Raw genomic sequence first — 57,671 nt, forward strand, 5'->3', positions numbered from 1 at the left:
ACGAGATGAGCGCTAGTCTCGTGGGCTCGGAGATGTGTATAAGAGACAGATGCTTCCCCAAGCCTTGCGTCGCACACAGCTTCCCGCGACGCACCGAGCCCCATTCGCCCAACGCTCCACCCAGAGTTATCCACAATTTCTGTGGAAAACCTTGTGGAAAGTCGGCCGGATGGCCCGGCCGGGCGGCTCGCGGGCTGGCCTGCCTATAAACAGACCTTTGCCGCCTGCCCGGAATCAATCGATTCGATTCCTCACTCACCGGAAGGAGAACACCATGGCCTATCGTGTTGCAGTCGTCGTCGGCAGCCTGCGTCGCGGTTCGTGGAACCGCGCGCTCGCGCATGCCGTGATCTCGCTCGCTCCGTCGGACCTGTCGTTCGAATTCGTCGAGATCGGCGAACTGCCGCTGTACAGCCAGGATTACGACGCGGATTTTCCGGAGGTCGCCAAACGGTTCAAGCAGTCGATCGAAGCCGCCGATGCGCTGCTGTTCGTCACGCCCGAATACAACCGCTCGATTCCGGGCGTGCTGAAAAATGCGCTCGACTGGGGCTCGCGCCCGTGGGGTTCGAATTCGTGGGCCGGCAAGCCGGGCGCCGTGCTCGGCACGTCGCCGGGCGCGACCGGCACCGCCCTCGCGCAGCAGCATCTGCGCAACGTGCTCTCGTATCTCGACGTGAAGCTGCTCGGGCAGCCCGAGATGTTCATCAAGCACGATCCGACGCGCATCGACGACGAAGGCAAGATCGTCAACGAGGACACGCGCAAGTTCCTGCAGGGCTTCGTCGACCGCTACGCGGACTGGGTCCGCCTGCTGAAGAAGTGAAGTTCGCCTGATCGCCGCGCTGCCCGCCCGGCCGGCGCCGCCTGGTACCGGCTGGCGCCGGCCGTCGTCACGAGCCCGGGTGCCGCTCGTCGCGCCCGTCACGGATCTCGAGCAGGATCGCGTCGAGCAGCGCGATGTCGAACGGCTTCGACAGCACGCGGACGTTGACGCTGCGCGTGCGGTCGAGCTCCTCCGCATAGCCGGTGACGAGGATCACCGGCAGTTTCTCCGGCCGCTTGTCGATTGCTTCGGCGAGATCGATGCCGTTGAGGCGGCCCGGCATGTGAATGTCCGAGATCACGAGGTCGAACGCGTTGTCGTCGGTGGCGCTTTCGATCAGGCGCAGCGCGTCGTCGCCGGTCGCCGCATAGGTGACGCGGTGGCCGAGCAGCGACAGCAGCGCTTCCGTGCCGGCCGCGACTTCGCTGTTGTCCTCGACGAGCAGCACGTGCAGCCCGGTGTGCGGCGCGACGTGCGCGGCGGCCGGCGGCCGCGTCGTGATGTCTTCGGCACGCGCGCGCGGCAAATAGAGCCGCACCGACGTGCCGGCACCGACCGCGCTGTCGATCGTCGCGAGGCCGCCCGAGCGCTCGCAGAACGCGAATACCTGCGGCAGCCCGAGTCCCGTGCCCATCCCGTGCGCCTTCGTCGTAAACAGCGGCTCGAACGCGCGCGACAGCACGTCGGGCGCCATGCCCGAGCCCGTATCGTCGAACGACAGCTGCGCGAAATCGCCCGTCAGCGGAAAACCGTCCTCGCGGCGCAGCGTCACGTTGCGCGCGCCGACCGTGAAGCGGCCGCCGGTCGGCATGGCGTCGCGTGCGTTCACGGCGAGATTGATGACCGCAAGCTCGAGCTCCGCGACGTCGACGCGGATCGGCCACACGCCCGGGTCGATCGCGACGACGAGCGACGATTTCGAGCCGAGCGACGTCTTCAGCAGTTCGCGGCACGAGCCGAGCCATTGCCCGACGTCGATCGTCTCGCTATGCAACGGCTGCTTGCGCGCGACGCCGAGCAACTGGCGCGTCAGTGACTGGCCGTTCTTCAACGCGCGTTCGATCGCGCCGAGCTCCTTGTCGAGATGCTCGGCGTTGCGCCGCCGCATGATCTGCACGTTGCTCGAGATGATCATCAGCAGGTTGTTGAAGTCGTGCGCGACGCTGCCGACGAGGTTGCCGAGCGCCTGCATCTTGCGCGACTGCCGGTACGCCGATTCGATCGAGCGCCGCATCGACGCTTCGGCCTGCCAGCGCTCCCACGCGCGCTCCTCGGCCTTGAGCCGCTTCAGCGACAGCCAGATCACGCACCACAGCGCGACCGACGGCGCGAACATCGACAGGAACAGCACGCTCAGGTGTTCATACCATTCGCGCCAGATCGCGGACGCCCGATACGTGCAGACCACGTAGACGGGATAGCTGCCGACCTGCCGGTAGGCGACGATCTCGCTGTCGCTGCCGCCGTGATGCACGCGCACGACGCCCGCGCGCGGATTGTTGTGCGCGTTGCCGAAGGTCGCCTCGCGATCGGTGTGCACCGCCGAAGGCAGCTGCGGATACGACGCAAGCACCGCGCCGTCGGAGCGTGCGAGCGCCATCGTCATCGGCGTTTTTGCGCCGCCGAGCAAGTCGCGGTAGAACGCGTTGAAATAGGACGACTTCAGCGCGATCGACACCATTCCCGCGAACGACCCGTCGCTGTTGCGCCGCGCGATGCCGGTGTTGAACACCGGGATGTTCTCGAGCTTCAGCGGCCCCATCATCAGCTTCGAGATGTGCTCGATCACGCGGCCGTCGCGGATGCCGATGAAGTCCTCGCGGTTCTCGATCGACGCGTACGGCGCCGGATAGTAAAGCGAGTTCGCGAGCAGCATCCCGCTCGCGCCGAAGATCGAGACGGCCGCGACCTGCGGATAGCCGCCGCCGATCGTATTGAGCGCGTCGTGGATGTCGGCTTCCTGATTGCGCACGGTCGCGTCCTTCATGTCCTGCACGAGATCGACGATCCGCGCGTCGAGCGTCTCGGTCAGGTCGAACACCTTCAGCGCATGCTCTTCGGCCACGCGCACGGTGCGCATCGTCACGTCGCTGGCGGCCGCCTCGCGCGCTTTCAGGTCGTTGTAAGCCATCACGACCACGTAGATGCACGGCAGCACGATCGCCGCGACGAGCAGCACGATCAGCGTGATCCGGCGGACCGCGAAGTCGTGTTCGGGCGCACCGGATGCGTAGTTGCCGTCGTCCTGCCAGTCGTCGGCGGGAGCGGTGACGGGAGTACGGGATTCGGCGGGCCGGTCAGACGTCATTCGGTAGGAAGGTGTTGCAGAGGTGCCTGCCATCATAAACGAGTTGTCTTCGCGATCCGTGCGCAAGACGACAGCCGTCGCGGCCAGGAGATCGCGCAAAGGAAATCGTCAGATTGAAAACGCGACGAATCCGGAAGCGCAAACGTACACAAAGAAAAATTTTGCGTCTTCGTCTCAAAAATGGTCGCGAGTGTTTTCGGAATAGGCGACGGCTGAATCGATTCTGTTCGAAGCGGTAAAAATGGCGAGTTGCGGTGCTTTCGGTTTACTCCGAGAATCGCGCGTTGCTTTCCCTATGACAGATAGATATGCGCCCGCCGGTATCCGCCGCGCGGCGCGTCGCGCGCATGCGCGACGCTGCTGCGTGCCGCATCGGCGGCTGCCGCGTACGCGACGTCCGGCGCTCAAGAAGCGCTCCGGAAAGTCGTTAACGCGAGAGAGACCATTCCGTATTTCGCTTCACTGCCATGTCCTTGCCGATTGTGATTGCCGACGATTCGCTGCTTGCGCGCAAACTGTTGGCGAAAGCCTTGCCGGGAGACTGGGACGTCGATGTCGCGTATGCAGCGAATGGTCGCGAGGCCTTGGCGCTCTATCGTGACGGCAAAGCTTCCGTGATGTTTCTGGACCTGACGATGCCCGACATGAACGGCTATCAGGTGCTCGAAACACTGCGCCACGAGGATATGAACACGTTCGTGATCGTGGTATCCGCTGACATCCAGCCGCAGGCGCAAGCGCGCGTCCGCGAGCTCGGCGCGATCGCGTTCGTCGCCAAACCCGTGACGTCGGAGGCATTGCTGCCCATTCTCAAGGAGTATGGGTTGTATGCCTGACTCGGTGTTCACGGCGGAGCAACGCGACGCGTTGCAGGAGATCGCCAATCTCGCGATGGGCCGCGCCGCGGCGCGGCTTGCGGTGCTGCTCGGACGCTTCATCGAACTGTCGGTGCCGCGCGTGCGCGTCGTGCACGCGGCCGAGGCGGGACGCGCGCTGCGCGAGATGACGGGGATCGACGACAACGTGACCGCCGTGCGCCAGGGGTTCCGGTCCGACATCAAGGGCGAGGCGATCGTGCTCTGTCGCAGCGCGGGCGTCGGGCGGCTGATGTCGCTCGTCGAGCGCACCTTCGGCGGCGGCGCGCACGGCGGGATGGCGACCCAGGACGAACTCGTGTTCGACGTCGCGAATGTGCTGATGGGCGCGTGCGTCGCGTCGATTCTCGACGAGCTTGGCCGCAAGCCGGTGTTCTTTCCGCCGGGCCTGCTCGGCACCAACGTGTCGTTCGAAGACGTGTTCCAGCCGACCGTGCTCGCATGGAGCGTCGCGCTGCTGCTCGAAGTGAATTTCGGTCTCGAGGATCACGCGTTTCGCGCACATTTCGTGATGCTGATGGCCGAGGATTCGATCCGGCTGATGGGCGACGCGCTCGACGCGTTGCTGTCCGCGCTATGACGGCCGAACGCGCATCGCTCAGCGATCTCGTGATCGAGCGCGTCGGCTTCGGGCTTTTCGTGCTCGATCGCCGCATGACCGTGCTGATGTGGAATCGCTTCATGCAGGACCACAGCGGCGTGCCGGCCGCCGACGTGATTGGCCGCAACCTGTTCGACTGCTTTCCCGATCTGCCGCGCGCATGGCTCACGCGCAAGCTCGAGAGCGTGTTCCAGCTCGGCAGCTTCGCGTTCAGCTCGTGGGAGCAGCGGCCCTACCTGTTTCGTTTCGAGCACGATCGGCCGATCACGGGCGGCGTCGACTACATGCAGCAGGACTGCACGTTCATGCCGCTCACACGCGGCCGCGACGTCGAAGCGGTGTGCGTCACGATCTCGGACGTCACGCACGTCAGCGTGATGCAGCGCGAGCGCGAGGAGGCGGTCGCGAAGCTGCGCGAGCATGCGAACCGCGACGGCCTCACCGGCATCGCCAACCGGCGCTACTTCGAGACGCGGCTCGGCGAAGAATTCGCGCGCTGGCAGCGCTACGGCGGCGATCTGTCGATGCTGCTGTTCGACCTCGATCACTTCAAGGCGATCAACGACCGCTTCGGCCATGCGGTCGGCGATGCGGTGCTGCGCGAGACCGCGCGCCGCGTCGCGGCGATCGTGCGCGCGCAGGATACGTTCGGCCGCTTCGGCGGCGAGGAATTCGCGCTGCTGCTGCCGTGCACGAATCTCGAGGAAGCGTTGCAGGTCGCGGACAAGGTGCGCGACGCGATCGGCCGCACGCCGGTGGACGCGGAAGGCGTCAGCGTCGCGGTGACGGCGAGTGTCGGCGCCGCATGCGCGAAGCTCGGACAGCCCGCATGCGACGCGCTCGTCAACGACGCGGACGCGGCGCTCTATCGCGCGAAACGGCTCGGCCGCGACCGCTCGGTCGGCTACGCGTAGGCGGCGCGGTCGATCAGTCGGTCACTCGGTCAGTCAGTGCTTCGCGATGTCGGCCAGCACGCCGGCGAGCACGGCCGGCTGCGACATGAACGGCGAATGGCTGCTGTCGAGCTGATGCACGTGCGTCGGATTGCCGGGCGCGAACGCATCGGCTTCGTCGATGAAGCGCTGCTGCAGCGCCGGCAGCAGTACACGATCCTGCAGGCACTTGATGTAGTGGCGATCGATCGCGCCCCATCGCGCGGCGGTCGTCGGGATCGCGGTCGCGAACGGCGCGGCCGGCACGTCGCAGCTCATCAGGTTCGCCACCGCGTCGAAGTCGGCTTGCGGAACGTCGTCGCAAAGTGCGCGGCGCGTCGCGGCGCGATAGTCGGCGTCGCCGCTGCGCGGGTCGATCCGTAACGCACCGGCAACGCGCGGGCTCGCGAGCATCAGTGGGCCGAGCAATTCCCCGCGGTTCTCCGGCGCGCGCACGTAGTCGAGGCCCGGCACGCCCGCGGCCGGCATGAAGGCGGCCAGATAGACGAGCTTCGCAATCTTGTCGGGTGCGCGTTCGGCGGCGGCGGTGATCGCGAGGCCGCCCATGCTGTGGCCGACGAGGATCACCTTGCCGCGGCCGAGCGCGTATGCGTCGTCGACCGCCTGCATCACCTGCGTCGCGTAATCGTCGAGCGTTGTGTTCGCGACCGGCGAGGGCTCGGCGCCGAACGCGTCCTTGTCGAGCGGCCGCACGTGATACGACGCGGGAAAGCGCGCGTGAAGGCCATGCGCGGGCAGATCGCGCGCGATCGACAGATAGCCGCGCGCGGCCAGCGCGGCGGCGACGTGCGCGAAGCACCACGCGCCATGCCATGCGCCGTGCACGAGCACGAAAACCGGGTGATCGGACTGCGAAGGGGCGGTCACGTTCGTCTCCATGGATCTGCGTTTTTATCAGGACAAAGCGTCATCTTAGACGAACGCGGCGTGCCGCAAGCGGGGCCCCGCACTGCGCGCGCCGACAGTCGCCTGCGCGACGACGATGCTGCCCCGAATGTCTCGCGAAGGCCACAATTCGTGCGAGTCTGATTCAAATTTGCGGAAAAGCGCGTTAGTTTGACGCTTTCCTGCCGTCTTCCGCAGCTTCACCGATGAACGTCGACTATCTCTTCTACCGGAAACCGGACAAGCCCGGCCCCTACTCGCTCGACGACCTCGGCGACGTCGCGCCGCCGATCGGCGCGAGCGACGCGGTGCGCGCCGGAATCGCGCGCGTGTTCGAGGAAATCGACTGGGCCGAATCGCCGGACGTGCCGGGCGCCTGGTTCGGCACCGGCGGCGCGGTGTTCCAGTTCACGGCCGAACCGGACGGCCGCGTGACGAGCTTCATGGGGTCGCGCCTCGAGCGCCGCGCGATGCTGCAACTGACGCGCGAAATGGGGCTGATCGCGCTCGATCTGCAGCGCGACATCGTCTACGGCTGACGCGGCGGCCGCCGCGCGATGCGCCGGCCGCGTGTCGGTGCCGCTGCGTCGCCGCCCTTGCCGGGCGCTCCCGCCGCCGCGCGGCTTTCCGGCTGGCGCGCGCGGCAGCCGCCGCCCGCCATCGATCTTCAAAGATTGCTATACTTTCGCCCAATTCCGGCAACCGGCCGGTAATTTGTGCCTGTCTGCGTCGATCGTTCGACTATCTCGCACGCATTTGCCGCCTGACCATCCCAGCCGGGCATCGCTTCTTCAATCGCCCCGCGCGGGTGTCTCCGTGGAGCTCGTCTTGGCCGTTTCCAATCTCGTCGTGGACGAACAAGAAACCGACGCCGCTGCCGTCACATCGGGCAGTTCTTTCTACCTCGCGATGCGCATCCTGCCGGCCGTGCAGCGCGACGCGATGTTCCAGGTCTACGCGTTCTGCCGCGCGGTGGACGACATCGCCGACAGCGACCTGCCGCGCGCCGAGCGCGTCGCGGGCCTCGAACGCTGGCGCGCCGACATCGACGCGTGCTTCGCCGGCCATCCGCCGCGCCATCTGGTTGCGCTCGAACGCGAAATCCGCGCATTCGATCTGCAGCGCGACGACTTCCACGCGATGATCGACGGGATGGCGATGGACGCCGCCGAGGATATCTGCGCGCCCGACGAGCCGACGCTCGACCTCTATTGCGACCGCGTGGCGAGCGCGGCCGGCCGGCTGTCGGTGAGGATTTTCGGGATGCCGGAAGCCGAAGGCATCAAGCTGTCGCACCACCTCGGCCGCGCGCTGCAATTGACGAACATCCTGCGCGACATCGACGACGACGCGGCGATCAACCGCTGCTATCTGCCGCGCGAACTGCTGCAGCGCGAAGGGATCGCGATTTCCGATCCGGCCACGATCGCGCGCGACCCGGCGTTGCCGCGCGTGTGCGCGACGCTCGTCGAACGCGCGCTCGAACATTTCAGGCAGGCCGATGCGGTGATGGACACCTGCGCACGCGCGCAGGTGAAGGCGCCGCGGATCATGTCGGGCGCGTATCGCTGCATTCTCGAGGCGGCGGTCGCCCGCGGCTTTGCGGCACCGCGTGCGCCGCTGCGCAAGCCGAAGGCGCGGATGCTGATGATCGCCGCGCGCTACGCGCTGTTCTGAGCCGATGCCCAGAACCGTCCACGTGATCGGTGCCGGTCTCGCGGGCCTGTCGGCCGCCGTCGAGCTGCAACGTCGCGGGCGGCGCATCGTGCTGCACGACGCGCATGCGCATGCGGGCGGCCGTTGCCGCTCGTGGTTCGACTCGACGCTCGGTACGACGGTCGACAGCGGCCTGCATCGCGTGTTCGCCGGGCAGGCGGCGACGCAGCGCTATCTGCGCACGATCGGCGCGGCCGATCAGCTGACGGGCCCGTCGTCGTCCGAGTTTCCGGTCGTCGATCTCGCGTCGCAGCAGCGCTGGACGCTGCGCTTCGGCAATCGGCGCTGGCCGTCGTGGCTGTTCGACGCGACCGCGCGCGCACCGGGCACGACGCCGCTCGACTATGCGTCGCTCGCCTCGCTCGCGTTCGCGCGCACCGGACGCTCGCTCGCGCAGACGATGCGCTGCGACGGTGTGCTCTGGGAGCGCTGGCTGCGACCGCATTTTCTTCGCGTGCTGAACGTCGAGCCGCGTCATGCGACCGCCGAGCTGGCGCGCGCGGCGCTGTGCGGGACGCTCGCGGCGGGCGGCCCCGGCTGCCGTCCGCTGGTCGCGCGGCACGGGCTCGGTAGCGCGTTCGTCGAACCGGCGCTGCGGATGCTGCAGCACGGCGGCGCGCAGATCCGGCTGAGCTCGCGGCTCGATGCGCTCGAGTTCGGCGCGCGCGGCAACGCGGTCGACGCGCTCGCGGCCGGCGGGCAGCGAATCGATCTCGCGCCGGGCGACGCGGTCGCGCTGGCCGTGCCGCCGGACGTCGCGCAGCCGCTCGTGCCCGATCTGGCCGCGCCCGACGCGTTCGGCGCGGTCGCGACCGCCTATTTCGCGGCCGAACCGCCGCCCGGCGCGCCGCTGGACACGACCGTCATCAACGGCGTCGCCGATGCCGTGCGCACCGGCGAGGGCCAGCTCGCGGCGACGGTTCACGACGCCGGCCGCTGGCTCGACCTGCCGCGCGAGGCGCTCGCGCGGCGGCTGTGGGAAGACGTGGCGCGCGTGACGGGCGCGAACGCGGCGGTCGTGCCGCCGTGGCAGCTCGTCGTCGAGCCGCGCGCGGGATTTGCGGCGGTGCCGTCGCAGGAAATGAAACGTCCGGCCGTGCGTACGCGCTGGACCAACCTTGTGCTGGCGGGCGACTGGATTGCCACCGGCTTGCCCGCCACGATCGAGGGCGCGATCCGTTCCGGCCAGCAGGCCGCGGACGCGCTCCAGACACAATAAGAGAGGAACCGATGAACGATCTCACCGATATGGCTACCCTGTCGGCCGGCACCGTGCCGGCCGAGCTCGATGCGGCCGTCGCACGCGCGACCGACGCGCTGCTCGCCGCGCAGAACGCGGACGGGCACTGGGTCTACGAACTCGAAGCCGATTCGACGATTCCCGCCGAATACGTGCTGCTCGTCCACTATCTCGGCGAGACGCCGAACCTCGAGCTCGAACAGAAGATCGGCCGCTATCTGCGCCGGATCCAGCAGGCCGACGGCGGCTGGCCGCTGTTTACCGACGGCGCGCCGAACATCAGCGCGAGCGTGAAGGCGTACTTCGCGCTGAAGGTGATCGGCGACGACGAAAACGCCGAGCACATGCAGCGCGCGCGTCGCGCGATCCACGCGATGGGCGGCGCCGAGATGTCGAACGTGTTCACGCGGATTCAGCTCGCGCTGTACGGCGCGATTCCGTGGCGCGCGGTGCCGATGATGCCGGTCGAGATCATGCTGCTGCCGCAGTGGTTCCCGTTCCATCTGTCGAAGGTGTCGTACTGGGCGCGCACGGTGATCGTGCCGCTGCTCGTGCTGAATGCGAAGCGTCCGCTTGCGAAGAATCCGCGCGGCGTCCGCATCGACGAGCTGTTCATCGATCCGCCCGTCAACGCGGGCCTGCTGCCGCGCCAGGGTCACCAGAGCGCCGGCTGGTTCGCGTTCTTCCGTGCGGTCGATCACGTGCTGCGCGCGGTCGACGGGCTGTTTCCGGCTTATACGCGCGAGCGCGCGATTCGTCAGGCCGTCGCGTTCGTCGACGAGCGGCTGAACGGCGAGGACGGCCTCGGCGCCATCTATCCGGCGATGGCCAACGCGGTGATGATGTACGACGTGCTCGGCTACGCGGAAGATCATCCGAATCGCGCGATCGCGCGCAAGTCGATCGAGAAGCTGCTCGTCGTGCACGAAGACGAAGCCTATTGCCAGCCGTGCCTGTCGCCCGTCTGGGATACCTCGCTCGCCGCGCACGCGCTGCTCGAGACGCGCGATCCGCGCGCCGAGCAGGCGGCCGTGCGCGGCCTCGACTGGCTGCGTCCGCTGCAGATCCTCGACGTGCGCGGCGACTGGATCTCGCGCCGTCCGCACGTGCGTCCGGGCGGCTGGGCGTTCCAGTACGCGAACCCGCACTACCCCGACGTCGACGATACGGCCGTCGTCGCGATGGCGATGGATCGCGCGCAAAAGCTGAATCAGTCCGACACGTATCGCGAGTCGATCGCGCGTGCGCGCGAGTGGGTCGTCGGCATGCAGAGCAGCGACGGCGGCTGGGGCGCGTTCGAGCCGGAAAACACGCAGTACTACCTGAACAACATCCCGTTCTCCGATCACGGCGCGCTGCTCGATCCGCCGACGGCCGACGTGTCGGGCCGCTGTCTGTCGATGCTGTCGCAGCTCGGCGAGACCGCGCTGAACAGCGACGCGGCGCGCCGCGCGCTCGACTACATGCTGAAGGAGCAGGAGCCCGACGGCAGCTGGTACGGCCGCTGGGGGATGAACTACGTGTACGGCACGTGGACGGCGCTGTGCGCGCTGAATGCGGCAGGCCTCGGGCCCGACGACGCGCGCGTGAAGCGCGCGGCGCAATGGCTGCTGTCGATCCAGAACAAGGACGGCGGCTGGGGCGAGGACGGCGACAGCTACAAGCTGAACTACCGCGGCTACGAGCCCGCACCGAGCACGGCATCGCAGACGGCCTGGGCGCTGCTTGGCCTGATGGCGGCCGGCGAGGTCAACAACCCGGCGGTCAAGCGCGGAATCGACTACCTGATCGCCGAACAGAAGGAGCACGGCCTGTGGGACGAAGCGCGCTTCACTGCGACGGGCTTCCCGCGCGTGTTCTATCTGCGCTATCACGGCTATCGCAAGTTCTTCCCGCTGTGGGCGCTGGCGCGCTACCGCAACCTGAAGCGCGACAACACGACGCGCGTCACGGTCGGGATCTGACGCGGATGGCATCGCAGCAGAGCGGCGGGCTGCCCGTCATCGCGGTGACGGGCATGGCGTTCGAGGCGCGCATCGCGCGCGGCGACGGCGTCGAGGCCGTGTTCGCCGCGCGGGCCGACCGGCTCGAGCGCGCGCTCACCGAAGCGACTGCGCGCGGCTGTGCGGGCATCGTGAGCTTCGGCACGGCCGGCGGCCTGGCCCCTGACCTGAAGCCGGGCGCGCTCGTCGTCGCCGATGCGGTCGACGGGCCGTTCGGCCGCGTGCAGACCGACGCCGACTGGAGCGCGCGGCTCGTCGTCGCCTTGCATGACACGCCGGTATGGACGCGCGTGTCGCGCGGTGCGATCGCGGCCGTCACGGCGCCCGTCGTCACCGAGCAGGAGAAGGCGTCGCTGCATCGCGCGAAGGGCGCGCTCGCCGTCGACATGGAGTCGCATATCGCCGCTGCGTTCGCGGCGGCGCGCGGCGTGCCGTTCGCGGTGTGCCGCGCGATCGTCGATCCCGCGTGGCGCACGCTGCCGCGCGCGGCGACCGCCGGGCTGCGCGACGACGGCAGCACCGCCATCCTGCCGATTCTGCGCGAGCTGCTGAAGCAGCCGTCGCAGCTCGGCCCGCTGCTGCAGGTCGCGAGCGACGCGCGTGCCGCGCGTACGACGCTGATCCAGGCGCGTCACGCATTCGGGCGCGAAGGCGCGCTGCGGATCGTCTGAGCGGCGGACGCCGCTTCTCTCCTCCCCCTCCATACAAAAGAGCGCTGCATGATGCGGCGCTTCCGACCATGCGCGACCCGTGCATCCGCACGATGGTATAAGCAGCGAACTTCGCGAAATCCCGGAACGATACGCACGGGCGCAGGACGCTATCTGCGGATCACGTTGTCAATGCAATGATCAGGACAACGTTCTATATCTCAAAAACATAATCGCAGATACCGCATGTAAATCGGGTTTCTCGGTTCCGTCAGGGATTTTTTGAGATGGTCTTTGCGGCTAGCATTCGACACATTGCCGACAGCGATGCCGTCGAACGCTTGGCGTGGAACCCGGATTGCGCGTGCCATGAATCCTCATCTGCTTGATGCCTACAATCGCGAACTGCTCTATTTCAAGGAGCTGGTGGAGGAATTCGCGCAGGCGCATCCGAAGATTGCGCGTCGGCTGGGCCTGCATGCAGGCGAGATTGCCGATCCCTTTGTCGAGCGTCTGGTGCAAGCCGCGAGTTTCACGACGGCCCGGCTGCAATTGAAACTGGATGCCGCATTCCCGTTGCTGAGCAGTCGGCTGCTGGAAACCGTCTATCCGAACTACGTCGCCCCAACGCCATCGATTGCGGTAGCGCGTCTCTATCCCGACGAACAGCAAGGCAATTTGCTCGAGGGTTTTCGAGTCCCTCGCGGCACGACGTTCACGAGCCGCGTGCCCGATGGCGAGCGCACGCCCTGCACGTTTCGCAGCGGTCTCGATGTGACGCTGTATCCGTTGGAGATTGTTTCGGCGCGCCTGACCGGCGTGCCGCCGGACATTCCATCGGTAGAGCGCTATGGCGCAGCCGACCGGCCGATTCGCGGCGCGCTGCGTCTCAGGCTCCATACCACCGGCGAAGCGCGCTTCGATGAGCTGCGCGGGCTCGATCGATTGCCCGTCTACCTGACCGGCGACGAGCGCGTCGCATCGCGGCTGTTCGAGCTGATCCACGCTGGCGCGGTGGCGTCCGTGATCGGGATGCCGAATCGTTTCGCCGATTCGAACCGATCATTCGGCGTTGTCCGCGATCGTGCCGTCGAGCATACGGGGCTGGCTGCGGACGAGGGCTTGCTGCCGCTGGTCGGGACGAAGTTTCATGGCCATAACCTGCTGCATGAACATGCGACATGTCCCGCGCGCTTCTGGTTTTTCACGCTGACCGGTCTGAATGCGGGATTGCGATATGTGACCGATCGCGAAGCCGAAATCGTCGTGTTGCTGGATCGATTCGACGGTTCGCTGGTCGAGCACGTCGATGCTTCCCGCTTCGCCCTCTTCTGTACACCGGTCATCAACCTGTTTCGCCGCACGAGCGATCCCGCCGAGATGCCGGGCACGGGCGCCGAAATTCTCGTGCAGCCCGACAGGCAGAACGGCTCGGATTACGAGGTGTTCGCGGTGGAGGCGTTGCATGGCTTCGTCAGCAAAGGAGCGGCATCGCTCGAGTTTCGGCCGCTGTACCGGCCGCTGCTGAGCAATGAAGCCGATCACGGGCGCTATTTCACGATCCGCCGCGAGCACGGAACGGCGAAGACGTCATACCGTCGCTACGGCGCTCGTACGCCATACGTGAGTACCGATGTATTCGTTTCGTTGGTCGATGAAAATGAGCAATCCTATCCACAGGCCATGAAATATCTGTCGGTCGATGCGTGGTTGACGAACGGCGATCTGCCGAGCTTGCTGGAGCCCGAGGGCGCGACCGATCTGACTGTCGAAATCAGTGCGCCCGTCAGGCGAACGGAACTCGTTCGTGCGCCGAGCCCGGCACGCGCGCCGCTTGCTCAGGGAGACGCGGCATGGCGGCTGATCGGTCAGTTGAACCTCGACTACGGCAGGCTGGAGACTCAGGACGGAAGCGCGCTACGCGACATTCTGATTTTGTTCGCCGCTGCCGACGACGTGCGTTTGCGTCGACAGATCGACAGCCTGATCCGTGTCGAGACGCGTCCCGTGACGAAGAAACTGCCCGGCCAGGGCCCGTTGCGGTTCGGTCGAGGCATCGAGTGCGTGCTGACCGTGGACGAGGCCGGCTTTGACGGCGCGAGCCCTTTTCTATTTGGCGTGATCCTCGAGCACTACGTCGCTCGTCACGTTTCGACACATTCTTTTACTCAGTCCGTACTGCGCTCGCCGCAGCGCGGCGAGCTGATGCGCTGGCCGGTTCGAATGGGGACGCGCAGCGCAGCCTGACTCGGGGAGGAAAGCGGTTCATGCAGTCGGTAACGGATAACAACGATCAAGCGTTCGAGGGCCAGCACGCATGGTGAATTTCAAGACGAACCGGACCTTCTCGGTCAGCGGCCCGGCGCTGCCGGACCTCGAAGGCATCGGCGCGATGCTGCACCTGAGCGCGATGCGGGGCACGGAACAGCTCTCCACGCCGTACGCGTACGAACTGTGGCTGATGACGCCCGCCGATCCGCGACTGCCGGCCGAGATGCTGGCCAACCTCGATCTCAAGGCGATGCTCGGCAAGGAACTGACCGTCACGATCCAGCTGGACGGGATGGGCAGCTTTGTCGCGGGGATGGCCGGCCAGGCCGGCGCGGCGAACCGGGGCGCCGGTACGCGAGAAATCAGCGGCATCGTGACGGCGGCCAGCTATGTGGATCAACTGAATCGCCAGTGCCGTTACCGCGTCGTGCTGGAGCCCTGGCTGGCACTGGCGCGCGAGCGGTCCGACTATCGCATCTTCCAAAGGAAGAGCGTGCTCGACATTCTGCGCGAGGTGTTCGGTTCGTATTGGTATTCGTTCGAGATGCGCGTCGGCCGCACCTACAGGCCGCTGCGGTATCAGGTCCAGTACGGCGAATCGGACTTCGCGTTTGCCCAGCGGTTGATGGAGGAGCACGGCATCGCGTGGTTCTTCGAACACTCGCAAGGCGTGCACCGCCTGGTGCTCGTCGACGGTCCGGGCGCCTATCGGAGCGTGGAAAGTGTCGCGTATCAGACGCTCGAGTACTACCCGCCGGGCCGGAAGATCGACCGCGAGCACGTCGATCGCTTCGAGGCGACGGAGCGCCTGCGATCGGGCGTCTGGACCACCGACGATTTCGATTTCGAGAAGCCGGGCGCGACGCTGACCGCGCAGAACAGCTTGCCGCGCGAGACAGCGCACAACCAGCTCGAACGTTACGAATGGCCCGGCGACTATACGGAAACGGAGGACGGCCAGACATTCGCACAAGTGCGCATGGAGGAGATTCACGCGCAGGGCGCACGCGCGCAAGGCGAGGGCAACCTGCGCAACGTGGTGTGCGGCACGACGTTCGTGCTGGCCGGCCATCCGATGGCGAGCGCCAACCGCGAGTATCTGGTAATCGCGTCGGAGCTGGACGTGAAGGAAACCGGCGAGACGACGGGCTTCTCCACCTACGCGATTCGCAGCAGGTTCACCGTACAGCCGTCCGACGTTGTATTTCGTCCGCCGCGCACGATCAGGAAACCGCGTACGCGCGGCCCGCAGACGGCGATCGTGACGGGCCCGGCGGGCGCGGAGATCTGGACGAACAAGAACGGCGAGGTGACGCTCAAGTTCCATTGGGACCGATCCGACGTGAAGGATCAGAACTCGTCCTGCTGGGTGCGCGTGTCCTATCCGTGGGCCGGCAGCAACTTCGGCGGCATTCATGTTCCGCGGGTCGGCACCGAAGTGATCGTCGATTTCGAAAACGGCGATCCCGATCGACCGATCGTGACGGGGCGCGTCTACAACGCGATGACGATGCCGCCGTGGACGCTGCCGGCCCATGCGACGCAAAGCGGGATCCTGACGCGCTCGACCAAGGGCGGCGGATACGGCAACGCCAATGCGATCCGCTTCGAGGACAAGAAAGGAGCGGAGCAGGTCTGGATCCAGGCCGAGCGCAATCTCGATGCGGTGATCGAGGCCGACGAAACGCACACGGTCGGGCATGACCGCACGAAGCGGATCGGCCACGATGAAACGGATCAGATCGGGCGACACTGGACGCTATCGACCGGCGGCTACAAGTTCGAGACCGTGACGCTGGCGTCGGTGAAGAGCGTGGGCATGGGCGCGATGTTTAACGTCGGGATGGCCTACAACGTCAACGTTGGCGGGCTGTACCTGCGCAACGTCGGGCTGCAGATGGCAAGCACGGTGGGCCGCAGTCGCACCGACCGCGTCGTGCAGGACTGGACGGCCGATGTCGGGCACACCTATACGCTGACCGTGCGCGGCAAGGCGGTGGGCGATGCCGTGGCCGCCGATCAGGCGAATCCGATCGAGCCGTCGCCCGACTTCGCGCCGCAGCTGCCCGCTCCGGTATCGAGCTCGAACGCCAACCAGTTGCGCATCGCGGATACGGGCGAGAGCAGCCTGTCGGGCGCGAAACAGACGCAACTGATCGGGCCGGGCGGCACGGTGACGATCGACGAGTCCGGCATTCATCTGAAAGGCACGGCGATTTACCTGCAGGCGCCGACGATCAGCATGACGAACGGCAATGCCGGTGGCCTCGCGCCGGTGACCGAAGCCGACTGCGCGGAATGCGCGAAGAAGAGCGTCAGCGCGAACCCGGTCGATCTGGCGACGGGGCAGAAGGTGCTGTCGCATACGGACTTTACGTTGCCGGGCCGCGTATCGATCGACTGGAGCCGCAGCTACCGCAGCGCGGATCAGCGCCGCGGGAGTCTGGGCGTTGCATGGAAGCTGCCGTATGCGACGGAAGTGCGCACGAGTGCGACAGGCTTGATCTACTTCGACGCCGACGGGCGGCAGTTGCAGTTTCCGGCCTTGAATGCGGGCGAAGCGCATTTCCATCCGATCGAGAAGTTCACGCTAATGCGCGGTGACGACAACGCGTCGGGCGCCACCTATGCGCTGCGTTTCGGCAATGGCGTCGAAGAGCATTACGGCCGTCACCCGGTCGACGAGACGCGCTGGCAGTTGCAACGCATCACGACGCGCGACGGCCAGTGCCTGACGCTCGGCTATACGGCACAGGGCTGGTTGGAAACAGTTCGCAACAATGTGCATACCGTGCGCTGCGCGCTCGACGATGCCGGCCGGATCACGAGCGTGTTGCTCGACCAGGGTGTCGGCAATCAGCCGCTGCACCTGACGAGCTACGTGTACGACGAGCACGGCGATCTAGTCGAGGCCACCGATCGCGAGAACCTGACGTGGCGCTACGGCTACGACAACCATCTGCTGACGACCTACCGCACGCCGGCCGGCGCGACGCACGTATCGGAGTGGAGCGACGGCACGCCGAATGCGTACTGCCTGCGGACCTACGCCTATACCGAAGGCGCCGACGGGCAGCGAGTCGTCACACGCGAGATGCGTTTCGATTACCTGCCGTCGCTGCGCGCGACGCGGGTGACGGACGGCCTGGGGCATACGACCGAATATCACTACAACGGCTTGTGGGCGGTCGAGAAGATCGTGCATCCCGACGGCAGTGTCGAGCAGACGCATTTCGACGAGACGGGGAGCGTGGCCGGCTACACGGATGCACTCGGTCGCACGACGCGGATCGTGAACGATGCGCGCGGCAATCCGACGTCGATCATCGACCCGGCCGGCAACGTCACGCGCATCAGCTACGGCGAGCACAACCTCCCGGAACAGATTACCGACCCGGCAGGGCAGATCTGGCAGCGCGGCTACGACGCGCACGGTCACCTGACGAGCGAAACCGATCCGCTCGGCAACGTGACGCGTTACGCCTACGAAAACGGCTTGCCCGTCGCGCGCACGGATGCACTGGGGAACGTGACGAAGATGCAATGGGACGACGCGGGTCAGCTCGTGGCGCGCACCGATTGCTCCGGACACACGACGACCTATGACTACGATCCGTTCGGCCAGTTGACCGAGACCACCGACGCGCTCGGTCAGGTGAGCCACCACAGCGGCAGCGTGTCTGCTCGCGTGACGGCGGCGCAGCCGGCCGGCATGGGCTGGTGGAAGGTCGAATACGACGAAGCGGGTCGCGCGATCGCGCATACGGATCCGCTCGAGCGCGTGACGCGCGTGGACTGGGACGCATACGGGCAGCGAACGCAGATCGTCGATCCGGCGGGCGGGACGCAACAGTTCCGGTACGACGCGATCGGCCGTTTGACGAAGCTGACCAATGCGAACCGGGAGACGACTACGTTCCGCTATGACAGCCGCAACCGGTTGATCGAACAGACCGGCTTCGACGGCCGTCGGCAGAGCTACCGGTACAACGCGGCGGGCGAACTGGTCGAGCGCATCGATCACGGCCAGGACGGACAGATCACGACGCACGTGACCTACGACGTGCTCGGCCGCCCGGTGGGGCGACGCTCGAGCGATGGGAGCCAAGCGAGCTATCGCTACGACGAGCGCGGGCTGCTGACGCAAGCGCAGGCGATCGTGCCCGGGCGTGCGCCGGTGCACGTCACTTACGAATACGACGCAGCCGGGCGCCGCACGGCGGAGGTGCAGGCGCATCACGGGCGGGTCTGGCGGCTCACGCACGGCGTGGACGCGATCGGGAATCGCGACTGGACGCACGTGCCGGACATCGGTTCGCTGGTCTGGCAGCGCTACGGCTCGGGGCATGTGCACGGCATCCTGCTCGACGAGCATCCGCTGGCGAGTTTCGAGCGCGACGCGCTGCATCGGGAAATCCGGCGTACGCAAGGTCCGGCGTCGCATCACTTCGGGTATGGCGCGAATGGCCTGCTGGCGGTGCATCGCTGGCAGAACCTCGATGAACGGGGGCGCTCGCTGGAGCGTCCGCGGCCGTGGCGGGCGTGGGCATACGACGACGCCGGTCAGCTGACGATGCTGGACGACGCGTGGCGCGATCAGAAGGCGTATCGGTACGACGCGCTATCGCGGCTGACGCACGTGATGGCGGCGAGCGGATCGGAAGCGTTTCACTACGATCCGGCGGGAAACCTGCTGGCTGCTGCGCCGAGCCGGGACAACATCCAGGCGTGGAAAGCGAGCGGCGATCGCTTGCTGCGGTTTGCGCCGCAGACGCGCCCGGATCGTCCGGTGGATTTTACGTACGACGGGCATGGCAATCGCATCGCGCGGACGGTGCCGTTGCCGCCGAAGCCGGCGCTGACGGAAGCGGAGAAGCGCAGCCAGCGCGGGACGGACAACCTGCTGCGCGTAATGGAAGTGCTGACGGGGACGCCGAAGTACGAGGAGCCGTCGGAAGTGCCGGAGGTGACGCGGTATCGGTACGACGGCAGCCACCAGTTGATCGCGATCGAACATGCGGACGGCGCGAGAAGCGAGTACGAATACGACGCGCTCGGTCGGCGGGTGGCGAAGCATCACACGCCGGCGGGCGGCGCGCAGCAGACGACGCTGTTCATGTGGGACGGCGACTGGATGATGCAGGAGGTGCGCACGGGGCGCACGTCGCATGAGGACAGGGCGGTGACGTATGTGCCGCATCCGGATCATGAAGGACCGTTGACGCGGCTGGCGGACGGGCAGGCGTGGCATTACGTGACGGATCATCTTGGGACGCCGCAGGAGCTGTATGACGAACAGCGCGAGGTGGTGTGGGCGGCGGATTTGAGCGCGTATGGACGTACGGCGAGGTGGTTGACGCGTGTTGTTGACAATCCGATACGTTTTCCGGGGCAGTACCGGGATCAGGAGTCAGGGCTGCATTACAACCGGTTCAGGTACTACGATCCGATGGTGGGGCGGTATATCAATCAGGATCCGATTGGACTTGACGGCGATCACAACGGTCACGCTTACGCAAAAGGAAATCCGTTGAGTCTCATTGATCCAACCGGCGAGATTGCATTCGTTCCAATCTTGGTCGGCATTGGAGCGGGGTATGTCTTTGACTATCTTCTGGAAATGTACAAGAAGGAGCATTGCACATGTCGGCATACACCGCTTACTTCAGTTGGCAATGCGGTGGCGGGGGGAGCGATCGGTGGCTCTGGTTCATTCGCGAGCAAGCCGAGGGGCGGTATCGCGGGCGGGGGGGCGGCAGGCTCGAAGACATCACCTTTCAGTCAAATGAACCACGCTGCAGCAAGGCGGGGTTGGTACTCCATCGCGACTCGAAACGGGATCACTAGTGTGCTTCGCAAGTTGCCGTATGTCGGAATGGCCGTAGCCGCCTATGAGATTCACGATGCTGTTTCTTGTGAGTGATGCGCATGGAAAACGATCTGTCACCAGAATTGCGAGAATATTTAAAGCAGTGTGGTTTTTCAAAAAGAGTGATAACGAAATGTACGCTCGATACACGTCTATATCACGATCTCGATGTCTATGGCGATGTGGCAGAGGGGTGTATTACGGTTCTTTGTGAACAATATCATGTCGACATAAGTGGGTTTGAGTTCGATAAATATTTTCCTCCCGAGTTTGTTGGTGAAAATCCATTCATTCGCACATTGCTTTGGGCGGTGCCATTTTTGGGCTGGACGGTAAGGCGACGCGGGAAATATTCTGCATTGACAATGCGTATGATCGACAACGCAATTAGAACCGGGCGCTGGCAAGAGGCGTGAACTGACTTGGTCGTGCTACGCCTCTTCCGACGCGCCGATACTTAGGTGCCGTGGTATATCAATTAGTATCCGGTTGAATTCTTGGGAGGGAAATGACGGCTATGAACGCCACGGCAATGAGGATGTTTTCTGGCCGCGCTGTTGATACCGCGATGTTTCCCGGAGCGGTGGCAGGCTTTGGGGCCGTTAGGCTCAAAATCGAGAGTGGTGATGCATCGGCATGTTCAAAGAAATGCTACTGATGGTCCTTTTCTTAAAATTGTGCCGGATAGGTCGGCATATATTTTGTTAATGATGTGGGTCGGCGGGTGCCCATTAGTAATTGCCACCTTGTGTGTCTTGTTCGTTGGTGGGTGGCAGGCATATAAATTCTTGATTCTGTCAATCTCGATCGAACTTGTTTTGTTTGCTTATATAAGGCGAAATTTTGTTGCTTTGAGAGATGACGTGATTGTGGTGAGGTCATTGTTTTTCACCAAGCGCATTCCGATCTCTGGGCTGGTGGGTGTGAGACTGGAGGGTGGGGTGAGAAAATATACTGACAGATTCGGGCCGACGCTTAGATTGGTGTTTGTTGTTGATGTCGGTGATGTGGTGTTAAATGCGAAATTATACGATTCCAAAGATCTGGATCTAATTATAAGATTTGCGAAAAGTCGGATTTCGCGCGTCGCATGAGGATAGGCGATCGTGAGTAAAGCTGCGACATCAATTATATTGATGCTTATAGGATTGTGTCTGATTCTTGCATACTTTTGGATTGATAGAAGTATATCGTTGGATTATTCGAGACAAAGTGAAGACGCAGCGAACAATGCACTGCGCGGGTTAGAGCATGTATTAGAGCAAGAGTGGCGCGGCTTGCCTGAGGCCGAGGTGCTTCGGCGATTGCAGGCCGCCTTTCCATCAAGCCCGACGGCGCGACCAATTGTCGAGAAAGAGGGGGACGTTATTTGGCTCAACGAGATTCCATTTTATATCGATAAAGGGAGCCTAAAGAGCATAGGTCGCAGATGAGTCAATTGACGGTTAGCTTGCGCAGCATCGGCGTCATACGTCGCAGACGGCTGGGATCGCCCGGGTGTTTGTGTGAAATCAACCCTTCCGGCCTACGTCTGCGTCGGGCATGCGATGGGGACTCAGAAAATTCCACGAGGGGAAATATGGACGCCTCATATTCTGAAATTATCGTTAGGGCTGAGGATGCGCTCAACTCTGGCGATACTCGCAAGACTATGGCGCTGTTGCAGCCGTTGATTGAGAAGGGCGTTCCGGCGGCGTTATTTCTGTATTCCCATTTCTGCATTTCAACTTCTGAGACCGATTTGGAGTTTGACGAGCGTCGAATCGGGATACTTCATTTGCTGAATGACCTCGGGTACGCGCCCGGTATTTATGAATTGGGCGTATGTTATGAAACAGGTGATCTGGTTGAGGTAGATAAAAATATTGCTGCTGCACTATATAAAAAGGCGGCGGAGCTAGGGTACCCGAAGGCGAAATTGAGCCACGGATTGGATTTGTACTACGGATCAGGTGATATTAAAAAGTCCCGTGCGCGCGGTTTGAAATTCATAAGGCTGGCGATGGAAGATAACGTTGAGGGAGCCGAGGTCGAGTGGCATAAGTTAAAGGGAACGTGGACGTGAAGGCCGCCAGGCGGAACAGTCAACTGCATGACGACGGATTTCAATTGACAGGGATTGGCGAGGATGAAGTTATGAGTCAGTTGGCTTTTAAGATTTTTGAAGCATTTGGGTGGAGAAAAAAGCCGGATATTCTTATTGGCTCGAGTGAGTTGACTTGCGATGAAGTGGACGGCGTGCATGCTATTGGTGCATATGAATGGGGTGAGACGACAGGGGATTTATGGGAAAAATATAACGATGCCTTAAGTTGGTTCTCTCCGGAAGCCTTTTGTTATTATATTCCCGGCGTGATGGTGAGTAGCATTAACGACAACGAGCCCAATTTAATTGTTGTAAATAATTTGGTTGGCATGTTGGATAGAACTCCAAACCCGAGCTGGTGGGATGATTTCTTCGTTGAAAGATGGCCGTTGCTGACAACTAAAGAGTGTGGTGTATTGAAGGAGTGGTTGGCTTGGCTCTCGTCATTTGAAAATTCGTCTATAGATAAAAATAGTTTTTATCGTGCGCTCGAAACTGTAGATTTGCTTATTTCGCGAAATACGGCTTCGTAGAATTGGTGGGGTGATTTTGGTTTATGAGATCGAGTATTAAACTCCAGCTTGTGGTGGTTTTTTTTATTGTTGTGGTGGTGGGGCTGCTTTCCGCATACATGCTTGCTGGAAGTCGGTCGTATCCCGAGATGCTAGATAAATGCGTTAATAGATGTAGTGAGCGTGGAATGTTCGGGAGGTTGGTGCGACCTGATAAGCCATATTCTCCGAGGCAGACAATTGATGATTACGAATGCAAATGCTATTGATCCGTTGATGTGGCATCGCTGTTGTTGTCCGTTGTGATCGACGGGGAGTGGTTGAGATTGGCTTTTGGTTTCGCTTTTCTCGGGTCCATGAAGGGTTTTAACGTGGCTGTCCGACTGGCCGGCGTTACGTAGCAGATAACCGGCCAACGCCGCACGAACCGTACAACGAACAGCGTGAAGCGAAGTCTCGATACCAGGCCCGCCCGCGTATAGACGTACCGCTCACGATGGCCTCATGCTTTTGATGACCCGATGTCCGGACATGAAATAGGACAACTACTTTTTTGGAGGAGATGAGACATGCCAGCCCGCGTTGCAACCCTTGGCACATTGACCACCCACGGTGGCGCGGTCACATCAGCGAGCGCAGGCGTCGCGATCAACGGACGTCCCGCGGCATGCGTAGGCGACGCGGTGTCATGTCCGCTACATGGCGCGGGCGTCATCACCAACGGCGGCGGCGGCACGATCAACGGCCGCCAAATTGCCCATCACGGCAGCGGCACGAGTTGCGGCGCGACGCTTGTCGTGTCCGACGACGGCCCGACAGTCTGACCTTGCCGCGATGAGCCGAATGTCGAGCACGACGCAATCCGATAGCGCGCCCAAAATCGTGTCGGCGAGACGCACGTCCGCACCACCGCGACGCCCAAACGGCACGTTCCTCTCCAACAGGAACCCACGACAGCAACCCGGCTCGCGCCGTAATCGTCCATTCGGGCCACTTGCGCCGCCCGAAGACGAACCGACGAGACTGGCAGCGGTACTTGGCCACCGTAACGCCTTGCTGGAAGCGGGCAGGGTGCTGCTTCGGGCGTTGGTCGACATGTCCGCATTGATCGACACCGGCCATGACGCTCGCCTGCGCGACCTGCTGCTGGAAGAAGTCCGCGTATTCGAGCGCCTGTGCGTACGGGCCAACATCCGCGTGGATCACAGGATCGGCGCGCGATATTGCCTATGCACTGCACTGGACGAAGCTGCAATGCGCGAACTTGCGGCGCGCGGCGACGCGTCGGGAAGCGCTGCATGGGCGTCAGACGCGCTGACCCAACGGATCGGCGAGGATAACCAGGGCGGCTTGAAGGTCTACGCGCTTACGCTGCGCCTGCTCGATGACGCCGGCGACCATTGGCCGTTGCTCGAACTGATCTACCGGATTTTCAGCCTGGGGTTTGAAGGCCGGTATCCGCATGGCCGGACGTTCAGCGCGCACGACCGCGTACGAGAACGAATCTACAACGCGATTGCGGCGCATCTGCCCACCGTCCCGAACGCGCTGTCGCCCCACGCCACGACGGTCGAATCGCCGCGACCGAGCGCCTGTTTCGAAATACCGGTGTGGCTGTCGGCGGCCTTGCTGTCAGCGGCGCTCTGCGCGCTGTATGTCTATTGCCGCATCGAGTCGGGCGCGCAAGCCGACGACGTGCAGCGCCAACTTTCCAACATCGCGCGCACCGCGCCATACAGCGCGATCGACCCGCCGCAGGGCGATCCGGCGCCCTAGTGCAAGCCGGATACGATCCACCGTCCACATGAAGAAGATTCTCTCGTTTCCAAGTTCGCGTCATCTGTGGGCGGTCGTGATGGTGATCGCTGCCGTCGTCGTGATCTGGTTTGCAGGGCCGCTGCTGACTTTCGGCGGACTGAGCCCGCTCGGATCGATCGGCATTCGACTGACGTTGATCGCGTTGGTACTCGCCGCATGGGCCTTGTGGCTGATCGACTGGACGACGAGCATCGTGATCGTCGTGCTGCTCTGTCTCGCGATCTGGCATGCGTTTCCGCTCGTGACGCTGTCTGGCAAACCGCTGTTTGCTTCGGTAACGGCCCGCATTCTCGCAATGATCGGTGTTGTGTTGGTTTATGCCGGCGTCATGTTGGTCCGATGGTGGAGGCAAATGCGCCGGCACCCCGGTCGGCTCAGACGACGGCTTCGACTCGGCAAGCGTGGCCCACGGCCGCTGGCCGCATCGCGCTTGGCAGAAATCGAAGACATGGCCCGCGCAACGATCGCGCAGTTGAAAGCCGGGCGAGCGGTCCACGGGAGGCTGGCGCGACTGTTTCGAGGCGCAGCACATCTCTACGATGTGCCTTGGTACGTCGTGCTGGGTCCGAAGGGCTCGGGCAAGACCTCGATGCTGCTTAACTCCGGCTTGGCGTTTCCGCTCGAGGCTCGACTTCAGCATTCGCTTGCACCCGATGACGCGCGGGCCTTGCCGGGATGGCGGCTGACCAATGAGGCGGTGCTGATCGATACGGCGGGCCACTACGTGCAACACGGCACGTCGCGCTACTCGCTGCCGGTGGCGTCGTCGGATGGGCCGAACGGCGGCAAGCGGAAAAATCAGCCACCCGACATGGCCGCCGTTCGCAGGCAGTCCGATGCCGCGGAGTGGCACGGGTTTCTTCGGCTGCTTCGCCGTATCCGGCCTCGCCTGCCGCTGAATGGCGTGCTGTTCACGATTGACGTCGCTGCGCTGGCACATGCGGATCCCGCCGCAGATACGACCGAGAGCCGCGCGTTGCGGGCTCGCCTCGAGGAGATGCAAGCCGAATTCGGCACCGGGTTTCCCGTCTGGCTGGTCGTCACGAAAATGGATCGGCTCCCGGGGTTCACCGACTATTTCGCGTCGCTCGGGCAAGCGGAGCGTGCGCAGATTTTGGGTGTGACGCTCGGGTCCGACCAGCAGGCGCGGATGAACGATGCGATCAGGACAGAACTGAATCTGCTTGCCACGCGTCTGGCCGATGGCGTCACGGGTCTGCTTCGCAACGAAACCGATATGGACCGGCGGCGCCGTCTTGCGGTGTTGCCCGAATCGGTTGCGGCACTGGTGAACCCGTTGGCGGACCTGATTGAACACGTGTTCGCCAGGGACGACAACGGCGGGCCGACGCAACCGCATGCGATGTTCCGAGGCGTTTATCTGACGAGCGCAATCCAGGGTGATCACGCGATCGCTGCGGAACGTCGAACGCTATTGCGGCGCATGATCGACGCATCCCGCACAACACGGAGGGCCCCGCGGCCGGCGCGTGGCGAAACCGGTTACTTCCTGCGCGATTTGTGGCTCGCCGTCGTGTTTCGTGAAGGGCATCTCGCGAGCCCGAACTGGAATCGCGAGCATCGGGTGCGACTGCAGCGGTGGCTGGGACACTCGCTCGTGTGGCTGATTGCCGCCGCAATATGCGTCAATCTTTGGAATGGCTTCGTCACGGAACGGGCATCGCTTGCGACGCTCGGGCAAAAGGCACGGTCACTCGCCGCATTACTCGCACCAAGTGACCTTTCTGCCAATCCCGAGCGTGTGCCGATGGTGTTGAACCATGCGAAGGAATTGCTGCATGACGCGACGCAGCTCGCCACCGATGCGGACGGCACGTTTCGTTTTGCGACGGCCCGCCTCGAGACGATCGCGTCCGACAGCCGCCATGTGTACGAGGCCCTGTCGGAGCAGGCCGTGTTGCCGCACATCGTCCGCCGCATGGAGCACGCGATCGGCGGTGCCGTGGCGATCGGCGATGCCCAAGCCGCTTACGACGCGTTGCGCGTGTACCTGATGCTCCACGACCGAGAGCGGTTCAACGCGAACGACGTCAGGATGTGGGTGCTCGACGATTGGTCGAGGCACGACAGCGCGGCGGCGTTCGGTGGGCGTGCCGCAATGATCGGCCACGTCGAACGGCTGTTTTCGGAAGGACATGTCGTGCGCTCGCCACTGTCGCGTAACGATGCCGTGATCCGGCAGGCACGTGTCTTTCTCGACAGCAGCGACTTGATTGAACGTCTTTACCGGCGCGCCAAAGCGACGATGTGGAAGGACGCGCCTGACGATTTTTCGCTGCTGCGGATGGTTGGAACGCAGGCCGGCATGGTGTTTACGCGCGTCAGCGGAGCGCCCTTGTCCGGCGGCGTGCCGGGAATCTTTACGCGAGAAGGCTATCAGGCGGTGTTCAGCAAACGCTTGCCGGAATTCCTTCGCGCGGCCAGCGACGACGACGCCTGGGTAATGGGACGTCGAGCATCGGGCGATCCTCGCAGGGATTCCGCTGGCACGTTGAACGCCCCGAACCAGGACGACGACGCGCTGCTGGCAGCGGTTACGCGCCGGTACCTGCTCGAGTACGCGCAACAATGGGATGCGTTTCTCGGCGACATCCGTATCGTGAGCGGAACGAGTCTCGCCTTCAACCTCAAGATACTGCGAACACTCGCCGCGCCCGATTCACCGCTGACGCGTCTGACCCGGGCGGCGGTAATCGAAACGACGCTGACACAGCCCATGGCGAAGTCGGACAGCGCCTTGCTCGCAAAAGCGACCGACGCGATCCACCAGAAAGCCGAGACGATATTGGTGGTGCCTCGTGCATCGGAACCGCTTGAACGCGAATGGGTCGATCGCCATTTCGCGGCATTGCGCGAAGTCGTGACGGGCCATGCCGATACACGTTCGGATACGCAACCGGTCGAAACGTCGGCGGGAAGAACGGGCCTGGACGGAATCGCCGATCTGTTGAACGACTACTACGCAGCGCTCGCGATCGCCGACAACGCGCTGCTGAACAACAGCATGCCGCCGGCAAGCGAGCACGCCGCGAAGCTGAAGATGATGGCCGATACGATGCCCGCGCCGTTGCGGGCAGTGCTGCATCAACTCGCCGTCGAGGGCTCGCGCGGAATCAATCAGGGTATCGGCCGGTTGCTGTCGCGCCAGGTGCAGGCGGCAATCGGGGACGTTTGTCGAACGACGATCGAAGGCAACTACCCGTTCTCGCCCGATAGCAGCCGCGACGTCGGTATCGACGATTTCGCGCGGATGTTTGCGCACGGGGGCGTGATCGACGACTTCTTCACGAGAACGCTTGCTCCGTTCGTCGATACCGCGGCGAAACCGTGGCGCTACCGGACGCTGCCGGGCGCGACCGAACCCGTTCAAGGGCCCGACCTCGCGCCATTCGAGCATGCCAAGGCAATTCGCGACATTTTCTTCAACGAGGTTGATCGCACGCGACCGAGCTGGAAGGTCGACATCCGCATCCCTGAACTCGATCCGACGATCATGAGCCTGTCGCTCGATATCGACGGACAGACGACGCGTTATCGACATGGCCCGGTCGAGCCTTTTACGGTGACCTGGCCGGGACCGCGCGGTGGCGCACACGCGTGGCTCGTCGCGAGCCCGAGCATCGGGCCGAACACGTCGACGATCGCAGCGGACGGACCGTGGGCGCTCATGCGTTTGCTTCGGAAGGGGCACGTGATCGAGACGGCCACGTTGGGCCGCACGCGCGTGGTGTTCAGCTTCGACGGTCGCGAAGCGGCGCTCGATATCGCGAGCGCGGGAAGTGCCGCGAATCCGTTGACGAGCGATGTGCTCGCGACGTTCCGCTGTCCGGGCACGATGGCGATGTTCAACCTGCCGGATAGCGGCCCGCCGCCGGGATTGCCGCAAGGCAGATTGCCGGCAATGCCTGACAGCGGGCTTTGAGAGCGTAGCGAGCGTCCAGCCCGCGGACCTTACTGCGCGGCCGGACTGCTCGCGGGCACAGTCGGCATCGCCGGCGCGATCGGCGCGCCGCTCGCGGCCGGTGCCGTCGTCGAGCCGGCCGGTGCGGTGGCCGAGGCGGCAGCGGGTGCGCTGGCCGGCGTCGCGGTGTCCGCGCCCGGATCGTCGTACTGCGGCAATCCCGGCGCGGCCGGCGCGTTGTTCGGCGCGCCGCCGCCCGCGCCGCCCGACTCGCCCGGATCCTCGTAATTCGGCAGCCCCGGCGCGGCCGGCGTCGCTGCCGGCACCGCGCCCGGCACGGCGCCCGCTTCGCCCGGCTCGTTGTAGCTCGGCACCCCGGCCGACGACTGGCCGCGGTACGTCAGCGACTTGCGCTGCTGCAGATACGCGTCGCGCACGAACGAATACGGATCGAGCGCGGCCTGCTTCAGCAGATCGGTCGCGCCGAGCAGATCGGAACGCGCGCTGATGAACTGCATCACGTACATCGGATTGCGCGCAGCCGGCTCGATGTAGTTGAGCAGGTTGAAGCGCACGTCGACGGCGCGGCCGACGCCGTCGCGGAACGTGCTCGGCCCGAACACCGGCAGCACGAGGTACGGGCCCGACGGCACGCCCCAGCGCGCGAGCGTCAGCCCGAAGTCCTGATGATGCTTCGGCAGCCCCGCGGGCGTCGCGATGTCGATCAGCCCGGCCATGCCGAACACCGAGTTCATCGCGACGCGCATCAGATCCTGCGTCGCATCGGTGATCCGCAACTGCAGCAGGTTGTTTGCCATGTTGCCGAGATCGCCGAGGTTCGAGAAGAAGTTGCTGATCGCGGTACGCAGCGGCGTCGGCGTGATCTTCTGGTAGCCCTTCGCGATCGGCACCGCGATGTGCTCGTCGACCGTGTCGTTGAACTTGTACATCGCGCGGTTCATCGGCTCGAGCGGGTCGTTGGGGTTGCGGTTGGGTCCCGTCGCGCAGCCGGACAGCATCGCGCTTGCGGCGACGGTCACCGCGATGATTCGCATGTTATTCATTGATTCCTTGCGATTGGTTCTTCGCGCGCTTCACGCGCGGTTTGCCCATCAGGACGGGCTGAAACACGACGGCGCCGATCAGCGTACAGGTCAGCGCCAGCGCGAGCAGCTTGCCCATGCTCGACGTACCCGGATGATGCGACAGCCACAGGCTGCCGAACGCGGTCGCGGTCGTCGCGGCGCTGAACAGCACCGCGTGGGTCAGGCTCGAATGCAGCAGGCCGGTTTGCCCCGCGCGCCACGCCATCACGAAATACACCTTGAACGCGACGCCGACGCCGAGCATCAGCGGCAGCGCGATGATGTTCGCGAAGTTCAGCGACATGCCGAGCACCACGCACATCTCGAGCGTGACGATCCCCGACACGAGCAGCGGCACCAGCGTGCGCAGCACGTCGCCGAAGCGGCGCAGCGTGATCCACAGCAGGATCGTGATCGAGATGATCGACCACAGCGCCGCATGCAGGAACGCGCTGATGATCGTGTTCGCCGAATGCAGGATCGAGATCGGCCCGCCGATCGCGCCCGGTTCGGCCGCCTTCACGGCGGTCGCGAAGTGGCGCAGCATCGTGTCGTCGTTCGGGTCGACGCCCTTCGGCACCTTCGGCGAAATCTGCACGAGCGCCTTGCCGTCGGGCGCGACCCAGTCGCGCACGAGCGGCGGCGGCAGCGTGTCGCGCGTGATCTCCTGCGGCTGCAGCAGCGCCGCGAGCTGGTTCAGCGCGATGCGCAGCGTGTCCGCGAACGCGCGCTCCGCGCGGTCGCGCGTCGCGCTGTCGGCGGCCGCGAGTTTCGCGAGCGACTGCGACAGGTGCTGCGCGGCCGCGGCGCCCGGCCCCGGATGATCTTCGGCCGCGTAGCCGAGCAGATCCGACGCGCGCTTGAGCGCGGCGACGCGCTGCGCGTCGGTGGCCGGCGGCGCGGGCGGCTGCGTGAGCGCGGGCAGCAGCGTGCTCGCGGCCGTCGCGATCGCCGCGCGTTTTTCCGGTTGGTCGGCGGGGATGAACGTCGACAGCGTCGTCGTGCGGCCGACTTCGGGCAGCGCGTCGAGGCGTTTCGCGGCCGCGTCGGCATCGGCGAGCGACGGTGCGAGCAGCGTCACGTCGTTGACGGCCGCTTCGGGCGAATCCTTCAGCGCGAGCAGCGTCGACATCGATTCGCTGTGCGGGTCTTTCAGATGCAGCGGGTTGAAATCGAAATGCAGGAACGCGAGCAGCGGCAGCGCGCCGATCACGACCGCGAGCGTGCCGATCAGGATCGGCTTGCGGTGGCGATCGAGGTAGTCGTCGACGGGCGCGAGCCACGGAAAGCCCGGCGTCTTCGATTCGCCCGGCGGCGCGAACAGGCGCAGCAGCGCGGGCAGCAGCGTCAGCGTCGTCAGCAGCGCGACGAACATCCCGACGCCGGCGATCAGCCCGAGCTCCGACACGCCGCGATACGCGGTCGGAATGAACGAGAAGAAGCTCGCGGCGACGGCGGTGGTGGCGAGCGCGAGCGGCATCCCCATCGAGTGCGCGGCACCGATCAGCGCGTGATCGATGCGCGCGTCGCGAAAGCGTTCTTCGCGGTACTTCACGCCGTACTGGATCGAGAAGTCGACGCCGAGGCCGACGAACAGCACCATGAACGCGACCGAAATCATGTTCAGCGAGCCGACCATCGCGAGGCCGAGCGCCGCGGTGACGACGAGCCCGACGAACAGCGTGACGAGCACCGACGCGATCATGCGCTTCGAGCGCAGCGCAAGCCAGAGGATGACGAACACGACGAGCAGCGTGACGACGCCGTTCAGCGCCGCGCCGTCTTCGACCGACGAGAATTCGTCGTCGGCGAGCGGCTGTTCGCCGGTCAGCCGCACGACCGCGCCGTAGCGCTTCTCGAGATCGAGCGCGCGCGCGGTTTCGCGGATCACGTCGCTCGTCTGCGCGCCGGCCTTCAGCGCGCCGTAGTTGACCACCGGCTGCACGGTCACGAACGCACGCGCCGGCTGCCGCGCGGCATCGTTGTCGACGAGTGCGCGCCACGAGAACGCGGCGGGCTTGCCGGCGAGCACGTCGTCGACGGTCGCGGCGCTGCGCGAGAGCAGCTTCGCCATCGACGGCAGCTTCACCTGCCCGGTCAGCAGCGGCTGGCCGAGCGTCGTCGACAGCGTCGTCGCGAGCCCCGTGAGGCTCGGATTCTTCGCGAGTTCGTTGACGAGCGGGCGCGCGCTCGCGAGCTGCGACGTCGTGTCGGCGACCTGCTGCGGCGACAGGAACAGCAGCCCGTTGTGCTCGAAGAACGGACCGCCGCCCGGCTCGGCGACGGGGCCGATCCGGCCGGCCGCAGCCTGCTTCTGCAGCGATTCGGTCAGCGCATGCGCGGCCGCGGTGGCGAACTCGGGCGCGGGCGCCTCGACGACCGCGAGGATCGTGCCGTTGCGCTGCGGGAACGCGCGATCGACCGCTTGACTGAGCGCCGCCCATTGCGGCTCCGCATCGACCAGCTTGCTGATGTCGGTATTGATCTTGAAGTGACGCGCAACATAGACGCCGCTGAACGCGGCAATCAGCAGCGACAGTACGACGACCCAGACCGGGCGTCGTACCGACCACGCGACGAGTCGGACGATGAGAGATGTCACCATGTGGCGGTGGGGAGGGGCTGGCAAGGGCAAAGCAATGAGTATACCGGCGCGACGGCGCCTGGGTCGTGACGTTGCCGTGTTTTGGGGCGGGAAGGATATTTGCTCGCGCAGGCACGAATCGGCATGGGCGAACCCGCGTTTATAAAGGGACGCTTACATAATCGCGCGGCGCCGCACGCTGCCGGGCTTTGTGACAAAAGGGGCGCAAAGGTAACAGTTCGGTCGCCGCACGGCAGGTGCGCGTCAGGCCCGCTATACTTTGCGCCATCAGCCGGTGCAAACGAGCCGGCCGTTTTTCTCATCGAGTGCGATATCCGTATGAAACGTCATCTGTTTGCTTTCCTCGCCGCGGCCGCCGTGTCGGTTTCCGCTTTCGCGCAGAGCGCGCCGGTCGACATCGTCCGCCATGCGGTCGAAGGCACCGTCAACGCGATGAAGGCCGATCCGGCCGCGCGCGGCGGCGACATGGCAAAGATCACGCAGGTCGTCGAGCAGCGCTTCCTGCCGGCGACGAACTTCGAGCGCACGACGCGCATCGCGGTCGGCGACGCGTGGAAGCAGGCGACGCCGCAACAGCAGCAGGAGCTCTACAAGCAGTTCCGGCTGCTGATGACGCGCACGTACGCCGCGTCGCTCGCGCAGCTCGGCAACCAGGACGCGAAGTTCTCGTTCAAGGCGGGCGGCACGTCGGGCGCCGACGCGCTCGTGCAGTCGACGGTCACGACGCCGGGCGACAGCCAGTCGGTCGGCTACCGGCTCGGCAAGGTCGGCAACGACTGGAAGATCTACGACATCGACATGTCCGGTGCGTGGCTGATCCAGGTCTATCAAGGGCAGTTCAAGAGCCAGCTCGCGTCGGGCGGCATCGACGGCCTGATCGCGTATCTGCAGAAGCACAATTCCCGCACGAACTGAGCGGCGCAGCCGCGGTTCGCAGCAAGGACGCCCTCGGGCGTCCTTTTTTTATTGCGCGCCGCTTCGGCGACGCAGGCGCGGCGGCGCGCCACGCCGCGCGTCGGCCGGCCGCTAGCGCCGCCGATGCTCGACCGCGAACTTGATCAGTTCGGCCTGCCCTTCGATGTCGAGCTTGCGTTTCAGATTGAGCCGATGCGTTTCCACGGTGCGCACCGACAGCCCCGTCTGCTGCGCGATCTGCTTGCTCGACAGCCCTTCGGCGAGCGCATCGAGGATGTCGCGTTCGCGCGGCGTCAGCCGGTCGAGCGGCGACGCGGCCGCACTCGCCTGGATCATCCGCGCGGCGAGCCCCTCGCTGAAGAAAGTTTGCCCCGCGAGCACCGCGCCGATCGCGCGGACGATCTCGCTGGCCGGCGAATCCTTCAGCAGATAGCCGCTCGCGCCCGCCCGCACGGCTTGCGTCACGTATTCGACGTTGTCGTGCATCGACAGCATCAGCACGCGGATCGCCGGAAACCGCTCGTGGAACACGCCGGCCAGCGCGATGCCGTTCATCCCGTTCATGCCGACGTCCATCAGCGCGAGATCGGGCTCGAGTTCGGCCGCGAGCGCAAGCGCCTCGTCCGCGTTGCCGGCTTCGCCGACCACGGACAGATCGGCCGCTTCGAGCCGCATGCGCAGCCCGTCGCGCACGAGCGGATGATCGTCGACGAGCAGCAGCCGGGCGGCGGGTCGGGCGGTGTCGGGGGCGCTCATAGGCGAAGGGTCTCCTGATGTAAGGCGTCACGCGTCGCGTAGCGGCACGCGCGCGGCCACGACGGTGTGGCCGACCTGCGACGTGATCGTCAGCGTGCCGCCGAGCGCGTCGAGGCGCTCGCGCATGTTGCGCAGTCCGATGCCGCGGCGCTCGTCGGCCTGCGAGCGCACGGCGTCGAAGCCGCAGCCGTTGTCGGCGATCGTCAGCGTGACCGACTGCGCGCCGACGTCGAGCGTGACGGCCGCGCGCGACGCGTGCGCATGATGCACGATGTTGCTGAGCGCTTCCTGCGCGATCCGGAACAGCGCGGTATTCACGGCTGCGGGCAGCGGCCGCGCGCCGCTGTGCGCAACCTGCGTGTAGCCGATGTCGATGCCGCTTTGCGCGCCGAATTCGCGGATCAGCTGATCGAGCGCCGCCGCGAGGCCGAGATCGTCGAGCATCGCCGGACGCAGCGCGTGCGAGATGCGGCGCACCTCGCGCAGCGTGTCGCCGAGCCGCACGACGCCGGACGCGAGCGCGCGCTCGGCTTCCGGCACGCGCACCGTGCCGCGCTCGAAGCGCGCGAGCGCCGATTCGAGCATCAGCTTCGCGGACACCATCATCTGGCTGATCCCGTCGTGCAGCTCGCGCGACAGCCGCGCGCGCTCCTGCTCCTGCGATTCGACGACGCGCTGCGCGAGCTGCTTGAGCTTCGCATCGGCGCTGCGCGACTCGCTGACGTTCAGCACCAGCGCGCATACGGCGATCGCCGCGGCGCCGGTGAGCGCGATCGCGGTCAGCCAGCTCATCGTGCGCTCGATGTTCGCGGAAGCGCGGGCGTCGATCCGTTGCAGTGCGGTGTCGACGTCGTCGAGATAGATGCCGGTGCCGACCATCCAGCCCCAGCGTTCGAGCGCGACCACGTAGCCGAGCTTCGGCGCCGGCTTGCCGGTCGACGGCCGCTGCCAGACGTAGCGCACGAAGCCGCCGCCGCGCGAGGCGGCGCCGATCAGCTGCTGGATCGTCAGCGCGCCCTGCGGGTCGCGCATTGTCCAGAAGTTATGGCCGACGCGCTCGGGTTCGCGCGGATGCATCAGCGCGTTGCCGTGCAGGTCGTACACGAAGAAATAGCCGTCGGGGCCGAAATCCATCTTCTGCAGCATCGCGAGCGCCTGCGTGCGCAGCATCGCGTCGTCGCGCCCGTTGCGGCCGGCCGCGTCGTACAGCGGCATGATCGCGCTGGTCGCGAGCTCGACGTAGTGCTTCAGCTCGACTTCCTTGCTCGACAGATACGCGGCCTGGATCGTCGCGTGCTGCGTGCGCGCGAGCGACGTCGCCTGCTGGCGCACGCCGAAACCGATTCCGGCGATCGCGAGCAGGAACGGCACGATCGCCAGCAGGAAAATCTTGGCCTTGAGCTTCATGGTGACGCGGACGGACGCGCGCCGGCGACGGCCGGCACGCTTGCCGCCGGCGCGCGGCCGGCGGAGCGAGCCGGTATTGTCGACGATTTTGCGCGCGCGGGTGCGGCGCGCGTGCGCTCAGGCCGTGCGCGGCGCGTAATGGCGGCCCGCGTGCGCGGCCGTGAGCACGACGACGCGGTTGCGGCCGGTTTCCTTCGCGCGGTACAGCGCGTCGTCGGCGAGCTTGAGCGCGGCGTGCATGTTGTCGTCGCGGTCCGGCCGGCAGGTCGCGACGCCGATGCTCGCGGTCAGGCAGCCGAACGCGCTGCCGTCGTGCCGGATCGCGAGTTCGAGAATGCTCGTGCGGATCGTCTCCGCGATGGCCACCGCGCCGTCGCTGCCGATATCGGGCAGGATCACGACGAATTCCTCGCCGCCGTAGCGGGCGGCATAGTCGGCCGGGCGGCGCAGGCAGCCGGCGATGCAGCGGCCGACCGCCGCGAGCGCGTCGTCGCCGGCCTGATGGCCTTGCGAGTCGTTGTAGCGCTTGAAGTGATCGACGTCGACGAACAGCAGCGACAGCGCGTGCTGCGAGCGCGCGGCGCGCCGCCATTCGCGCGCGAGCGTCACGTCGAGCATCCGGCGGTTGTCGAGGCCGGTCAGGCCGTCGGTGCGGGCGAGCGCCTGCAGCTCGGTCTCCGCGCGATGGCGCTTGCGCAACTGCACGTCGAGCAGCAGCGACAGGCCGACGAAACCGAGCGCGAGCAGCGCCATCGCCGAACCGATCGGGATCGCGCGGTCGTACCAGGCCGCGTAGATCTCGGACTCGGATTCGGCCACCATCATGATCAGCGGCAGGTTGTCGAGGTGCCGGAACGCATACAGCCGGCGCACGCCGTCGATCGACGCCCGATCGAAAAAGCTGCCTTCGCGCGCGCGCATGAACTGGCGGAACGTGCTCGCCTGACTGATGTTGCGGCCGACGATCTTCGGGTCGTACGGCTCGCGCATCACCATCACGCCGTTCGTACCGATCAGCGACATCGCGCCGCGATCGCCGAGCGCCAGGCGCGAGAACAGGTCGCGGAAATATTCGAGCCGGATCGACATCACGGCGATGCCGCCGAACGAGCCGTCCGCGCGCGTGATGCGGCGGCTGAGCGCGATGCTCGGCGAGCCGCCGCGCAGCCGCGAACGGTACGGATCGCTGACGTAGAGCCCGACGTCGGGCCGGTCGCGATGCACGCTGAAGTACGGCGCGTCCGCGAAATTCGCGTTGCGCGGCACGTCGCTCTTGCCGTCGACCGCGATGTTGCCGCGGCTGTCGAGCACGTAGATGCCGCCAAGATAGCGCGCGGTCGTCGCGCGGTCGAACAGCACCTGCCGGCGCAACGGCATCGGCAGCGCGACGATTGCCGGATCGTTCTCGCCTTCGACGACGGCCTGCAGCGACAGCGAATAGATCTCGATGTTGCGCTCGATGTCCCACGATGCCATCAGCACGAGATTCTGCAGCGTCGTGCGTGCGCGCTCGCGCGCATCGATGCGGCCTTCGTAGAGCACGATGGCGCACAGCAGCATTAGCAGCAGCGCGATCAGCAGGCCGGAATAGAAAATCAGGTGCGGCAGCAGCAGCCGGCGCAGGTGCGTCGCGACGCGGCTCGTCAGGCCGGATTCGCGGGGCATTGCGTAGTCGGTTTCTGCCATGATTCGTGGATCGTCGGGCATCGGCGGCGCGCCGATGCGGTTGGTCGCAAGGGAGGCTGACGACGAGCCGGCACGCTATCGCACGCGGCTCGACAGCAGGCGGACGCGCGAAGCGGGTGCGGCGCGTTCCGGCATCACCCCTCCCGGTCGTGGAGACGATGGGCGCCGACGATCGGCAGGCGCCGGCACAGCCGGCCGGCGGATCGTGCATCCGGTGACAGCCTGGCCGCCGATTCGGCCGCGCGGCGGTCGCGGGACGCATTGAACTGAGTATAACGCGCGCGTCGGAGCGTGCGAAAAAGGTCGCGAACCGTTGATCCGCGTCAAGTCGCGGCGATTCGGCGGCTTGCGTTTGGCGAGCATGCGCGGCGGTGCGCGACGATGCAACCGCACACGAAGGCCGGCGCTCGCGCAAACGAAAAACGGGCGGCCGTGGCCGCCCGTCGAAGCATGCGCAACGCGGGCGTGCGCCCGCCGCCGCTTAGGCCTGTGCCTGCTGCGCCTTGAACGCGAGCCGGAACCGGTGCAGCAGCGGCTCCGTATAGCCGCTCGGCTGCGACGTGCCCTGCAGCGCGAGCGCGCAGGCAGCCTGGAACGCGACCGAGCGGTCGTAGTCGGGCGCCATCGGACGATAGTTCGGGTCGCCCGCGTTCTGCTGGTCGACGACGCGCGCCATCCGCTTGAACACGTCGAGCACGAACGCCTCGGTGATCACGCCGTGACGCAGCCAGTTCGCGATGTGCTGGCTCGAGATGCGCAGCGTCGCGCGGTCTTCCATCAGGCCGACGTCGTGGATGTCCGGCACCTTCGAGCAGCCGACGCCCTGTTCGACCCACCGCACGACGTAGCCGAGAATGCCCTGCGCGTTGTTTTCGACTTCGCGCAGGATCTCTTCGTCGCTCCACGCGGCACGCTCGACGACCGGCACGGTCAGCAGGCCTTCGAGCAGCGCGTCGCGCTCGCTCGCGTACGGCGTCTTTTCGAGTTCCTGCTGGACGGCCTGCACATCGACGAGATGGTAGTGCAGCGCATGCAGCGTCGCGGCGGTCGGCGAGGGCACCCACGCGGTGTTCGCGCCCGCGCGCGGATGCGCGATCTTCTGCTCGAGCATCGCATGCATCAGGTCGGGCATCGCCCACATCCCCTTGCCGATCTGCGCGCGCCCGCGCAGCCCGGCCGACAGCCCCGCGAGCACGTTGTTGCGCTCGTACGCGGCGATCCACGCGGACGACTTCATGTCGCCCTTGCGGATCATCGGCCCCGCTTCCATCGCGCTGTGCATCTCGTCGCCGGTGCGGTCGAGGAAGCCCGTGTTGATGAATGCGACGCGCGCGGCCGCGGCCGCGATGCAGGCGGCGAGGTTCACGCTGGTGCGGCGCTCCTCGTCCATGATGCCCATCTTCAGCGTATTGCGCGGCAGCCCGTACAGATCCTCGATGCGCGCGAACAGCGTATCGGCGAACGCGACTTCGGCCGGGCCGTGCATCTTCGGCTTCACGATGTAGATCGAGCCGGTGCGCGAATTGCGCTTCGACTTCAGGTCGTGCAGCGCGCAGAGCGTCGTGACGACGCCGTCGAGGATGCCTTCCGGAATCTCGTTGCCGTCGCGATCGAGCACCGCGCCGATCGTCATCAGATGCCCGACGTTGCGCACGAACAGCAGCGAGCGACCGTGCAGCGTCAGCGTGCCGCCGTCGGGCGTCGTGTATTCGCGGTCGGCGTTCAGGCGGCGCGTGAACGTCTTGCCGCCCTTCGACACTTCCTCCACCAGCGTGCCCTGCATCAGCCCGAGCCAGTTGCGGTACAGCTGCACCTTGTCCTCGGCGTCGACGGCCGCGACCGAATCCTCGCAGTCGATGATCGTGCTGACCGCCGCTTCGAGCACGACGTCCTTCACGTTCGCGACGTCCGCGCGGCCGATCGGCGTCGATCCGTCGATCTGGATCTCGAGATGGAGCCCGTTGTGCTTCAGCAGGATCGCGGAGGGCGCATCGGCCGCGCCCTGGTAGCCGACGAATTGCGCGGGCTGCGCGAGGTGCACGATGCCCTTGCCGGTCTCGACGGCGAGCTGGCCGTCCTGCACGCGGTAGCGCAGCGCGTCGCGGTGCGACGCACCGGCGAGCGGCGCCGCGTTGTCGAGCACGTTGCGCGCGTAGTCGATCACGCGCTGGCCGCGCGTCGGGTTGTACGTTGCGGTGCGCTCGGCGCCGTTGTCTTCCGGCAGCGCGTCGGTGCCGTACAGCGCGTCGTACAGGCTGCCCCAGCGCGCGTTCGCCGCGTTCAGCGCATAGCGCGCGTTCGACAGCGGCACGACGAGCTGCGGGCCCGCCTGCGTCGCGATTTCGCTGTCGACGTTCGCGGTCGTGGCCGCGACGTCGGCCGGCGTCGGCACCAGGTAGCCGATCTGCTCGAGGAACGCGCGATACGCGGCGAGGTCGCGCACCGGGCCAGGGTGCGCGCGATGCCAGGCGTCGAGTTCGCTTTGCAGACGGTCGCGCTCGGCGAGCAGTTCGCGGTTGCGCGGCGCAAGGTCGTGCACCAGTGCAGAGAAGCCGCGCCAGAACGCGGCCTTGTCGATGCCGGTGCCCGGCAGCGCTTCGTTTTCGATGAACTGGCTCAGCGCTGGCGCGACTTGCAGTCCGTCATGGTCGATCATCGTGAATCCTCCCGGGGAAAAATGCGCGCGCGGATCAGTCCGCGACGCTTTGTGCGCCGGCACGGGCGATCTGCGCGTCCTGCACGGACTTCACGCCCGACACGCCGATCGCGCCCGCGACGCGGCCGCCGGCCGTCACCGGCACGCCGCCTTCGAGCAAGCCCGACAGCGGCGCGCTGAGAAACGCGGTGCGGCCACCGTTGATCATATCCTCATACGCCTTCGTGTCGCGCCGGCCGAGTGCGGCCGCGCGCGCCTTGTCCTGCGCGATCGCCGCGCTCGCCGGCGACGCGCCGTCGAGCCGCGCGAACGCGAGCAGATGGCCGCCGTCGTCGACGACCGCAATCGACACGGCCCAGCCGTTGCGTTCGGCCTCCGCGCGTGCGGCGGCGAGGATGCGGTCGGCGTCGGCGAGTTCGAGTTCGGGCTTCGTTTGCATCAGGCTCCTCCGGCATCGTCGGTCGGGTGATCGGTCGGTCGGCGACGCGTGCGATCCAGCGAGTGGCGCACGCGCGTGCGGCCCATGTCGTTCGGAGGAGTCTGGCAGTCGATGCTCGCGCTGACAATCCGGTCGGGTCGCGCCGAGTCGTTTTACACGCGTCGAGCGGCGCGGCCGCGATGGCTTCCGCGAGGTCGCGCGCCCTGCCTTGTGCGCATACACGGGGTCCGACCGCAGCAGATCGCCGTATTCCTTCACGAACGCTCGGCAGCCGCTCGAGATCGGCACGATCGCTTCGGCGCGCGCATCGATGGCGGTCTACCATGGGTCGATGTGGCGGCGCGCAGCGCGTGCGTTCGATGCTTCGGTTCGAACGATGGACGTGATCGGGCCGGAACGAACGGCATCGATGATGCTGATCAAGCGGACTGCGCCGGCGCAGCGGGCGTATGCATCGATATGTCACAATCTGATCCATTCGGCGAACGCCCCGCGACTGCCGCCGTCGCCTGCCTTCGCCCGCGCAGTGCGGTCGCGGTCGCCCGCGCGCGATGCGCCGCCGATTCAGCAAGGAGGACGTGCATGTCGAATCCAGTGCGTGGCGACGGGCCCGACGCCCGCGCCGTCCCGATCCTGCATCGCCCCGTCTACGACCTGCTCGGCTGCACGTGGCCGATCGTGCTGGCCGGGATGGGCGGCGTGGCGCGCTCGGCGCTTGCGAGCGCGGTGAGTGCGGCCGGCGGATTCGGTTTTCTCGGCATGGTGCGCGAACCGGTCGAGTTGATCCGCCGCGAGGTAGAGCAGGTGCGCGCGGCGACCGATCGCCCGTTCGGCGTCAATCTGATTCCCGCGGCGACGCCGCCCGAACTGCTCGAGGCGCAACTCGACGCGTGCATCGAACTGCGCGTGCCGGTCGTCGCGCTGTTCTGGGACGTGATGCCGGCTATCGTGCGCCGGCTGCGCGACGCGGGCATTCGCGTCGTGCATCAGGTCGGCTCCGTGGACGACGCGCAGGCGGCCGAAGCGGCCGGCGCCGATGCGCTGATCGTGCAGGGGCACGAAGCCGGCGGCCATGTGCGCGGCGACCGGCCGCTAACGGCGCTGCTGCCGGACGTGGTCGGCGCGGTGCAGGTGCCGGTGCTCGCGGCCGGCGGCATCGTCGACGGTGCCGGCGTGGCCGCCGCGATGGCGCTCGGCGCGCAGGGCGCGGCGATCGGCACCGCGTTTCTCGCGACGCACGAATCGTTCGCGCACGCGTATCACAAGCAGCGGATCGTCGATGCGCACGACGGCGACACGCTGCTCACCGACATCTTCCATATCAACTGGCCGCGCGGCGCGAAGGTGCGCGTGCTGCCGTCGAGCGTGACGCGCGGCGAGCGCGGCGATCCGTTCGGCGACGCGCGCGTCGTGATCGGCGACGAGGAAGGGCGTCCGATCTATCTGTTCAGTACCGATTCGCCGCTGCGCACGATGACGGGCGATTTCGAGGCGATGGCGCTGTATGCGGGCACGGGCGCCGGGCGGATCAGGGCGGTCGAACCGGCGGCCGACGTGTTGCGCCGGATCGTGCGCGAGGCGGCAGCGATCCTCGAATCGCGTGCGGCCGCGCGCTCGGGCCACGACGCCGACGCGCAGCGCACCGCGTTGCTGGCCGCGCTCGACGAACTGCTCGAAGCGGAGCGCGCGGGCGCGCGCGTCGCGTCGGAAACGGCGGCGGAAGTAGCGGACGACGACGCGCTGCACCGGCTGATCGCGCATATTCGTCAGGACGAAGCGCACTGGTGCAGCGTGCTCGTCGATGCGATCCGCACGCTCGGCGCGACGCCGACGCGCGCAACGGGCGCGTTCTACGAGAAGGCGATGGCGATCGACGATCTCGCGGAGCGGATGGCGTTTCTGAATCGCGGCCAGCGCTGGGTGGTGCGCAGGCTGCAAGCGTTGCTGCCGACGCTCGCGGACCGCGATATGCATGAGGCGCTGACGCAGATGCTGGTCGCGCACGAGAAGAACATCGGCGCGGTCGACGTACGGCTCAGGGACGGCGGCGTGCACCGATAGCGGCGCGCGCGACGGTCACCCCGGCTCGCGGCCATGCGTTGCCACATGCAGCGCGTGGCGCAGCACGTCCGCGAGCTGCCGGTTTTCGTCGATGCGCGCCTGCTCGATCGCCTCGTCCTCTGCGTTGCCCGTGCGGCGCGCCCATTCCTGCCGCTCGCGCGCGAAGATCATCCGCTCGTTGACGGCGCGGATCGCGACCCAGATCGCATCTTCGGCCTTCTGCGCTTCCGCATCGTCGAGCGAAAGCGCCGAGAACGCGTGCCCGGTATGGCACCGATAGCGCAACGGGCGATCGTCGCGCATGCGCCATAGCGCGCCGCTGCAGCTCGGGCACGTGAGCGCCGAACGCTCGCCGATCGCATCGAGCAATTGGGGCGTGAGGAAGCGGCCCTCGGCGATTCGACTTTCGTCGTCCAGTGTGCGCAAATCCGTCATCGTGCGACCCTCCTCGCCGCGTGCGCCATAGACCGCCGCGTGAATGGTGTGCGCCAGTTCGTCGGCCGTCGCGACGGCGTCCGCACCGGCGGCGGCGAGCGCCGCGCGCGGCATCGACGGCGCCTCGCATTCGTCCGGATGCTGGACGATGCCGTAGCCGCCGTGGGCGCGAATCGCCGCGAGGCCGGCGGAACCGTCGTCGAGATCGCCGCTCAGTACGACGCCGATCGCGCCCGGCCCGTATTCGCGCGCGGCGGAGCGGAACAGCGGATCGGCGGCGGGACGCGCGTAGTTTTCGGCGGCCGTATCGAGCAGATGCAGTTTGCCGCCGCGCAGCACGAGGTGCCGGTCGGGCGGCGCCACATAAATTCTGCCCGGATGCGGGCGCTCGCCGTGTAACGCGTGGGTCGCGTCCAGCCTGCCCCAGCGCGTCAGCAGCTCCGGCAGAATCGACCGGTTGCGCCCGATGTGCTGCACGATGCAGATCGGTACGGGGAAGCCCTCGGGCAGGCCGGTCACGAGTGCCCGGAGCACCGGCAGTCCGCCCCTCGACGACGCGACGACGACGACATCTCGATGGTCCATGGCACCCTCCTTGCAGATCGAGGCGCAAGGTGGGTGCCCGATGCGGACGTCGGGCGCGGGGGCCCCGTGGATGAAACGATGCGCGCCCGCGCGACGCCGCCGCAGGCCGCGGGCCGGCGCGCGCGGCTCGTTGCAACAGCTCAGCGCGGTTCGGCGAGCGCCGCGAGCAGCAAGCCGAAATCGAGCGGTTTCGGCAGATGCGTGGCGAATCCGGCTTCCGTCGCGGCGCCGACATCGGTCTGACGGTTGCGGCCCGTCAGCGCGATCGCCTTGAGCCGCGCCCATTGCGGGTCGGCCTTGATCCGGCGCAGCAGCGCGTAACCGTCCATGTCGGGCAACCCGATGTCGGACACGATCGCATCGACGGGCCCTTGCGCGAGCATCTCCAGCGCCGCTGCGCCGCTCGCCGCGGTGCGCACCTCCGCGCCCGCCAGTTTCAGCAGGGTAGTCAGCGACAGCGCGGTCTCGGCATCGTCCTCGACGAGCAGCACGTGCAGGCCGGCGATGCGGCCCTCCGACGCGCGGCGATCGGCGGCCGCGATGCGCGTGTCGGCCGCGGCCGGCAACCAGACCGTCATCGTGGTGCCGCGCCCGGGGCCGTCGGATGCCGCCGAAATCCGGCCGTCGTGCATTTCGACGAGCTGCCGCACGAGCGCGAGGCCGATGCCGAGCCCGCCGCGCGTACGGTCGCGCGGCGCCTGGCGGAACATGTCGAACACGTGCGGAAGCGTGTCGCGGTCGATCCCCTGTCCGTCGTCGATCACGTCGACGCGCAGCATCCGCGCTTCATGCGTGAGCCGCACGACGATCCGGCCGCCCGCATGCGTGAACTTCAGCGCATTCGACATCAGGTTCCAGAAAATCTGCTCGCAGCGAATCGGATCGGCGAGCGCAATCGCCGGGTCGTCCGGCAACTCGGCGGTCAGCACGAGGCCGCGCGCGTGCGCGTCCGCCTCGCACGTATCGACGATCGTGCGCAGCACCGCCGTCAGATCGACGCGCGACAGCTCGAGCGCGAGCTTGCCGGTGCGGATGCGGGACAGATCGAGCAGATCGTCGATGATCTGCGCCTGCGCGCGTACCGCCTGCCGAATCAGCTCGGCCGCTTCGCGCACCGCGGGGATGTCGCGCGTTTCGGGCAGACGCGGCAGCATTTCGGCACGCACGCCGATCAGATTCAGCGGATGCCGCAATTCGTGCGACAGCACGGCGATGAACTCGTCCTTCAACTGATTGGAACTGAGCGCCTGCTCGCGGGCGGCCTGCTCGCGCGCGAGCGCTTCGCGGTTCGCGTCCTCGCTGAGCTTGCGCTGCGTCAGGTCGCGGACGATTTTCGCGAAGCCGTTGAACGACGTATCGGCAATCGGCGTCACGACACCGCTGCAGAAGATGCGCCGCCCGTCCTTCGTGCGATGCCAGCGTTCGTCGTCCGCGCGGCCTTCGCGCGCCGCGACCTCGCGCTCGTGCGCCGGCACGCGCGCATGCCGGTCGTTCGGCTCGTAGATCAGCTCGACATCCTGGCCGATCATTTCGTCTTCGGTATAGCCGAAGATCCGTTCGGCCCCCGCATTCCAGCTCGCGATGATGCCGTTGCCGTCCTGGATGATGATCGCGTAGTCCTTCGTCGACTGCGCGACGAGGCGCAGCCGCTGCTCGCCGGCCCGCGCGGCTTCCTCCGCGTGATGGCGATCCGTGACGTCGATCAGCGTGATGACGGCGCCGTCGATATGGTCGTCGGCGGTGCGATACGGCAGCAACCGGATCAGATACCATCGCCCGGCCTCGCTCTCGATCTCGCGCTCGATCAGCCGCAGCGACTGGAACGACTGCCGCACGTCGTCGGCGAGCGTCGGATAGCGCAGCGAATGGGTAATGTGAAACAGCGAGCGGCCGAGATCGCTGTCGATCAGGTTGAAGATCGCGGTCGCGTTCGGCGTGAAGCGCTTGATGCGGATTTCCTTGTCGACGAAGACGGTCGCGATCTCGCTCGACGCGATGATGTTGTGCAGATCGTCGTTGGCCTTGGCGGTGTCCTCGATCCGCGCCTGCATCTCGGCGTTCGCGGTCGTCAGCTCCTCGTTCACCGACTGCAGTTCTTCCTTGCTGCTTTCGAGCTCCTCGCTGGTCGAGCGCAGCTCCTCGTTGATCGCCTGCAGTTCCTCGTTCGAGGCCTTCAGTTCCTCGACCGAGGTTTCATACTGCTCGATGATCGTCGCGAGCTGCTCGCGGCTGTGCTGCAGTTCGTGCTCGAGCTGCGCGAGCACCGGATCCTGCCCGTTTGCTTCGGCCTGGTCCTCGTCGGTCATGCGCCCGGCTACCTCGTCGAACACGACGAGCAGAAAGTCCGCGTTCGCGACCTTGTCGTGAAACGGCCGCACCGTCATGTTGATCCACGACACCTGCGTGTCGTGCGTCCACTTGACGCGGCGCGCCTCGACGCTCGTGCCCGTCTGCAGCGCGCGGAAGATGGCGGTGCGCAGGTCGAGCCGCAGGTCGGGCAGCACGAGCGTCATGATGTTGCTCGACAGCTCGCCGCCGACGTGGCGCAGGAACCGGCCGGCGTTGTCCGACAGATGCACGACGTTCGATTCCTTGTCGATGATCACGCTCGGCGGCGAATACATTTCCAGTGCCCGTTGATGGAGTTCCGCATACGAGAAATTGCGCTGAACCGGGCTCGCCGGCGCGCGCAGCGTAAGTGTCGGCACGGGCCGCTCGTCGGCCGAACCCGATTCGACATGCAGCAGCGGCGGGCAACCGGTCGGCGTTTTCGCGCGATGCGTGACGACGCGCGCCTGATAGATGCGGCGCTTCTTGTCGACGACGGTAAACAGATCGTCGGCCGCGTCGGCCGATTCCGCGGTGCCGAGGAACAGATAGCCGTTCGGGCGCAGCGCGAAGTGAAACAGCTCGAGGATCTGCCGCTGCACCGCCCGTTCGAGGTAGATAAGGACGTTGCGGCACGAGATCAGATCGAGATGCGAGAACGGCGGATCGCGCAGCAGGCTGTGCGCGGCGAACAGAATGCGCTCGCGCACCGATTTCGCAATCACGAAATGCGCGCCGTCGCGCGTGAAATACCGCTGCAGCAGCGGTTCGGGCACGTCGGCTGCGATCGACAGCGGATAGGAGCCCGTGCGCGCGCGCACGATCGCCGCTTCGTCGATGTCGGTCGCGAACACCTGGATCGCCTGGCTCGAGACGGCCGTCTCGCGCGCGCGGGCGAGCAGCAGCGAGATCGAATACGCTTCCTCGCCCGTCGCGCAGCCGGCGACCCAGACGCGCACCTGTTCCTCGCCGGCATCCGGCGAGAACATCGACGCGATCACCTCGCGCTCGAGGAAGTCGAACGCGTCGCGATCGCGGAAGAACTGCGTGACGCCGATCAGCATGTCGGCGAGCAGCGCGTTCGCCTCGTCGGGCGTCGCGCGCAGGAAATCGCGGTACGCGAGCAGGTCGCGCTGCCCGTTGACCTGCATGCGCCGCTCGATCCGGCGCAGCACGGTCGCGCGCTTGTAGAGCCGGAAGTCGTGCCCGGTGCGCACGCGCAAATGCATCAGGATGTCCGACAGCGCGCGCTCGGGGTCGTTGGCGCCCGGCCGGTCAAGATTCTGGTGGGCGTGCGCGAGTTCGAGCCCTTGTTGTTCGATGCGCCGCGCGTTGGCCCAGAGATCGAGCAGCCGTTGCGGCATTTCGGCGGCGGGCAGCACGATGTCCGCGCCGCCGATCGCAATCGCCTGCTTCGGCATCTCGGCGTGTTCGGCATCGTCCGGTGTCTGCGCGAGCGTGATGCCGCCGACCTCCTTGATACGGCGCAGCCCCGCCGCGCCGTCGGAGCCCGTCCCGGACATCACGATGCCGATCGCGCGCGAATCGTGCGCGTCGGCCAGCGTCCGGAAAAAGTGGTCGATCGTCAGCGCGACGCCGCCCGACATCTCGCGCGGGCTGCAACGCAGGCAGCCGTCCGCCATTTCGAGCTGCATGCCGGGCGCGATCACGTAGATATGGTTCTTTTCGATCGGGACGGTGCTCGTCACCTGACGGACCGGCATGCCGGTCGTGTGCTGCAGCACGCTGTCCATGTGGCTGATCTGCTCCGGGGCCAGATGGACGATGACGACGAACGCCATTTCCATGCCGGTCGGCGCGTTCTCGAAGAAGGTCTGCAAGGCCATCGTGCCGCCTGCCGATGCGCCGATGCCCACGATCGGAAACGTCAGATCGCTTCGCAACGTCGCAGACGCGGGAAGCCGCTCCCGATCGGTAGGCTCTTGCCGTGCCATTGACTTCTCCTGATGAGGGGGTGAGACGACGCATCGTGAGTCGCCGGGTCGCTGCCGAATCGGCGTCACTCGTGATTCCGCGGTCCCGCTCGCGATACTTTTCGCTGCGTTTTTGTGCGCATTGTACGGCACCGCACGCGGTGCTCCGAGTGCCCGATGCGGCGTCGCGGCGCGGGTCGGGGCGCCGCGGACGCGCACGGACCGGGCGATGCGACGCGACGCGACGGACGCGCGCCCGCTGCGCACGAAAAAAAGCCCGCCGAAGCGGGCAACCTCTCGATGCGGAGGGGGAGATTCGCTCGCGCGCGCCGCCGCGCGCGTTTCGTTCAGCCTTTCGTCGCGCCGAACGTCAGCCCCGCGACGAAATGCTTCTGCATCGCGAAGAACATCGCGACCGACGGCAGCGCCGCCAGAATCGAGCCGGCCGACACGAGGTTCCACGACGTCGTCCACTGCCCCTTCAGCGCGGCGACGCCCGCGGTAATCGGCGCGGCCTCGTCACCTTGCGTCAGGCACAGCGCCCAGAAGTAGTCGTTCCAGACGAACGTGAACACGAGAATCGCGAGCGCCGCGAGCGCCGGCCGGATCAGCGGCAGCACGATGCGCCAGAACACCGTCCACTCGCCGGCGCCTTCGATGCGCGCGGCCTCGATCAGCTCGAACGGCAGCTGCTTGATGAAGTTGCGCAGGAACAGCGTGCAGAAGCCGGTCTGAAACGCGACGTGAAACAGGATCAGCGCCTCGACCGTATTGAAGACGCCGAGCCGCAGCGACAGGTCGCGCACCGGAATCATCAGCACCTGCACCGGCACGAAGTTGCCGGCGACGAACGTGCCGAACAGCGCGGTATTGCCGCGAAACCGGTAGGTCGCGAGCGCGAAGCCCGCCATCGCGGCGAGCGCGATCGAGCCGAGGACGGACGGCACGGTGATCTGCACGCTGTTCCAGAAGTAGTGCAGCATCGGCGACGTCGTCAATGCGTCGCGATAGTTCTCGATCATCGAGAAATGGCGCGGCCAGCCCCAGTAATGGCCTTCGACGAGCTCTTCGGTCGAGCGCACCGACGTGACGAACACCGCGATCAGCGGCAGCAGCCAGATCGCGAGCGCGACGGGCAGCGACAGCTTGTACAGCCGGCGCGTGACGGGTTTCCATTGGGCGACGGGTGTCGGAAACATGATGGCTCCCGGTAGGTCACTGCTCGTTGCGCAGCATCCGGCGCAACTGGAAGGCGATATAGACGAGCATGATCGCGAACAGCACGACCGCGATCGATGCGGAATAGCCGAGCCGGTAGTACTTGATCGCCTGGTCGTACATGTAATACGCGAGCACGGTCGAACTTTCGAACGGGCCGCCGCCCGTCATCACGGAGATCAGGTCGAAGCTGCGCAGGGCGCCGATCACGGTGACGACGATCGCCATGAACGTCGTCGGCCGCAGCTGCGGCAGCACGACGTGCCAGAGCAGCGCGAAGCCGCGCGCGCCTTCCATCCGCGCCGCTTCGATCTGCTCGGGGTTCAGCGACGTGAGGCCGGTCAGGTAGAGGATCATGCAGTACGCCGTCTGCGGCCACAGCGCGGCGAACACGACGCCGAGCGTCGCATAGCGCGCGTCGCCGAGCACCGGGATCCCGTGGCCGGCGATCAGCGCGAGCAAGCCGAAGGTCGGATCGTAGAACCACGAGAAGATCAGCCCGACGACGACGCCCGACAGCACGAACGGCGCGAAGAACAGCGACTTCACGAGCCGAATTCCGCCGACCGCCTGATTCAGGTACAGCGCGAGCGCGAGGCCGAGCGGCGGCGCGAGCATGAACAGCACGAGCCAGATCACATTGTTGCGCAGCGCCGTGTAGAAGGTCGGCGCGTGCAGCAGCTCGACGTAGTTCGCAAGGCCGACGAACGTGCGCTCGGTCATCCCGTCCCAGTTGCAGAGGCTCAGCCACAACGTCGACAGGATCGGCCAGATCACATAGACGGCAACCATCGCGCAGGCCGGCGCGAGAAACAGCCAGGCGGCACGGCGCTGCCGCCGCGCCGCCGGCGACGGGCGGCGCGCGGGCAGCGCATGCGCCGCATCGCGCGACGCGGCGGCGCCGGCGGCGCCGGCGGGCGAATGGGACGTGAGCGGACTCGACATGGTGCGTCTCCTGAACGGGCGCGGCGGCGCGCGGCCGCCGCACGGTCACGCGGTCACTTCTTGTAGATCCGCTTGCGCGTCTGCTCGAGCTGCGCGAGCACCGCATCGAGCTGCGCCGGATTCGCGACGAACTGCTGCATGCCCTTCATCCCTTCGTCGGCCATTTCCTTCGTCATGTCGCGGTCGTAGAACTGCGCGACGCCGCCCTTCGTGTCGGCGAGAATCCGGAAGCCGATGCGCGAGATCGGATCGGCCGGCTCCGGCGACTTGCTGTTCGCCGACAGCGAGCCGAGCCCTTCCGCGAGCTTCGCACCGATCTCCGGCGTTTCGACGAACGCGAGGAACGTATGCGCGTCGGCCTTGTTCTTCGCCTTCGTCGGGATGTGCAGCGATTCGACCGGGCCGTCTTCGGCGGTCGGCACGTTCGCGTCGATGATCGGAAAGCGGTAGTAGCCCATCTCCGGCTTCACGTTCGCCGGAAAGCCGGCCGCGATGAACGTGCCCATCAGCATCATCGCGGCCTTGCCCTGGAACAGGAACGGCTGCGCACCGTCGAGATCGTAGGACAGCGCGTTGTCGATGAAGTAGCCGGCATCGATCAGCGATTTCCACGTCGTGTAGACCTTCTTCACGCGCGCGTCGGTGTACGGCACGTCGCCGGCCATCAGCTGCTGGTGGAACGCGTTGCCGTTCAGGCGCAGGTCGAGATAGTCGAACCAGCCGGCGAGCGTCCACGCGTCGCGGCCGCCGACCGCGATCGGCGTGATGCCTGCGGCCTTCAGCTTGCGGCACGCATCGAGAAACTGGTCCCAGGTTTTCGGCTCGTTCGCGATGCCGACCTTGCGGAACAGATCCTTCCGGTAGAACAGGCCCCACGAGTAGTAGACGGTCGGCGCCGCGTATTGCTTGCCGTTGTACGACGATGCGCTGCGCGTCGACGCATACATCGCGTCCCAGCCGTTCTTCGCCCAGTCGCCGCTCAGATCCTCGAACAGCCCGCGCTTCGCGTAGTACGCCATCCGTTCGCCCGCGTGCCAGTTCACGACGTCGGGCGCGACGGTCGTGAGCCATGCGGGAAGCTGTACCTTGTACGCTTCCTCGTCGACGAACGTCGCTTTCACGTCGATGTCCGGATGCGCGCGGTGGAACGCGTCGAGCGTCGACTGCCAGACCGCGCGCTGGCTCGCGCCTTTGAACGCGATGTTGATGCTCAGCGTGCCGGCGTCGGCGGGTGCGGCCGCGGCGAGCGACGCGAGTGCGACGGCGGCGGCCGTGGCGAACCGGGCGGCGGCGCGAACGGGGCGATGAGTCATGGTTGTCTCCAGTCCTGTCTGTCGTTATGCGTGGGCGGCGCGTCGCGCGCCGCGGCGGTGACGATGAAAACGGCTACACCGGGCTGCGATAGACGGCGACGCCGCGCGGCTCGACGTCCGCGCTGCCGACCACGAACGCCGCCGGCGGCACGGCATCGATCGTGTGCACGGTGTCGCCGTAGTTGAAGACGTACGTGAGGCCGCCGCGCCGGCTGATGCGCACGCCGTCGGCGAGCGGCGTCGGCGCGAGCCCCGCTTCGGCGGCGACGCTCGCGAACAGCTGCGCGGTGGTCGCGTCGTCGAACAGCGCGGCCCAATAATGCAGCGTGCCGTGCGACAGCCATGCCGGATGATCGTCGGCAAAGCGCGCGCGCACGACGGTGCGCTGCGCATCGCGCAGTTCGACGAGGTCGCGCCAGTGGCGCGCGTGACCGGCGAACGGCGTGCCGTCGACGAGCGCGCCGTCGACGCGTTCGGTCACGTTCGGCCGCAGCGACTCGACGCGCCACACGCGCAGCGGCAGGATCGAGGCGAGTGCGCCGGGCGGCAACGTCGGCGGAATCTGCAGGTCGACCGTCTTCGAACCGGTGCGCGGCCCGAACACGGCATGCGCGCCCGATGCGGCGAGGCGCGCGGCGAAATCGTCGGGAACGATCGGCAGCGGCGGCACGACGACGAGCCGATAGCCGTCGAGCGGCGCCTGCGCGGAGATCACGTCGACGTCGAGGCCGAGCGCGCGCAGCGCCGAGTAGTACTCGAACGCGATGCGTGCGTACTGGAAGTCCGCGCCTTGCGGCTGCACGTCGAGCAGCCACTTCGCTTCGTAGTCGAAGACGAGCGCGACGCGCGCGTGCACGGCGGCGTCCGCGTGCGCATCGGCGCCCTGCACGACGGCGATCTCCTGCACGACGCGCTCTGCTTCGCGGCCGCCTTCGTCGAGCCGGTCGTCGGGCGTGTGCAGGCCCGCATGCATCTGTTCCTGCGCGAACGGCGCCTGCCGCCAGCGGAAGTACGACACGCAGCCCGCGCCGTGCGCGAAGGCTTCCCAGCTCCACAGCCGCACCATGCCCGGCAGCGGCGCCGGGTTCCAGTGCGCCCAGTTCACGGGGCCCGGCTGCTGCTCCATCACCCAGAACGGCAGCTTCGACATCCCGCGATAGAGGTCGTGATTGAACGACGCGAAATCCGGATGGCCCGTGCGCAGCCAGCGCGCCTTCACGTCGGGCGCGAACCAGTGTTCCTCCAGCGCGCCGAGCGGATAGCTGTCCCACGTTGCGACGTCGAGATCGCGCGCGACCGCATAGTGATCGAAATCGGTGAACAGTTGCATGAAGTTGTGCGCGACCGGCCGGCCCGGCGAGCGCGCGCGGATCACGTCGACCTGCATCCGGTGATAGCGGACCACTTCGTCCGACGCGAAACGCCGGTAGTCGAGCCGATGCGTCGGATGCGCTTCGGTCACGGTGCCGACGGGTGCGTCGATCTCGTCGAAATCGCGATACTCCATGCTCCAGAACACCGTGCCCCACGCGCGGTTCAGTGCGTCGATCGTCCCGTAGCGCGCCTTCAGCCATTCGCGAAAGCGTGCGAGCGCGGCCGGCGAATAGCTGACGACCGTCTGGTGGCAGCCCATCTCGTTGTCGGTCTGCCAGAAGCGCACGGCCGGATGGCGGCCGTAGCGCTCGGCGACCGCCGTGCAGATCTGCCGCGACGCGTCGTAATAGATCGGCGACGAGAAGTCGTAGTGGCGGCGCGAGCCGAACGCGCGCGGCCTGCCGTCCGCGCCGATCGCGAGGATCTCGGGATGGCGGTCGATCAGCCATTTCGGCGGCGTCGCGGTCGGCGTGCACATCACGATGTCGAGGCCGGCCGCGGCGAGCACGTCGACCGCGCGATCGAGCCAGCCCCAATCGTATTCGCCGGGCGACGGCTCGATGCGGCTCCACGCGAATTCCGCGATGCGCACCTGAGCGATGCCGAGCGCTTTCATCCGGCGGGCGTCGTCCGCCCACATCGATTCCGGCCAGTGTTCCGGGTAGTAACAGACGCCGACGCGCATGCGCGATCCTTATGCGTAGTGGTGAACGGAGAGGGTGGCGGACGCAGGCAGTGCGCGGCCGTCTTCGGTAAACAGGTGGCACGCGGCGGCCGGTGCATGCACGGGCAGGCGCTCGCCGGGGCGCACCGACGCGTCGCCGGGCACCTTCGCGATCAGCGGCGTGCCGCCGGGCTGCTCGAGATGGACGCAGGTCTGCTCGCCGAGGCGCTCGACGAGCGCGACGTCGCGCACGAGCATCGTCGATTCATGCGCGGCGCCGAGCGTCAGGTGTTCGGGGCGGATGCCGAGCGTGACGGCGTCGCCCGCGCGCAGCGCGGCGCCGTCGCGCGCGAGTGTGAAGGTGTCGCCGGACGGCACGAGCGTGACCGTCGTGCGCTGCGCATCGGCCGCGGCGACGACGGCCGGCAGGAAGTTCATCCGCGGCGAGCCGATGAAGCCGGCGACGAAGCGGCTCGCCGGCCGGTGGTACAGCTCGAGCGGCGCACCCACCTGCGCGATGCTGCCGTGTTGCGCGGTGTCGGCGCCGGCATGCAGCAGCACGATCTTGTCGGCGAGCGTCATCGCTTCCGTCTGGTCGTGCGTCACGTAGACGACGCTCGCGCGCTCGAACTGCCGGTGCAGCCGCGCGATCTCGATGCGCGTCTGCCCGCGCAGCGCCGCGTCGAGGTTCGACAGCGGCTCGTCGAACAGGAACACGCCGGGCTCGCGCACGATCGCGCGGCCGATCGCCACGCGCTGCCGCTGCCCGCCCGACAGCGCCTTCGGCTTGCGCTCGAGCAGCGCGTCGAGCTGCAGGATCCGCGCGGCATCGCGCACCTTGCGGTCGATTTCCGCTTTCGGCGTGCGCGCGAGCTTCAGGCCGAACGCCATGTTCTCGTAGACGGTCATGTGCGGAAACAGCGCGTAGCTCTGGAACACCATCGCGACGCCGCGCTCGGCCGCCGGTACGTCGTCGACGCGCCGGCCGCCGATCGACAGCTCGCCCGCGCTCAGATCCTCGAGGCCGGCGATCATCCGCAGCAGCGTCGACTTCCCGCAGCCGGACGGACCGAGGAACACGCAGAACTCGTGCTCGCCGATCTCGAGATCGACGTCGCGTATGACCGGCGCGTGGTCGCCATAAGCTTTCTGCACGCGCCGCATCGAGATGCTGGCCATTGTCTCCGCTCCATGTTTTAATGCGTTGCCGCACATGATTAAGCGCTTAATCATCGCAGTCAAAAAAAACGGCGATGGCGCTCGCGGCTTGGGCGCCCGGCGGTCGGACAGCAGGGCGTGCGACGATAGTGCGCCGCTTCGCACGGCGAAGCAAATACTGGATGGGCTTCTCAGATAGTGAGCAAACATGGCGACTCTCGATGAAGTGGCGCGCCGTGCGGGCGTGACGGCCGCGACGGTGTCGAACGTGCTGCGCGGCCGCGGGCGCGTCGGCGATGCGACGCGCGCGCGCGTGCTGGAGGCCGTGCAGACGCTCGGCTACCGCCCGCATCTGGCCGCGCGGGCGCTCGCGGAGGGGCGCGCGCCGACGGTCGCGCTGATGGTGTCGAGCATCGCGAACCCGTTCTATCCCGAGTTCGCGCTCGCGGTCGAGCGCGCGGTGCGGCGCAACGGGCAGTTTCTGATCGTCTGCAATACCAACGACGATCCGGCGCAGGGGCGCGCCTATCTGGACCAGATTGCCGGCACGGTGTCCGAAGGCATCCTCGTGACGAACGCGAGCCATCTGCCGGACCTGCTCGAGGTGACGCGGCGCGGCGTGCCGGTCGTGCTCTGCATGTGGGAGCGGCCGGACGCGCCGCCGGACGGGCTGCCGTGCGTCGCGGTCGATTTCCGCGAGGCGGGGCGGATCGCGACGCGGCATCTGCTCGAGCTCGGTCACGAGCGGATCGGCGCGATCGTCGGCGGGTGCGCGGGTGGCGTGCAGGCCGCGCGTTACGACGGTTTCGCCGACGTGATGCGCGAAGCGGGGCTCGACGCGTCGATCGTCGAGGCCGAGCCCGATTCGATCGAAGGCGGGCTGCGCGCGGCAGCGCGATTGCTCGATGCGCATCCCGAACTCACGGCGCTGCTGGCGACCAACGATCTGCCGGCGATCGGCGCGCTGCATGCGGCCGCCGATCGCGGGCTGCGCGTGCCGGACGATCTGTCGATCGTCGGCATCACCGACATTCAGCTCGCGCGCGATACGCGTCCGACGCTGACGACGGTCGCGATCCCGACCGCCGAGGCCGCGGCGCTCGCGGTGGATCTGCTCAATGCGTTGCGCGAGGCCGGTGGTCGGGTCGACGATGCGGCGCGCGTCAGGACGGCGTCGGCGCCGCGGCTCGTGGTGCGCGGGACGACGGGCGTGGCGCGACGGTGACGTACGGGCATGGCGCGTGGCACGCACGGCGGCGGTCGCCGTGCGCGGCGCGCAGCGCGGCTAGAACGTGTAAGAGAGCGACGCGAACAGGCTGCGCGGCGCGCCCGGCGTGACCCACAGGCTGTTGTACGAACTGACGTAGTACGTGCGGTTGAACAGGTTGTTCAGCACGACCGACGCACGCAGATGCTTGTTGACCTGCACGTAGCCGTTGAGCTGCACCGTCGCGTAAGCGGGCAGATCGAAGCCGTCCTGCGTGTTCGCGGTGTTGCCGGCGCGACGGCCGACATAGATCACGCCCGCACCTGCGCCGGCCTTGTCGACGAGCGGCAGCGCGGTCTCGTACATCAGCAGCGCGCTGCCGCTCAGGCGGGGAATGTCGACGAGGCGGGCACCGGGCGTCAGCACGCTGTCGCGCGTGACCTGCGCATCGACGTACGCGAGATTGACGACGCCGCGCAGGCCGTGGCCGAGTTCGCCGTTCCATTCGAATTCGACGCCGCGGCTGCGCACTTCGCCGGCCGCGCGCGAGAACCCGGCATTCGCCGGATCGGCGGTCAGCACGTTGCGCTTGTTCACGTAGAACGCGGCGACGGTCGCGAGCCAGCGCGTGCCGGCCCACTTCACGCCGGCTTCATAGCCGTGCCCTTTTTCGGGATCGAATGCGCGGCCGTTCACGTCGGCGCCGTTGTTCGGGCGGAACGAGTACGCGGTGTTCGCATACAGCGACAGCGAGGGACTCGCCTCGTACACGATCCCGAGCCGCGGGCTTACCGCCGTTTGCAGCTGGCTCGTCGTCACGCCTTTCAGGCGATTCTCGACCGACTGATGAAAGCGATCCCAGCGCAGCCCCGCAAGTACTTTCCAGTGCGGCCCGAACGCGAGCGTGTCCTGTGCGTACAGGCCCTGGCCGTCGTCGCGCTCGAGCAGGTTCGTCGCGGTGCGCGGCACGGGCGCCGGCTGGCCGTAGACCGGGTTGAAGATGTCGATCGCGTACGGCGCCGCGGCCGTCGGCGTCGAGCGCGAAACGAACTGATCGTAGTTGAAGCGGTACGCATCGACGCCCATCACGAACGTATGGCCGATCGCGCCGGTGCGCGCCTTGCCGGCCACCTCGACGCGCCCCTGCAGGTCGTTCGAGTGAAACGCGACCTGCCGGTAGCGGCGCCACAGCGTGCGCCCGTCCGACTGCAGGGCGAACGCCTCGGACGAGCGGCCGGACAGGTCGGTATCGCGCTGCGCGAAGCCGGCGTTGATTGACCAGTCGGCGTTGAAGCGATGTTCGAGCGTGAACTGATGGCCCGAGTTGCGCACGTCGTAGTCGCCGTCGCGCGGCTCGCCCATGAACCGCGACACCGGCACCGCGCCGAGCTGCCCGTTGACGGCGACCACGCCGCGATCGAGCGGTGCGCGCTGCCGTGCCGTCTCGAATTCGTAATGGAGCGTCGTGTCGTCGCCGATATCCCACGTGAACGACGGCGCGAACAGATAGCGCTTGCTCGACACCGTATCGCGGAAGCTGCCGTTGTCCTCATTCATCGCGATGAAGCGGTAGGCGAGCGACTTCGTGACGGGGCCGGTCGAATCGAGTGTCTGGCGCAGCGCGCCGTAGCTGCCTGCCGATACGCCGATCGTGTTCGACGGCGCGAACTGCGGCTGCTTCGTCGTGTAGCTGATGAGCCCGCCGGGGTCGCCGCGGCCATACAGCGCCGACGCCGGACCCTTGAGGACTTCCATGCGTTCGAGCGTCGCCGTGTCGCGCGGCACGCTCATCCCGCGATTCCACGAGAAGCCGTTGACGAGGTAGTCGGTGCCGGACGTGCCGCCGTCGCCCGCGAAGCCTCGCACGGCGTAGTTGTCCCACAGGCCGCCGAAGTTGTTCTGCCGCGCGACGCCGGCGACCCAGTCGTAAAGGTCGTCGCCGCGTGTCGCGGCGACGGTGCGGATCAGCTTCGTATCGACGCTGCTGACGGCGAACGGAATCTCCATCACGTCCGTCTCGGTGCGTGTCGCGCTCGTCGATTCGGGCGCGCGAAACGGCGCCGTCGTGCGCTGCCCGGAGACTTCGATCGCGGGCAGCGACAATTCCTGAGCCTCGGCGCTGCTCAGCCCGGCGGTGCCGACGACGATGGCCATCGGTGCGGCCGCCCAGTTTTTCCTGCTCATACCTCGTCCTTCAGAGATGGGTTCGCGTTCGGGCACCGCGAGCCGTCCAGCGCCGGCATTCGTGATCCAAACAGTACATTTGCGCGCCGAAATCTAATGTAAATGAGAGTTATTTGCAATCGTAAGTTGACCGGGTTGTGGCCGGGGAGGAAGGTGGGGTGAGAGCGGGGCGCGATGAGGT

At 66.4% G+C, this 57,671-nt stretch carries 39 protein-coding genes; 22 read left to right on the forward strand and 17 right to left on the reverse strand.

Translation table 11 applies throughout. The features are described 5' to 3' along the window. Positions 1-274 precede the first annotated feature (274 nt). Positions 275-826 (forward strand): NADPH-dependent FMN reductase, encoded by a 552-nt coding sequence (locus tag ACSHSS_RS18905; RefSeq protein ID WP_006397548.1) that lies wholly within the window; start codon positions 275-277, stop codon positions 824-826. A 67-nt stretch (positions 827-893) separates the two neighbouring features. Here ACSHSS_RS18905 and ACSHSS_RS18910 read toward each other — a convergent pair whose 3' ends face one another. Continuing rightward, the gene (locus tag ACSHSS_RS18910) at positions 894-3,134 is read right to left on the reverse strand and encodes a hybrid sensor histidine kinase/response regulator (protein ID WP_006416134.1); all 2,241 of its coding nucleotides are present in this window, start codon (positions 3,132-3,134) and stop codon (positions 894-896) included. Between the two features lie 467 nt (positions 3,135-3,601). Here ACSHSS_RS18910 and ACSHSS_RS18915 point away from each other — a divergent pair, with 467 nt between their 5' ends. Genes ACSHSS_RS18915 through ACSHSS_RS18925 form a run of 3 tightly spaced genes read left to right on the forward strand, consistent with a single transcriptional unit; the run spans position 3,602 to position 5,524 of the window. Continuing rightward, positions 3,602-3,970 (forward strand): response regulator, encoded by a 369-nt coding sequence (locus ACSHSS_RS18915; protein ID WP_006397543.1) that lies wholly within the window; start codon positions 3,602-3,604, stop codon positions 3,968-3,970. Continuing rightward, a complete protein-coding gene (locus ACSHSS_RS18920; protein ID WP_054316791.1) occupies positions 3,963-4,589 on the forward strand; it encodes a chemotaxis protein CheC in 627 nt (208 codons plus the stop codon). The genes ACSHSS_RS18915 and ACSHSS_RS18920 overlap by 8 nt, the downstream gene beginning before the upstream one ends. Then, complete coding sequence (locus tag ACSHSS_RS18925; RefSeq protein WP_012216191.1) at positions 4,586-5,524, forward strand: GGDEF domain-containing protein; 939 nt, start codon at positions 4,586-4,588, stop codon at positions 5,522-5,524. The genes ACSHSS_RS18920 and ACSHSS_RS18925 overlap by 4 nt, the downstream gene beginning before the upstream one ends. A 33-nt stretch (positions 5,525-5,557) precedes the next feature. On the opposite strand, the gene ACSHSS_RS18930 is transcribed toward ACSHSS_RS18925, so the two are convergent. Next, positions 5,558-6,442, reverse strand: a complete 885-nt coding sequence (locus ACSHSS_RS18930; protein ID WP_035955917.1) for an alpha/beta fold hydrolase — start codon at positions 6,440-6,442, stop codon at positions 5,558-5,560. A 212-nt stretch (positions 6,443-6,654) separates the two neighbouring features. Here ACSHSS_RS18930 and ACSHSS_RS18935 point away from each other — a divergent pair, with 212 nt between their 5' ends. The 15 genes from ACSHSS_RS18935 to tssM all read left to right on the forward strand — a co-directional run bounded on the left by ACSHSS_RS18935 (position 6,655) and on the right by tssM (position 28,556). Beyond that, positions 6,655-6,987, forward strand: a complete 333-nt coding sequence (locus tag ACSHSS_RS18935; RefSeq protein ID WP_006397539.1) for a hypothetical protein — start codon at positions 6,655-6,657, stop codon at positions 6,985-6,987. 289 nt (positions 6,988-7,276) lie between these two features. After that, complete coding sequence (hpnD, locus tag ACSHSS_RS18940) at positions 7,277-8,125, forward strand: presqualene diphosphate synthase HpnD (RefSeq protein WP_105854988.1); 849 nt, start codon at positions 7,277-7,279, stop codon at positions 8,123-8,125. Positions 8,126-8,129: 4 nt separating this feature from the next. Then, the gene (gene hpnE, locus ACSHSS_RS18945) at positions 8,130-9,383 is read left to right on the forward strand and encodes a hydroxysqualene dehydroxylase HpnE (RefSeq protein ID WP_175794736.1); all 1,254 of its coding nucleotides are present in this window, start codon (positions 8,130-8,132) and stop codon (positions 9,381-9,383) included. A gap of 11 nt (positions 9,384-9,394) precedes the next feature. Next, positions 9,395-11,368 carry a squalene--hopene cyclase gene (shc, locus tag ACSHSS_RS18950; RefSeq protein WP_012216194.1) on the forward strand — a complete coding sequence of 658 codons (1,974 nt, stop codon included), beginning with the start codon at positions 9,395-9,397 and terminating at the stop codon, positions 11,366-11,368. Positions 11,369-11,373: 5 nt separating this feature from the next. Beyond that, complete coding sequence (locus ACSHSS_RS18955; protein ID WP_006397534.1) at positions 11,374-12,078, forward strand: phosphorylase; 705 nt, start codon at positions 11,374-11,376, stop codon at positions 12,076-12,078. 348 nt (positions 12,079-12,426) lie between these two features. After that, a complete protein-coding gene (gene tssF / locus ACSHSS_RS18960; RefSeq protein WP_105854990.1) occupies positions 12,427-14,304 on the forward strand; it encodes a type VI secretion system baseplate subunit TssF in 1,878 nt (625 codons plus the stop codon). 70 nt (positions 14,305-14,374) lie between these two features. After that, on the forward strand, positions 14,375-20,251 hold the full coding sequence (tssI, locus tag ACSHSS_RS18965; protein WP_233620081.1) for a type VI secretion system tip protein TssI/VgrG: 5,877 nt from the start codon (positions 14,375-14,377) through the stop codon (positions 20,249-20,251). A gap of 5 nt (positions 20,252-20,256) precedes the next feature. Beyond that, positions 20,257-20,613 carry a DUF1493 family protein gene (locus tag ACSHSS_RS18970; RefSeq protein ID WP_175794735.1) on the forward strand — a complete coding sequence of 119 codons (357 nt, stop codon included), beginning with the start codon at positions 20,257-20,259 and terminating at the stop codon, positions 20,611-20,613. Between the two features lie 210 nt (positions 20,614-20,823). After that, complete coding sequence (locus ACSHSS_RS18975; RefSeq protein ID WP_175794733.1) at positions 20,824-21,291, forward strand: hypothetical protein; 468 nt, start codon at positions 20,824-20,826, stop codon at positions 21,289-21,291. A gap of 12 nt (positions 21,292-21,303) precedes the next feature. Then, positions 21,304-21,630 (forward strand): Imm58 family immunity protein, encoded by a 327-nt coding sequence (locus tag ACSHSS_RS18980; RefSeq protein WP_146124297.1) that lies wholly within the window; start codon positions 21,304-21,306, stop codon positions 21,628-21,630. A gap of 146 nt (positions 21,631-21,776) precedes the next feature. Further along, positions 21,777-22,262: a tetratricopeptide repeat protein gene (locus tag ACSHSS_RS18985; protein ID WP_105854993.1), complete on the forward strand. Its 486-nt coding sequence runs from the start codon at positions 21,777-21,779 to the stop codon at positions 22,260-22,262. Continuing rightward, positions 22,259-22,816 carry a hypothetical protein gene (locus ACSHSS_RS18990; RefSeq protein WP_146124299.1) on the forward strand — a complete coding sequence of 186 codons (558 nt, stop codon included), beginning with the start codon at positions 22,259-22,261 and terminating at the stop codon, positions 22,814-22,816. Before ACSHSS_RS18985 ends, ACSHSS_RS18990 begins: the two co-directional genes overlap by 4 nt. A 548-nt stretch (positions 22,817-23,364) precedes the next feature. Further along, positions 23,365-23,619 (forward strand): PAAR domain-containing protein, encoded by a 255-nt coding sequence (locus ACSHSS_RS18995; protein ID WP_080744005.1) that lies wholly within the window; start codon positions 23,365-23,367, stop codon positions 23,617-23,619. A gap of 10 nt (positions 23,620-23,629) precedes the next feature. After that, the gene (icmH, locus tag ACSHSS_RS19000; RefSeq protein ID WP_105854994.1) at positions 23,630-24,571 is read left to right on the forward strand and encodes a type IVB secretion system protein IcmH/DotU; all 942 of its coding nucleotides are present in this window, start codon (positions 23,630-23,632) and stop codon (positions 24,569-24,571) included. Between the two features lie 28 nt (positions 24,572-24,599). After that, positions 24,600-28,556, forward strand: coding sequence for a type VI secretion system membrane subunit TssM (gene tssM / locus ACSHSS_RS19005; RefSeq protein ID WP_175794731.1), 3,957 nt, complete (start codon positions 24,600-24,602; stop codon positions 28,554-28,556). A gap of 29 nt (positions 28,557-28,585) precedes the next feature. Here tssM and ACSHSS_RS19010 read toward each other — a convergent pair whose 3' ends face one another. Both ACSHSS_RS19010 and ACSHSS_RS19015 read right to left on the reverse strand, forming a co-directional pair. Next, positions 28,586-29,599 (reverse strand): MlaA family lipoprotein, encoded by a 1,014-nt coding sequence (locus ACSHSS_RS19010; RefSeq protein ID WP_043278995.1) that lies wholly within the window; start codon positions 29,597-29,599, stop codon positions 28,586-28,588. Beyond that, positions 29,592-32,225: a hopanoid transporter HpnN gene (locus ACSHSS_RS19015; protein WP_006413396.1), complete on the reverse strand. Its 2,634-nt coding sequence runs from the start codon at positions 32,223-32,225 to the stop codon at positions 29,592-29,594. The genes ACSHSS_RS19010 and ACSHSS_RS19015 overlap by 8 nt, the downstream gene beginning before the upstream one ends. A 318-nt stretch (positions 32,226-32,543) precedes the next feature. Between ACSHSS_RS19015 and ACSHSS_RS19020 the strand changes: the two genes are divergently transcribed. After that, a complete protein-coding gene (locus ACSHSS_RS19020; RefSeq protein WP_006397524.1) occupies positions 32,544-33,140 on the forward strand; it encodes an MlaC/ttg2D family ABC transporter substrate-binding protein in 597 nt (198 codons plus the stop codon). A gap of 111 nt (positions 33,141-33,251) precedes the next feature. Here the strand turns inward: ACSHSS_RS19020 and ACSHSS_RS19025 are convergent, their stop codons facing one another. The 5 genes from ACSHSS_RS19025 to ACSHSS_RS19045 form a co-directional block, all read right to left on the reverse strand. After that, positions 33,252-33,896, reverse strand: a complete 645-nt coding sequence (locus ACSHSS_RS19025; RefSeq protein WP_006404668.1) for a response regulator — start codon at positions 33,894-33,896, stop codon at positions 33,252-33,254. 27 nt (positions 33,897-33,923) lie between these two features. After that, a complete protein-coding gene (locus ACSHSS_RS19030) occupies positions 33,924-35,303 on the reverse strand; it encodes a cache domain-containing protein (protein ID WP_006397522.1) in 1,380 nt (459 codons plus the stop codon). A 117-nt stretch (positions 35,304-35,420) separates the two neighbouring features. Beyond that, on the reverse strand, positions 35,421-36,989 hold the full coding sequence (locus ACSHSS_RS19035) for a sensor domain-containing diguanylate cyclase (RefSeq protein WP_105854996.1): 1,569 nt from the start codon (positions 36,987-36,989) through the stop codon (positions 35,421-35,423). Between the two features lie 481 nt (positions 36,990-37,470). Further along, the gene (locus ACSHSS_RS19040) at positions 37,471-39,645 is read right to left on the reverse strand and encodes a malate synthase G (protein ID WP_445545378.1); all 2,175 of its coding nucleotides are present in this window, start codon (positions 39,643-39,645) and stop codon (positions 37,471-37,473) included. A gap of 34 nt (positions 39,646-39,679) precedes the next feature. Continuing rightward, complete coding sequence (locus ACSHSS_RS19045) at positions 39,680-40,084, reverse strand: GlcG/HbpS family heme-binding protein (RefSeq protein WP_035955890.1); 405 nt, start codon at positions 40,082-40,084, stop codon at positions 39,680-39,682. Positions 40,085-40,666: 582 nt separating this feature from the next. On the opposite strand from ACSHSS_RS19045, the gene ACSHSS_RS19050 reads away from it, so the two are divergent. Then, a complete protein-coding gene (locus ACSHSS_RS19050; protein WP_261532485.1) occupies positions 40,667-42,145 on the forward strand; it encodes a nitronate monooxygenase in 1,479 nt (492 codons plus the stop codon). A gap of 15 nt (positions 42,146-42,160) precedes the next feature. Here ACSHSS_RS19050 and ACSHSS_RS19055 read toward each other — a convergent pair whose 3' ends face one another. The 7 genes from ACSHSS_RS19055 to ACSHSS_RS19085 all read right to left on the reverse strand — a co-directional run bounded on the left by ACSHSS_RS19055 (position 42,161) and on the right by ACSHSS_RS19085 (position 54,120). Further along, on the reverse strand, positions 42,161-43,165 hold the full coding sequence (locus ACSHSS_RS19055) for a chemotaxis protein CheB (RefSeq protein WP_006397513.1): 1,005 nt from the start codon (positions 43,163-43,165) through the stop codon (positions 42,161-42,163). 140 nt (positions 43,166-43,305) lie between these two features. After that, entirely contained in the window at positions 43,306-47,448 is a 4,143-nt protein-coding gene (locus ACSHSS_RS19060; protein ID WP_261532484.1) for a CheR family methyltransferase, read from the reverse strand. Positions 47,449-47,774: 326 nt separating this feature from the next. Then, entirely contained in the window at positions 47,775-48,626 is an 852-nt protein-coding gene (locus tag ACSHSS_RS19065) for a carbohydrate ABC transporter permease (protein WP_006404677.1), read from the reverse strand. A gap of 16 nt (positions 48,627-48,642) precedes the next feature. Further along, positions 48,643-49,590 carry a carbohydrate ABC transporter permease gene (locus tag ACSHSS_RS19070; protein WP_060041206.1) on the reverse strand — a complete coding sequence of 316 codons (948 nt, stop codon included), beginning with the start codon at positions 49,588-49,590 and terminating at the stop codon, positions 48,643-48,645. A gap of 53 nt (positions 49,591-49,643) precedes the next feature. Continuing rightward, a complete protein-coding gene (locus ACSHSS_RS19075; RefSeq protein ID WP_105843284.1) occupies positions 49,644-50,903 on the reverse strand; it encodes an ABC transporter substrate-binding protein in 1,260 nt (419 codons plus the stop codon). A gap of 73 nt (positions 50,904-50,976) precedes the next feature. Beyond that, a complete protein-coding gene (locus ACSHSS_RS19080) occupies positions 50,977-52,962 on the reverse strand; it encodes a beta-galactosidase (protein WP_261532483.1) in 1,986 nt (661 codons plus the stop codon). A 9-nt stretch (positions 52,963-52,971) separates the two neighbouring features. Next, entirely contained in the window at positions 52,972-54,120 is a 1,149-nt protein-coding gene (locus ACSHSS_RS19085; RefSeq protein ID WP_261532482.1) for an ABC transporter ATP-binding protein, read from the reverse strand. Between the two features lie 187 nt (positions 54,121-54,307). Between ACSHSS_RS19085 and ACSHSS_RS19090 the strand changes: the two genes are divergently transcribed. Next, positions 54,308-55,324, forward strand: a complete 1,017-nt coding sequence (locus ACSHSS_RS19090; RefSeq protein ID WP_006397506.1) for a LacI family DNA-binding transcriptional regulator — start codon at positions 54,308-54,310, stop codon at positions 55,322-55,324. Between the two features lie 60 nt (positions 55,325-55,384). Here ACSHSS_RS19090 and ACSHSS_RS19095 read toward each other — a convergent pair whose 3' ends face one another. After that, positions 55,385-57,490 carry a TonB-dependent siderophore receptor gene (locus ACSHSS_RS19095; protein WP_261532481.1) on the reverse strand — a complete coding sequence of 702 codons (2,106 nt, stop codon included), beginning with the start codon at positions 57,488-57,490 and terminating at the stop codon, positions 55,385-55,387. Positions 57,491-57,671 lie beyond the last annotated feature (181 nt).

The sequence above is a fragment of the Burkholderia sp. BC1 genome (genome assembly GCF_052683555.1).

Bases quoted from the DNA above. Each gene is read 5' to 3' on its own strand.
- ACSHSS_RS18905 (WP_006397548.1), top strand. From the start codon at position 275: ATGGCCTATCGTGTTGCAGTCGTCGTCGGCAGCCTGCGTCGCGGTTCG.
- ACSHSS_RS18910 (WP_006416134.1), bottom strand. From the start codon at position 3,134: ATGACGTCTGACCGGCCCGCCGAATCCCGTACTCCCGTCACCGCTCCC.
- ACSHSS_RS18915 (WP_006397543.1), top strand. From the start codon at position 3,602: ATGTCCTTGCCGATTGTGATTGCCGACGATTCGCTGCTTGCGCGCAAA.
- ACSHSS_RS18920 (WP_054316791.1), top strand. From the start codon at position 3,963: ATGCCTGACTCGGTGTTCACGGCGGAGCAACGCGACGCGTTGCAGGAG.
- ACSHSS_RS18925 (WP_012216191.1), top strand. From the start codon at position 4,586: ATGACGGCCGAACGCGCATCGCTCAGCGATCTCGTGATCGAGCGCGTC.
- ACSHSS_RS18930 (WP_035955917.1), bottom strand. From the start codon at position 6,442: ATGGAGACGAACGTGACCGCCCCTTCGCAGTCCGATCACCCGGTTTTC.
- ACSHSS_RS18935 (WP_006397539.1), top strand. From the start codon at position 6,655: ATGAACGTCGACTATCTCTTCTACCGGAAACCGGACAAGCCCGGCCCC.
- hpnE (WP_175794736.1), top strand. From the start codon at position 8,130: ATGCCCAGAACCGTCCACGTGATCGGTGCCGGTCTCGCGGGCCTGTCG.
- shc (WP_012216194.1), top strand. From the start codon at position 9,395: ATGAACGATCTCACCGATATGGCTACCCTGTCGGCCGGCACCGTGCCG.
- ACSHSS_RS18955 (WP_006397534.1), top strand. From the start codon at position 11,374: ATGGCATCGCAGCAGAGCGGCGGGCTGCCCGTCATCGCGGTGACGGGC.
- tssF (WP_105854990.1), top strand. From the start codon at position 12,427: ATGAATCCTCATCTGCTTGATGCCTACAATCGCGAACTGCTCTATTTC.
- tssI (WP_233620081.1), top strand. From the start codon at position 14,375: ATGGTGAATTTCAAGACGAACCGGACCTTCTCGGTCAGCGGCCCGGCG.
- ACSHSS_RS18970 (WP_175794735.1), top strand. From the start codon at position 20,257: ATGGAAAACGATCTGTCACCAGAATTGCGAGAATATTTAAAGCAGTGT.
- ACSHSS_RS18975 (WP_175794733.1), top strand. From the start codon at position 20,824: ATGCATCGGCATGTTCAAAGAAATGCTACTGATGGTCCTTTTCTTAAA.
- ACSHSS_RS18985 (WP_105854993.1), top strand. From the start codon at position 21,777: ATGGACGCCTCATATTCTGAAATTATCGTTAGGGCTGAGGATGCGCTC.
- ACSHSS_RS18995 (WP_080744005.1), top strand. From the start codon at position 23,365: ATGCCAGCCCGCGTTGCAACCCTTGGCACATTGACCACCCACGGTGGC.
- icmH (WP_105854994.1), top strand. From the start codon at position 23,630: ATGAGCCGAATGTCGAGCACGACGCAATCCGATAGCGCGCCCAAAATC.
- tssM (WP_175794731.1), top strand. From the start codon at position 24,600: ATGAAGAAGATTCTCTCGTTTCCAAGTTCGCGTCATCTGTGGGCGGTC.
- ACSHSS_RS19010 (WP_043278995.1), bottom strand. From the start codon at position 29,599: ATGAATAACATGCGAATCATCGCGGTGACCGTCGCCGCAAGCGCGATG.
- ACSHSS_RS19015 (WP_006413396.1), bottom strand. From the start codon at position 32,225: ATGGTGACATCTCTCATCGTCCGACTCGTCGCGTGGTCGGTACGACGC.
- ACSHSS_RS19020 (WP_006397524.1), top strand. From the start codon at position 32,544: ATGAAACGTCATCTGTTTGCTTTCCTCGCCGCGGCCGCCGTGTCGGTT.
- ACSHSS_RS19025 (WP_006404668.1), bottom strand. From the start codon at position 33,896: ATGAGCGCCCCCGACACCGCCCGACCCGCCGCCCGGCTGCTGCTCGTC.
- ACSHSS_RS19030 (WP_006397522.1), bottom strand. From the start codon at position 35,303: ATGAAGCTCAAGGCCAAGATTTTCCTGCTGGCGATCGTGCCGTTCCTG.
- ACSHSS_RS19035 (WP_105854996.1), bottom strand. From the start codon at position 36,989: ATGGCAGAAACCGACTACGCAATGCCCCGCGAATCCGGCCTGACGAGC.
- ACSHSS_RS19040 (WP_445545378.1), bottom strand. From the start codon at position 39,645: ATGATCGACCATGACGGACTGCAAGTCGCGCCAGCGCTGAGCCAGTTC.
- ACSHSS_RS19045 (WP_035955890.1), bottom strand. From the start codon at position 40,084: ATGCAAACGAAGCCCGAACTCGAACTCGCCGACGCCGACCGCATCCTC.
- ACSHSS_RS19050 (WP_261532485.1), top strand. From the start codon at position 40,667: ATGTCGAATCCAGTGCGTGGCGACGGGCCCGACGCCCGCGCCGTCCCG.
- ACSHSS_RS19055 (WP_006397513.1), bottom strand. From the start codon at position 43,165: ATGGACCATCGAGATGTCGTCGTCGTCGCGTCGTCGAGGGGCGGACTG.
- ACSHSS_RS19060 (WP_261532484.1), bottom strand. From the start codon at position 47,448: ATGGCACGGCAAGAGCCTACCGATCGGGAGCGGCTTCCCGCGTCTGCG.
- ACSHSS_RS19065 (WP_006404677.1), bottom strand. From the start codon at position 48,626: ATGTTTCCGACACCCGTCGCCCAATGGAAACCCGTCACGCGCCGGCTG.
- ACSHSS_RS19070 (WP_060041206.1), bottom strand. From the start codon at position 49,590: ATGTCGAGTCCGCTCACGTCCCATTCGCCCGCCGGCGCCGCCGGCGCC.
- ACSHSS_RS19075 (WP_105843284.1), bottom strand. From the start codon at position 50,903: ATGACTCATCGCCCCGTTCGCGCCGCCGCCCGGTTCGCCACGGCCGCC.
- ACSHSS_RS19080 (WP_261532483.1), bottom strand. From the start codon at position 52,962: ATGCGCGTCGGCGTCTGTTACTACCCGGAACACTGGCCGGAATCGATG.
- ACSHSS_RS19085 (WP_261532482.1), bottom strand. From the start codon at position 54,120: ATGGCCAGCATCTCGATGCGGCGCGTGCAGAAAGCTTATGGCGACCAC.
- ACSHSS_RS19090 (WP_006397506.1), top strand. From the start codon at position 54,308: ATGGCGACTCTCGATGAAGTGGCGCGCCGTGCGGGCGTGACGGCCGCG.
- ACSHSS_RS19095 (WP_261532481.1), bottom strand. From the start codon at position 57,490: ATGAGCAGGAAAAACTGGGCGGCCGCACCGATGGCCATCGTCGTCGGC.